This is a genomic window from Variovorax endophyticus (assembly GCF_025376855.1).
GTDB lineage: Bacteria > Pseudomonadota > Gammaproteobacteria > Burkholderiales > Burkholderiaceae_C > Variovorax.
The window spans coordinates 122,844-179,252 of record NZ_JAHUTH010000007.1; the positions used below are offsets into that span (position 1 = coordinate 122,844).

Below are 56,409 nucleotides of genomic sequence, written 5' to 3' on the forward strand. Positions count from 1 at the left end.
CACTTCCGTCATGGACAGCACGCGCAGATGCGGCATCACGCGCTCGGACAGCGCGCGCACGTGGCGGCGCAGCTCGGGCGCGCACAGCAGCACGGGCAGCAGGTTGCTCTTCATCATGCGTTCGGCGTGCTGCACCAGCCGCTTCACGAGCTGCTCCGACAGCCGCGGATCGAGCACGAAGGGCTGCGCGCCGCCGCCTTCGCTCGCGACCTGGATGCTCTGCAGGAACTGGCTCTCGATCGCGGGATCGAGCGTGAGCACCTGCAGCGAGGTGGCCTCGCCCAGCAGCCCCTGGCAGATGGCGTGGCCGAGGCGTTGCCGCACCATCTCCGTCAGCAGGTGGGCGTCGCGCGTGGTGCGGCCGGCATCGGCGAGCGTCTCGAGGATGGCCTCGATGTGCCGGATCGAGACCTTCTCGCGCAGCAGGTTCTGCAGCACCTTCTGCACGTCGCTCGAGGACAGCACGGTCGGGATCAGTTCCTCGACCAGGCCCGGCTGGCTCTGGCGCACACGCGCGAGCAGCCGGTCGACCTCGGCGCGCGTCAGCAGCGTGGCCGACTCGCGCCGCAGCATCTCGGTCAGGTGGGTCATGAAGACGGTGGCGGCATCGACCAGCGTGAACTTCGCCTGGCTCGCGGCCTCGCGCTGGCCTTCCTCGATCCACAGCGCGGGCAGGCCGTAGGTCGGGTCGCGCGTGGGTTCGCCCGGGATCGACTTGGTGTCGCCCGCGGGATGGATCGCCAGCAGCCGGTCGGCGCGCGCCTCGCCCTTGCCGACCACCACGCCGTCGAGGTGGATCTCGTAGCGGTCGGCCGACAGACGTGCCGAATCCTTGAAGCGCACGCGCGGCAGCACCAGGCCGAACTCCTGGGCATGCTGCTTGCGGAAGGTGCCGATGCGTTCCATGAACACGCTGCCGGGCTGGTTGATCAGCGGCACCCAGTTGCTGCCGAGGTGGATCTCTATCGGCTCGACGCGCAGCAGCGCATAGGGGTCGTCGGTGCTGGCCGCCGGCGCGCCGTCGCCGTCGGTACCGATGGCATCGAGGGCCGCGTCGCCACCCGCCGCGGGCTGGGTTGCGGCGCTTTCCTTCGCCTTGGCGAAGCGGTAGAGCAACGTGGCGGCCAGCAGGAAGCAGGCCGTGAGCGCCAGCGTGGGCAGCGCCGGAATGCCCGGCAGCAGCAGCAGGCCGCCGAGCGCCATCGACACCAGCAGCAGCGTCTTCGGGAACGAGCCGACCTGGCGCAGCGCCTCGCGGCTCAGGTTGGCGTCGGACGAGGAACGCGTGACGATGATGCCGGTGCCCACCGCGATCACCAGCGCCGGGACCTGGGTCACGATGCCGTCGCCGATGGTCAGCAGCGTGTAGGTCTGCAGCGCCTGGCCCCACGGCATGCCGTGCTGCATCACGCCGATCACCAGGCCGCCGATGATGTTGATCAGCAGGATGATGATGCCGGCGATCGCGTCGCCCTTGACGAACTTGCTGGCGCCGTCCATCGCGCCGTAGAAGCCCGCTTCCTTCTCGAGGTTCTTGCGCCGGCGCTGCGCCTCGGCCTGGTCGATGAAACCCATGTTGAGGTCGGCATCGATGCTCATCTGCTGGCCGGGCATGCTGTCGAGCGTGAAGCGCGCCGCGACCTCGGAGACGCGCTGCGCGCCGCTGGTCACGACCACGTACTGCACCACGATCAGGATCAGGAACACGATCAGCCCGATCACGTAGTTGCCGCCGACCACGAAGGCGCCGATGGCGCCGATGACGCGGCCTGCGTCGCCGTCGGACAGGATCAGCCGGGTGGCGGCCACGTTGAGCGACAGCCGGAACAAGGTGGCGATCAGCAGCAGCGAGGGGAAGGTGGAGAACTCCACGGGCCGTGCCATATAGAAGGTCAGCAGCAGCACCAGGAAGGCGAAGCTGAAGTTGCTCAGGATCAGGAAGTCGAGCAGCCCGCTGGGAATGGGCGCGAACAGCACCACCAGCACGCCGAGCACCAGCGCCACCAGCGCGATGTCGCTGTTCTTGCCGAGGATGCGGCCCAGTGCGTTCATGGCCGGCCTCCCGCCGCGGCGCCGGCCTGCCGTTGTTCTCGCATGGCGAACACCCAGACGATGATGCGCGCGACCTGCGCGTAGAGCTCGGGCGGCACCGGCTGGTTGACTGGCAGCTCGCGGTAGATGCGACGCGCGAGCGCGGGGCTCTGCACCACGGGGATCCGATGCCGCGCCGCGATCTCGCGCATCGCGGCCGCCATGTGGCCGGTGCCCTTGGCCAGCAGCTGCGGCGAGACCATGCGCCCGTGCTCGTACTTGAGCGCCACCGCCACGTGCGTGGGGTTGGTGATCAGCACGTCGGCATTTCGGGTCTGGCTCAGCGCCTGGCTGCGCTTGAGCATCTCGCGGCGCAGCTCCTTCAGGCGCGCGCGGATGCGCGGATCGCCTTCGCGGTTCTTGACCTCGTCCTTGAGCTCTCGCTGGCTCATGCGCATCTTCTTCGCGAACTCGTGGCGCGTGTACATCCAGTCGACCAGCGCGATCAGGCCCAGCACCAGGGCCATCTTGAGGCCCACGCTCGAGAGGTCGTCGATCAGCATGCGCAGGTAGCCGATGGGCGCGAGCGAGGCCAGGGCGTAGAACTGGTCGGTCAGCGCGCGCAGGCTCAGCACCGCGACCAGCGTGAGCAGCACGAGCTTGATGACGGCGCGCGCCGTGTCGAACAGCACGCGCATCGAGAACAGCCGCTTGAGGCCGGTGACCGGACTGACACGGGTGAAGTCGATCTTCACCGGCTCGAACGAGAACACCGGGCCGGTCTGCATCAGGTTGCCGAGCACGGCCGCCAGCATCGCCACGGCGAAGAAGGGTGCCATGATCATCAGCCCCGCGCGCAATGCGCGCTCGATGGTCGGCCAGAGGCCGACGCCGGCCGCGTCCATGCGGCTGGCATGGATCAGCAGCGCCTGGTCGAAACGGAACTGCTCGGCCGCCACGCCGAAGCCGCGCCAGGTGAGATAGACCACCGCGGCGAAGAACACCATCGCCGACACCATGTCCACGCTCTTGGCCACCTGCCCGCGCTCGCGCGCGCGCTGCAGCTTGTAGGGCGTGGCCGCCTGGTTGCGGTCCAGATCCTGTTCGGCCATCAGCGCGGCCCTCCGGGAGCGGCCGGAGCGGCGGCGAACATCTGGTCCCAGCTCGTGGCGATGCCCGCGTAGACGCGCGTCATCACGCCGCCGATGCCCGTGAACCAGAGCGACAGCGCGAGGAGGCCGGCGATGATCTTCACCGGGATGCCCATCGCGAACATGTTCATCTGCGGCAGGTTGCGCCCGACCACGCCCAGCACGAATTCGACCAGCAGGATGCAGAAGACCACCGGCGCGGCGAGCGCGAAGCCGAGCGTGAAGAGCCCGGCCGCCTGCTTGAGCACAGGTAGGGCCGCATGCGCCACCGACCAGGAAGCGCCGACCGGAAAACGCTCGATGCTGAAGCCCAGGCCGCGCAGCAGCGCGTGATGGCCATTGAGCACGAAGAACACCAGCACGGCCAGGTAGTTGAAGGCGGTGGTCAGGATCGGCGTGGGGCGCTGGGTGACGGGATCGAACACCTGCGCGATGCCGAAGCCGAGTTGCACGTCGAGCAGCTGGCCGGCCACGGAGAAGGCGCCGAACGCGAGCAGGATGCCCAGGCCCAGCGTGGCGCCGAGCGCGACCTCGGCCAGGGCGGAGGCGAGCAGCGCGCTCCAGCCGCTCCAGTTGGCGTTCGAGGCGGGAAGGCCGGCCGCCAGTGCGACGGCCAGCGACAGCAGCAGCAGCGCGCGGACCGTGGTGGGCAAAGGCACCGCGTAGAAGACGGGCGTCATGAGGAAGGTGGCGGCCACGCGCAGGCTCAGCAGACCGGTGGAGATCAGCCAGCCGCTACCGAGTCCGGAGACCACCGCGTCGGGCAGCGAGCTCGCTGCGTTCATGGAACTGTGGGCCGAGACGAAGGAGGAAGGAGGAAGGCGGGCGGCGGTCGCGCTCAGAACATCGCCGGAATGCTGTTCCAGAGGTTCGTCGTGAACTGCGTGAGCTTGCGCAGCATCCACGGCCCCGCGACAACCAGCACGGCGCCCGCCGTGAACAGCTTGGGGACGAAGGTCAGCGACATTTCCTGCACCTGCGTCACCACCTGGAGCACGCTGATGACGACGCCGACGAGCATGGTCAGGCCCAGCAAGGGCAGGCAGATCAGCAGGCCCGTCATGAACAGGTCCGCCATCATCTTGAGCGCTAGATCGGCGTGCAATTCGAATCCCCCGTGACCCACCTCACGACGCATGTGGATGCGCGATCCGGGTCAAATGTAAATTTTGTGTGTTTTTGAACGGCCTGCCGAATCGGTCATTCGGCGGCGCTTCGTAGGCTGGTTCCTACATTGAGCTTACACCTTTAGAGGGAGGCTTCGATGGTCGTTACAGCCTCCATTTGGAGGAGGGCTGGCACGCTGAAGCTGTGCTTTAAGAAGTAAGTAACAAGAATCTACAAAATGTAATACTCATAGCTAAAAAGTCCTCAGGTCCTCGGTGTTTGCTTTCGTTGCGGGTGCGAGACAAGCCCGGCACCGCACGCGTTGCGGGCGCCATCCCTCGATGGACTAAGATGAGAACAATTCTTATTCATGAGGCCGCGATCCCCGCACGCCGTTCGGAAGAATGAACGCCGACTCCGCCCTTCGCCCGCACCCCCATGCACATGTCCATGCGCTCTACCGCGGCCACCACGGTTGGCTGCTGGGCTGGCTGCGCGGCAGGCTGGGCAATTCCTTCGATGCCGCGGACCTGGCGCAGGACACCTTCCTGCGCATCCTCACCGCACCCGACCACACGCCCGAGAAGCAGGGCGACTGGCAGCTGCGCGAGCCGCGTGCCTACCTGACGGTCGTCGCCAAGCGCCTGCTTGCGAACCTGTACCGGCGGCGCTCGCTCGAGCAGGCCTACCTCGATGCGCTGGGCGCGATGCCCGAGCCGCTGGCGCCGTCGCCGGAGCAGCAGGCGATCATTCTCGAAACGCTGCAGGAGATCGACGCGATGCTCGACGGCCTCGCGCCGGCGGTGCGGCAGGCCTTCCTGATGTCGCAGCTCGAAGGGCTGGGCTATGCCGAGATCGCGACCCGGCTGGGACTGAGCGAGCGCACGGTGAAGCGCTACATGGCCGAGGCGATGGCGCACTGCATCCTGCTGGCCGCATGAGCGCGGCGAGCGCGCAGCGCGTGCCGGTCGACAAGGCCGCTGCCACGCAGGCCGCCCAGGGCTTCCTGCTGCTGCAGTCGGGCGAGGCCACGGCCGCCGACCGCGCGCGCTGGATGCAGTGGCGCGCGGCCGATCCGGCCCATGAAGATGCCTGGCAGCGCGCCGAGCAGGTGAGCCGCAAGTTCGACCTGCTGCCGGGCGCGCTGGCGATGCCCGCGCTGGGGCGCACGGTGCGGGCCGACCGCCGCGCCGCGGTCAAGGCGCTGGCGCTGCTGCTGGCCGCGGTGCCCGCCGGCTGGGTCGCATGGCGCGCCTCTCCGGCGCGCGAATGGCTGGCCGACCACCGCACCGCCACTGGCGAGCGGCGTGAAGTGCGCCTGCCCGACGGCACGCGCATCCAGCTCAACACCGCGACGGCCATCGACGTGGCCTACGATGCCACGCAGCGGCGGGTGCGCCTGCGCGCGGGCGAGATCCTGGTCGACACCGCACCCGACCGCGTGCCCGCCGGCGACCCCACCTATCGCCCCTTCGTGGTCGAGACCGCGCAGGGACGGCTGCGCGCGTTGGGCACGCGCTTCGTGGTGCGGCAGCACGAGGACCGGCGCAGCCACGTGGGCGTGCTCGAGGGCGCGGTCGAGGTCCGGCCCGACGATGCAAACGGTCTCGCGGTGGTGGTGCGCGCCGGCGAGCAGGCCGGCTTCTCCGCCTCGGCGGTCGATGCGTCGCGCGCGCTCGATCCCGGGGCCGACGACTGGTCGCGCGGCGTGCTGCGCGTGAAGAACATGCGTTTGCACGACTTCCTCGCCGAGCTCGGCCGCTACCGGCCCGGGGTGCTGCATTGCGACCCGGCGGTGGCCGAGCTGCGCGTTTCGGGCGTCTTCCAGTTGCGCGACACCACGCCCGTGCTCGACAGCCTGCCGCAGGCCCTGCCGGTGCAGGTGCTGTCGCGCACGCGCTATTGGGTGACGGTGGCACCGGCCGGCGACTGAGGGCGCGCGAGCGCGCCGGGCCGGCCGGCAAAAAATCCGCCGCGCCGTGTCCCTTTTCTTCTTCTCGCGTGTGAAGCCTTGAGGAACAGCCACTTCACACCTTCTTGCGAGATCTCTCCTCATGGCCCGTCGCCCTCCGTTTTTCTTCGATTCCCGCATCGCGCGCGCGGTGCATGGCGCCTTGCTCGCCATGGCCTGCGCCGCCGGCGGCACCGCGGCCCAGGCGCAAGGCGCCGACGCCACGGCCCGGGCCGAACAGCCCAGGAGCTACAGCATCGCCGCCGGCCCGCTCGACGACGCGCTCTCCAGCTTCGCCGCCGCCGCGGGCCTGAGCCTCACGATGCCGCCGGCCCTGGTGCGGGACAAGCGATCGCCTGGCCTGCAGGGCAGCCATGGCGTGCGCGAAGCCTTCGCGCGCCTGCTCGCGGGCTCGGGGCTCGAGGCCGCCGGCGGCGCGGGCGGTGCCTATGTGCTGCGCCCCGCCGCGGCCGGCACCGAGAGCGATGCCGCGGGCGCCACGCTCGCGCCGATCACCGTCACCGCGGCCCCGGTGCGCAGCGCCACCAGCGAGGGCACGCGCTCCTATGCCGCGCCGCTGCTGACGATCGGCAAGGGCGAGCAGGCGGCGAAGGACATCCCGCAGTCGGTCAGCGTGCTCACGCGCCAGCGGCTCGACGACCAGGGCCTCGTCGACCTGCGCGACGCGGCCAATGCCGTCACCGGCGTGGTCGGCGTGAAGGGCGTGGGGCCGGGCATGGTGCTGTCGTCGCGCGGCTTCCAGATCGATGCCTGGCAGTACGACGGCGTGCCGGTGCCGCGCAACTGGTATTCGCTGGGCAACTGGGCCACCGAGGCGCTGGTGTTCCACGACCGCCTCGAGGTGCTGCGCGGCGCCGCGGGCCTGCTGCAGGGCACGGGCAGCCCGGGCGGCGCCGTCAACCTGGTGCGCAAGCGCGGCCAGGCCGAGAAGACGCTGGTGCTGACCGGCAAGGCGGGCAGCTGGAACCACTACGGCGCGCAGCTCGACGCGGGCGGGCCGCTCAATGCCGAGGGCACGCTGCGCGGACGCGTGGTGCTCGACGAGGACCGCAGCCACTCGTTCACCGATTTCGTCTGGAGCCGCACGCGCTCGCTCTACGGCGCGATCGACTACGACCTGTCGCCGGACACCACCCTCGGCCTGGGCATCAGCCAGATGAAGGGCAGCGGCCGCCCCATGCTGCGCGGCTTTCCGCGCTATCCCGACGGCAGCGACATCGGGCTGCCGCGCTCGGTGTACACGGGCGCCTGGTGGAACCGCCACGACAGCGAGCAGACCACACTCTATGCCGACCTGGAGCATCGCTTCAACGCGAACTGGAAGCTCAAGGCCTCGGCGCTGCGCATGAACGAGCGCAATGCCTCGCAGCACCAGCGCATGCACGGCAACGTGCAGCCCGACGGCAGCGGGCTGAGCTTCGCCGACTGGGACAACCTGTTCGATTCGAAGAAGGCCGGGCTCGACGTCTACGTGCGCGGCCGCTTCGAGGCACTGTCGCTGGAGCATGACCTGACGGTCGGCGCGAACTATGCCAAGTACACCTCGAAGGACCGCTTCGGACGCCGCTTCACGAGCGGCGGCAACATCTTCGCGCCCGACCACTACCGGCCGGCGCAGAACTACGAGACCATCCTCGCGGCGGGTGGCACCAAGAGCCACACCGAGTACGACATCAGCCAGTCGGGCCTGTACGGCAGCTGGCGCGTGAAGCTCGCGGAGCCGCTGACGGCGATCCTCGGCGCGCGCGCGAGCTGGTACGACTACCTCTATGCCGACCGCACCCGCGACACCCGCAGCACCGTGAGCACCAACACCAGGATCACGCCCTATGTCGGACTGGTGTTCGCGCTCGACCGGCAGTGGTCGGCCTACGGCAGCGTCACCGAGGTGTTCGAACCGCAGTCCGAGCGCGCGCTGAACAACGAGCCGCTCAAGCCGATCACCGGTCGCAACTACGAGCTGGGCCTGAAGGGCGAGCTGATGGACGGCCGGCTCAATGCCTCGCTGGCCGTGTTCCGCTACGACCACCGCAACCGCGCCGTGACCGACTACGACAACGGCTACGCCTGCGACGACTGGTACTGCTACAAGTCCTCGGGCAAGGTGCGCAGCGAAGGCTTCGAGACCGAGCTCAGCGGCGAGATCGCGCCGCGGCTGCAGCTCACGGCCGGCTACACCTACAACACGACCAAGTTCCTCGAGGACCCCGACAACCAGGGCCAGGTCTTCAGCCAGTGGACGCCGCGGCACATGCTGCGCGTGTGGAGCGACTACCGGCTGCCAGGCGCATGGAGCCGGCTCAGCGTGGGCGGCGGCTTCACGGTGCAGAGCAGCACGCTGGGCTACGACCGCTCGTTCAAGGTGCCGGGCTTCATGGTCTGGAGCGCGCGCGTGGCCTACCAGGCGACGCCCGAGCTGAGCCTGGCGCTCAACGTCTACAACGTGTTCGACAAGCGCTACTACATCCCGGCCTTCAACGAGACCAACGGCAACAACAACTACGGCGACCCGCGCAACGTGATGTTCACGGTGAAGTACACGCCCAGGCTCTGAGCCGGCGGCGGAGGGCGAGGGCGCAGGCATCCGTCTAAAATGAGAACAATTCTTATTTGTGCGCGGCAGCCCGGCCGCCAACGCCGTTTGCCGTGTCCGCCATTCCCGCCGCCGAAGCCGACTTCCAGCAAGTCCACTCCCTCTACAGCGACCACCACGGCTGGCTCCAGTCGTGGCTGCGCAGGAAGCTCGGCAATTCCTTCGACGCGGCCGACCTGGCGCAGGACACCTTCGCGCGGCTGCTGACCGCGCGCAACCCCGAGGTGATCGCGCAGCCGCGCGCCTACCTCACGAGCGTGGCCAAGAACATCCTGGTGAACTGGTACCAGCGCCAGGCGCTCGAGCGCGCCTACCTCGAGGCGCTGGCCGTGATGCCCGAGCCCGAGGCGCCATCGCCCGAGCAGCGGCTGATCATCCTGCAGACCCTGCACGAGATCGACGCCATGCTCGACAGCCTCAAGCCGGCCGCGCGGCGTGCCTTCCTGCTGTCGCAGATCGAGGGCCTGAAGTACGAGGACATCGCGCGCGAGCTCGGCGTGTCGCTGGTCACGGTCAAGCGCTACATGCAGCAGGGCTTCCGCGGCTGCCTGGCGCTGATGGCGTGAGCGCGCTGCCGTCCTCCATCGTCGACGCGCCATCGGCGGCGCTGCCGCCGCGCGTGCTCGATGAAGCCGCCGAGTGGTTGATGCGCCTGCACGACAGCGCCGCGACCGATGCCGACCGCCGCGCCTGCGAGCGCTGGCGCCAGAGCCATCCCGACCATGCCCGTGCCTGGGCGCGCGCCGAGCTGCTGATGAACAAGCTCGGCGGCCTGCCGTCGGCGCTGGCCATGCCGTCGCTCGCACGCTCCTCGCGCCATGGCGGCCGCCGCGCCGCCATCGGCCGGCTGGCCGCGCTGCTGGCGGCCATGCCCGCGGGCTGGCTGGTCTGGCGCTTCGCGGGCGAACGCGGCTGGACCGCCGAGCACCGCACCGCCACCGGCGAGCGTCGCGAGCTCCAGCTCGCCGACGGCAGCCGCCTCACGCTCGACACCGCGAGCGCGGTCGACGTGCGCTTCGACGCCGCGCAGCGTCTGCTCGTGCTGCATGCGGGCGCGATCCTGGTCGAGACCGCGCCCGACACCGCCGCGGCGCACCGGCCGTTCCGCGTGCAGGCCGGCGGCGGCACGCTGGAGGCGCTGGGCACGCGCTTCAGCGTGCGCAGGGAGGAAGAGGGCGCGACCGCGGTCGCGGTGTTCGAGGGCACGGTGCGCGTCACGCCCGAGCGCGGCGCGTCGCGCGTGCTGCCGGCCGGGCAGCAGACCCGCTTCGGCGCCGACGGCATCGAGGCCTTCGCGCCCGCGGACGAGAGCCGCGTGGCGTGGACCCGGGGCATGCTGCTGGCCGACGCGATGCGGCTGGCCGATTTCGCGGCCGAGCTGTCGCGCTACCGGCCCGGCGCGCTGCATTGCGAGGCGGCCGTGGCCGGGCTGCGCATCTCGGGCGCCTTCCCGCTGGACGACACCGATCGCGTGCTGCGCATGCTGGTGTCGACCTATCCGGTGGACGCGCTCACGCGGCTGCGTGGCTACTGGGTCACGCTGGTGGCCAGAAATATTTCCGCCCAGGGGTGAGACTTTTTTTCGTTTCGGCTGGCAAGGAGGGGAAGAACCCACCGCTGCCAACCGAAAGGCCCGTCTCCATGTCCGCATCCCGTCCGTCCGTTCCGCGCGCCAGCGCGGAGCGCCGCTTCCACGCCGCCCTGCGCCACGCGCTGATGGCCTTCGCCCTCGCCGGGCTGGCCGCGCCGCCGGCCCTGGCGGCCGAACCTTCGCCGCTCGATGCCGCGGTGCCCCGGGCCTACAACATTCCGGCCGGCCCGCTGGGCCGCACGCTCGCCAGCTTCGCGGTCGGCAATGGCATCGCGCTGTCCTTCGATCCCGCGCTGACGCAGGGGCGCAGCAGCCCCGCGGTCTCGGGCCGCTACACCGCGCGCGAGGCCATCGAGCGCCTGCTCGAGGGCAGCGGCCTGCAGGTGGTGGCGCGCAGCGACGGCAGCTACACGCTGGGCCGGCGCGAAGCGGGTGCCGATGCCGCCACCGGTGCGCAGACCGGCATCGGCACGCTCGCACCGGTCACCGTCACGGCCGAGGCCGACCGCAGCGGCACCACCGAAGGCACCGGCTCGTACGCCACGCGCGCCACCGCCGCGGCCACCGGCCTGGCGCTGTCGCCGCGCGAAACGCCGCAGTCGGTCACCGTGCTCACGCGCCAGCAGATCGAGGACCAGAACCTGCTCTCGCTCGGGCAGGCCATGAAGAGCGTCACCGGCGTGTTCGCGGTCAGCTCCGACAGCGACCGCACCGACCTCTACGCGCGCGGCTTCTACATCGACAACTACCAGTACGACGGCGTGCCGACCACGGTCACCACCGACTTCTTCGGCGCTTCCAACAACGACCCGGTGCTGTACGACCGCATCGAGATCGTGCGCGGCGCTACCGGCCTGCTGACCGGCGCCGGCAATCCCTCGGCCTCGGTCAACCTGGTGCGCAAGCACGCCGACAGCAAGGTGTTCGCCGGCAGCGCCTCGCTGGCGCTGGGCTCGTGGAACCTGCGCCGCGGCACCGTCGACCTCTCGACCCCGCTGACCGAGGACGGCCGCGTGCGCGCCCGCGTCATCGGCATGACCGAGGACCGCGACTCCTTCCTCGAGCGCTACCAGGGCCGCAAGCACGTGCTGTATGGCGTGGTCGATGCCGACCTCACGCCCGACACCTCGCTGAGCGTGGGCATCGACTCCCAGGCCAGCCGCCCGAACGGATCGACTTGGGGCGGCCTGCCGCTGACCTTCGGCGACGGCGGCCCCGCGAACTGGGCCGCTTCGAAGAGCATCGGCACGCCCTGGACCCACTGGGACGCGACCAACACCACGCTGTTCGCGAACCTCACGCACGCCTTCGGCAACGGCTGGAAGCTCAAGGCCAATGCCTCGCACCGCCAGAGCAAGCAGAACGCCAAGCTGCTCTACCTGTTCGGCGACCTCGACCGCCTCACCGGCACGGGGCTGGGCTCGCTACCTGGCTACTTCGAGCACGAATTCCGCCAGAACAGCCTCGACCTGCAGGCCACCGGCCCGTTCGAGTTGCTGGGGCGCCGGCACGAGCTGGTGCTGGGCCTGAGCAACACCCAGTCGCGCTACGTGCAGGCCAACCACGTGCGCCTGAGCGCGCTGCCCGAGGTCGGCAATTTCTACCTCTGGAACGGCGGCTATCCCGAGCCGAGCTGGGGCGAACTCAAGGTGTCGGGCATCGACAAGCTGCGGCAGACCGGCTACTACGGCGCCGCGCGCTTCTCGGTCACCGATTCGCTCAAGTTCATCCTCGGCGCGCGCCAGAACGACTGGCGTGCCACCCGCCTCACGGCCGACGACCGGACCACGCGCCGCCATGAAGTGCTGACGCCCTATGCGGGCCTGGTCTACGACCTGGGCGAGCACTACTCGGCCTACGCGAGCTACACCGACATCTTCCAGCCGCAGAACTACCGCGACACCAGCGGCAGGTACCTCGACCCGGTGACCGGCAAGAGCTACGAGATCGGCCTCAAGGGCGAACACCTGAACGGCAGGCTGAACAGCTCGCTCGCGCTGTTCCGCTCCGAGCAGGAGAACGTGGCGCAGCGCGACGGCACCCGCCTCGTGCCCGGCTCGACCGATGGCGCCTACTACGGCGCGCGCGGCGTCGTCACCAAGGGCATCGAGCTGCAGCTGTCGGGCGAGCTGGCCGAGCGCTGGCAGGTCAACGCAGGCATCGCGCGCACGCTCGGGCGCGAGGGCAGCGGCGACCGCATCAACCCCACCATGCCGACCACGCTGGCCACGCTGTTCACCACCTATCGGCTGCCGGGCCGCTGGCACCAGCTCACGGTCGGCGGCGGCCTCAACTGGCAGAACCGCGTGTACTACCCGTTCAGCGTGGGCGACGTCGATATGCGCTACACGCAGGGCTCGCGCGCCGTCTTCAGCCTGATGGCGCGCTACGCGGTTTCGCCGCAGCTGTCGCTGCAGCTCAACATCGAGAACCTGTTCGACAAGCGCTACAACGTCAACATCGACGGGCAGGCTTTCGCGGGCACGCCGCGCAATGCGGTGGCGACGCTGAACTACAAGTTCTGAGGGGGCGGGGAGGGGGCGATCGGACATTCGTCCAATGGCGCGAAAAGGCGCCCCGGCCGACAGTAGCGGCTTCCGTCACTCCCTTGCCAAGACCCCCTCATGAAGCACTTCCAACGCCTCCAACTCGCCGCCGCCGCCCTGGCCGTCGGCCTTTCGTTCTCCGTCACGGCCGCCAGCGCGGCGGGCCCGGCCGCCGCCGCCAACGCATCGCCCAGCGTGGTGCTGGTGCACGGCGCCTTCGCCGATGGCTCCGACTGGGCCAAGGTGATCCCGCTGCTGCAGGCCAAGGGCGTCAACGTCGTCTCGGTGCAGAACCCGCTGACCTCGCTCGAGGACGACGTGGCCGCCGCCAGGCGCGCCATCGATGCCCAGCCCGGCAAGGTGGTGCTGGTCGGCCACTCGTGGGGCGGCACCGTGATCACCGAGGCCGGCGGCAACGACAAGGTCGCCTCGCTGGTCTACGTGGCGGCCTTCGCGCCCGACGCGGGCCAGAACTCGGGCGAGCTCGGCAAGGACTATCCCGCGCCGCCCGGCTTCGCGCACATCGCGGCCGACGCCTCGGGCTTCCTGCGCCTCACGCCCGAGGGCATGAGCCAGCATTTCGCGCAGGACCTGCCGGCCGCGACCACGCGCGTGATGGCCGTGACGCAGGGCCCGATCCAGGCCAAGGCCTTCGAGCAGAAGGTGTCGGCCGCCGCCTGGAAGACCAAGCCCTCGTGGTACATCGTCAGCAGCGCCGACCACATGATCCAGCCCGCGCTGCAGCGCGACATGGCGAAGCGCATCGGCGCGCACGTGACCACGCTGAACACCAGCCACGTGCCGCAGCAGTCGCAGCCCGCGAAGGTGGCCGAGGTGATCCTGGACGCCGTGCGCCAGTCGAAGTAAGGTGCCGGCGCCCCGCCGTCTACCGGATCCATTGCCTTGCAGCCCATCGCCCACGTCCCGCTCTTCGATGCCATCAAGGCGCTCGCCTTCGTCGGCGACCTCAGCATGGGCCAGCCCATCGACCACTCGGCGCGCGTGGCCTGGATCGCCGCGCGGCTGGCACAGGCGATGGGCCGGGACGAGGTGGCGCAGGGCCACGCGGCCTGCGTCGCGCTGCTGCGCTGGTCGGGCTGCACCGCCAATGCGCCCGAGTTCTCCGACCTGCTCGGCGACGACGTCGGCGGGCGCCGCGCGATGCTCGCGACGGCCTCGGCGCGCGAGGCCGCGGCCTTCGCGGGCACGGTCGGCTCGCTGGCCGAGATCCATTGCGAGGTGTCGGGCGAGATCGCGCGCTTCCTCGGCCTGCCCGAGGCGGTCGAGCGGCCGCTGCGCCACATGTTCGAGAACTTCGACGGCAGCGGCAAACCCGCGGGCCTGGCCGCGCCGCATATTCCGGAGGCGGTGTACCTGGCCACGCTCGCGGGCGATCTCGAGATCTTCTCGCGCACGCATGGCCTGCAGAGCGCGCTGCGCCAGATCGCCGAGCGCGCCGACGGGCGCTATCCCGCGGCGCTGGTCCAGGTCGCGCGGCAGCACGCGGTCGACTGGCTGCACGCGCTCGACCAGGGCGCCGCGGCCGACCTGCAGGCGCCCGAGGGCGCGCTGCGCGATGCGGTGGCGCCGCTCGAGCTGATCGCTGACGTGATCGATCTCAAGCTGCCGTGGATGACCGGCTTCTCGCGCCGCGTGGCCGAAGCGGCCGCCGCCTGCGCCGCTGGCCTGGGGCTCGATGCCGCGGCCTGCGAGCAGGTGCGGCGCGCCGCGCTGATCCATGGCATCGGCCGTGCCTCGGTGCCGAACGCGGTCTGGGATTCGCCCAGGCTGCGCAGCGAGGCCGACAAGGAGCGGCTGCGCCTCGTGCCCTACTGGACCGAACGCGCCGCGCGCCGCATCGAGACCTTGCGGGCCGAGGCCGAGATCGCTTCCTTCGTCGACGAGCGGCTCGATGGCTCGGGCTTCTTCCGCGGCGTGAAGGGCGCGGCGATCGGCACGGCCGAGCGCGTGCTGGCCGCGGCGGTGCACTGGGTGCTGCTGCACACGGGCGCGCCGGGCCGGCCCGCGCTGGCAGCCGAGGAGGCGCAGGCGCAACTGCGTCGCGAGGCGGAGCAGGGCCGGCTCGATGCGGCCGCCGTCGCCGCGTTGACGGGTCGCGAATCGGTGGCCGCGAAGACGCCCGCCGCGCAGGGCGAAGCCAATGCCTTGCTCTCGTCGCGCGAGGTCGAGGTGCTGGGCCGCATCAGCCTCGGCGAGAGCAACAAGGAGGCGGCGCGCACGCTCGGCATCAGCCCGAGCACGGTGCGCGCGCACCTCGAGAACATCTTCCGCAAGCTCGGCTGCACCACGCGTGCGGCCGCGACCCTGAAGGCGATGACGCTCGGTCTGCTCTGAGGTTTCAGCCCGGCTCGGGGCCGGTCTCGGGCGCATTGCCCGTCATCATCTGGCTCAGCAGGCCGGCGAGCGCCTCGCGCTGGCCGGTGTCGAACATGCGCAGCAGATGCAGCTCGGCGGCGGCGTGCTTGGGCATCGTCTCGTCGGCCAGCCGCATGCCCTTGGCCGTGAGCTTCACCAGCACGCCGCGGCCGTCGTCGGGATGGATCGAGCGCTTGACCAGCCCTTCCTGCTCGAGCCGCTTGAGCAGGTTCGACAGCCCGCCCGAGGTGAACAGCAGCGTGCTCTGCAGCCGCGAGGGCGACAGCCGGTAGGGCGCGCCGGCCACGCGCAAGGTCGCGAGCACCGCGTACTCCTGGTACTTGATGCCGAAGGGCTGCAGCACCGCGTTGATGGTGCGCAGCACCACCTCCTCGAGCCGCAGCAGCCGGCCGACCACCGCCTTGCCGCTGCTGTCGATGTCGGGCCGCTCGGTGCGCCATTGCCGGATGCCGCGCTCGACGAGGTCGCCGCCGGTCGCGGGTTGCAAGGCCTCGGGCGCGGGAACCTCGAGCGCTTCGCGCGCCTTGGCACCGCGGGGTCGCGGCGGGCTCTTCGATGCATCGTCCTTGTGCTGCATGGCGTCCTTTCGATGGCGAATTCCGTGCGTTCGCGACGCGTTCTGGTGCATCGCGCGGCAGCGGGTTGGTACCTATCTTAAATGCCTTGCGTTTATCTTTTGCAAAAGATAAAGTGAATCGCATCGCGCTTCGATCCCCTCCAGCCTTCGCTCTCACAGGAGTCGCTTCCATGAAAACCGCGCTCGCACGTTGCCTGTCCCTGGGCTTTGCCTCCTTGCTGATGTCGGGCGCGCTGCACGCCGAGGAGCTGGTGGTCGGCATCTTCGGCGGCTCCTTCGCCGACGACTCGAAGACCTGCCATATCTCTTCGTTCGAGAAGAAGACCGGCGCCAAGGTGGCGCTCAAGCTCGGCAGCTCCTCGCAGTTCGCCGCGGCCATCCGCGCGACCGGCGGCAAGTCCGACTTCGACGTGGTCTACATCGACAACTCGCTCGCCGCGCAGCTCAAGAACGAGAAGCTGCTCGAAACCATCGACAAGTCCAGGCTCGCGAATGCCGCCGACATCTCGCCGCGCGCGCTCGACAAGGACGGCCAGTACATCGTGTTCATGACGGGCGCCACCGTCATCGTCTACGACACGAAGCAGATCAAGACCCCGCCCACCTCCTGGGCCGATCTCGCCAAGCCCGAGTACGACGGCCGCCTCGCCATCGGCGACATCAGCGGCACCTCGGGCTCGCAGTTCCTGATGGCGCTCAACCGCATGAAGGGCGGCGAGCTGACCAACATGGATGCCGGCTTCGCGGCCGTGAAGCCGATCGCCAAGGCCTCGGTCACGCTCTACACGCAGGCCGACCAGATCGTCTCGCTGTTCGAGCGCCAGGAGATCGCCGCCGCCGTCTGGTACCCCGACCGCGCGGGCTCGGCCATCGACAAGGGCCTGCCGCTCGCGATCGTCTATCCGAAGGAAGGCGCGGTCGGCATCCTGCCCGCGCTGGTGATTCCCAAGGGCGCGAAGTCGCCGGCGCTCGCGCTCAAGTACATCGACGAGGTGCTGTCGAAGGAAGGCCAGGCCTGCTTCGCCGAGCGCAAGTACGCGGGCCCGGTCAACACGCAGGTCAAGCTCAGCGACAAGGCCGCGAAGATCGTTCCGTACAAGGAGACCTTCGACAAGCTCTGGCTGCCCGACCCCGAGCAGGTCGCGAAGTCCATGCCCGAGTGGACCCGCCGCTGGCAGCGCGAAGTCGCGCGCTGAGCGCCGCCGCCGTTCCCACGATCCCGTACGCCCAATGCCCGCACTCACGCTGGAGCGCCTCGAGAAGCGCTACCCCGGACACGTCGCCGCTTCCTCGGTCTCGCTGTCGGTCCACGACGGCGAATTCATCTCGCTGCTCGGCCCCTCGGGCTGCGGCAAGACCACGGTGCTGCGCATGGTGGCGGGCCTGATCGAGCCCACGGGCGGCCGCATCCTGATCGACGGCCGCGACGTCACCGCGCTGCCCACCAACAAGCGCAACATCGGCCTGGTGTTCCAGTCCTATGCGCTGTTCCCGCACATGAGCGTGTTCGAGAACGTCGCCTTCGGCCTGCGTCGCCAGGGCGTGCAGGGCGCGGAACTCACGCGCCGCGTCGAGCAGGCGCTGGCCAGCGTGCGCCTCTCGGCGCTGGGCGACCGGCTGCCGCGCCAGCTCTCGGGCGGCCAGCAGCAGCGCGTGGCGGTGGCGCGCTCGATCGCGCCGCGCCCGAGCATCCTGCTGTTCGACGAGCCGCTGTCCAACCTCGATGCCGCGCTGCGCGACGAGATGCAGATCGAACTCAAGCGGCTGCAGCGCGAGGTCGGCATCACCACGCTGTTCGTCACGCACGACCAGGGCGAGGCCATGTCGATGTCCGACCGGGTCTGCGTGCTGGCCCATGGCGTGGTGCAGCAGTTCGACACGCCCGAGGCCATCTACCACCGCCCGGCCACGGGCTTCGTCGCGAGCTTCATGGGCCGGCCCAACCGGCTCGGCGGGAAGCTCGCGCGCGTCGGAGCGGGGGGCGCTACGGTGCAACTGCGCGACGGCCCGGTGCTCGCCGTGGCCCAGGCCGAAGGCATTGCCGATGGCGCCGCGGTCGACGTGGTCGTGCGCCAGGAGGACATCCGCTTTCTCGGCGCGCAAGACCTCTCCGACGCCGCGAACCTGCCGCGCTACGAAGCCCGCGTCGCGATGCGTTCCTTCGTCGGCTCGCGCGTGCAGTACCTGCTGGCCCTCGGCGGCATCGAGCTGATCGCCGAGGCCGCCACCAACGGCCCGCATGCCGGCCTCGAGGTCGGCGCGCCGGTCGGTGTGGCGATCGATCCGCGCCATGTCTACGTGAACGCCGCGGCATGAGATCGCGCCACACCGCCGGCGCCTTGCTGGCCTCGCCCCTGCTGCTGGTGCTGCTGCTGGCCTTCGTCGCGCCGGTGCTGCTGATGGTGCCGCTGAGCCTGCATCCCTACGTGCCCGGCAGCGGCATCGCCAGCGGCTGGACGCTGGCCAACTACACCAGCATCCTCACCGACGAGTACTACCGCGAGGTGGTGCTGCGCACGCTGGTGCTGGGCTTCGGCGTCACCGCGATCTGCCTCGTGCTCGGCTATCCGCTGGCCTACTACATCGCCAACGCGGGCCCGCGCATGCGGCTCGCGCTGACCATGCTCGTGATCTTCCCGATGCTGCTCAACCTCGTGGTGCGCTCCTTCGGCTGGATCGCGCTGCTGGCCAACCGCGGCCTCATCAACAACCTGCTGATCGACATCGGCCTGATCGAGCGCCCGATCCGCATGATGTTCAACCTGTTCGGCCTGCTGGTCGGCATGTCGCACATCTTCCTGCCCTTCATGGTGCTGATGCTGGTGCCCGCGATCCAGGCGATCCCGAAGGACGTGCAGTCGGCCGCCTACACCCTGGCCGCGAGCCGGCTGCGCGTGTTCTGGTCGATCACGCTGCCGATGAGCGCGCCCGGCATCCTCTCGGGCTCGATCCTGGTGTTCGTGCTCACCATCAGCGCGCTGGTCACGCCGCGCATGCTCGGCGGCGCCACCTACAAGGTCATGGCCACGCTGATCTACGACGACTTCCTGCAGACGCTCGACTGGCCGGCCGGCGCCGCCATGTCCTTCGTGCTGACCGCGCTCACGCTGGCCGTGATCGCGCTGTCGAGCCGGCTGCTCAAGCGCTGGGGAGGCCAGGCATGAGCACCTTGACCGAAACGCAGCGCCAGGGCCTGGGCCTCGCCGCCACCGCCATCGCGGTGGTCGTATTCCTGCAGATCCCGGTGCTGGTGGTGGTGCTCGCGGCCTTCAGCAAGACCGCCTACCTCACGATTCCGCCCAAGGGCCTGACCCTGCACTGGTTCGAGGTGGTGCTGCGCGATCCCGAATACCTCTCGGCCGCCTGGACCAGCCTCTGGCTCGCCGCCGCCTCGACCGCCGCCGCGCTGGTGCTGGGCCTGATCGCCGCCTATGCGATCCACCGCCGCATGGTGCCGGGCGCGGCCGCGCTGACCTCGCTGTTCATGGCGCCGCTGGTGCTGCCCTCGGTGGTGCTCGGCGTGGCGCTCTTGCAGTACTACACGATGACCGGCCTGCGCGGCAACTCGCTGGGCCTGTGGCTCGCGCACGTGGTCATCACCGTGCCCTACGTGGTGCGCGCCAGCCTCGGCAGCCTGGCGGCGGTCGACGAGTCGCTCGAAGACGCGGCGCGCGTGCTCGGCGCCGACGGCTTCACGAGCTTCCGGCTGGTCACCCTGCCGCTGGTCAAGCCTGGCCTCGTGGCCGGCGGCCTGTTCGCCTTCATCACCTCGCTCGACAACGTGCCGGTGTCGGTGTTCCTGCTCTCGGCGAGCCAGACCACCCTGCCCGTGAAGATCTTCACCTCGGTGGAGCAGGGCGTCGACCCCAGCGTCGCCGCGGTCTCCACCCTGCTGATCGTGGCCACCGGCATCGTGCTGCTGCTGGCCGAACGCTGGACCGGCTTCCACAAGCACGTCTAGACCCTTCTTCCTCTTCTTCCCCAGGACTTCGCGATGCCCACCACGAGCAAAGGCTTCCCGCTCATGCTGACCTTCGACCTCGACGCCGAGACCATGTGGACCGGCCGCGATCCCGCCAACGCGCAGCGGCCGATCCTGATGTCGCAGGGCGCCTACGGCTGGAAGGTCGGCATGCCGCGCATCCTCAAGCTGCTGGAGCGCTACGGCATCCACTCGACCTTCTTCGTGCCGGGCGAGGTGGCCGAGAAGCATCCCGAGCTGATGCGCGAGGTGATCGACCGCGGCCACGAGGTGGCGCACCACAGCTACAGCCATCGCTGGATCGTCGGCCTCACGCCCGAGGAGGAGCGCGAGGAGATGGAGAAGGGCCTCGAGGTGCTGACCCGCCTGACCGGCGGCCGCCCGCGCGGCTGGCGTTCGCCCGCGGCCGAGTTCAGCGCCATCACGCTCGACCTGATCAAGGAGTACGGCTTCGACTACTCCTCGAACTTCTTCGACGACGACTCGCCCTACCTGCTCGAGATCGGCGGCCAGCGCACCGACATCGTCGAGCTGCCGTTCCGCTGGGTGCTCGACGACGCACCCTTCTTCCAGTACTCGATCACGCTGCCGGGCCGCACCTTGCAGGCGCCCTCGGCCGCGCTCGAGGCCTGGAAGAGCGAGTTCGACGTGCTGCATGCCGAGGACCGCATGATGATGGTCGGCATGCATCCGCAGATCATCGGCCAGCCCTCGCGGCTCAAGGTGCTCGAGGGCCTGATCGAGCATGCGCTCGCGCATTCCGACGTGTGGATCGACCGCTGCGACCGCATCTCCGACGACATGCGCCCGCGCCTGCGGGCCGCGGTGGCCGCATGAACACCGTCGCCACCCCGGCGCCGCGCCAGCTGATCGTGAGCGGCGGTGCCAGCGGCATCGGCCTCGCGGTCGCGCGCATGGCGGTGGCGCGCGGCGCGCGCGTGGCGCTGCTCGACCGCGACACGGCCGCGCTCGCCGACGCCGTGCGCCTGCTCGGCGAGGCGGCGCTGGCGCTCGAATGCGACGTGAGCGACGCGCCGGCCGTGCGCACCGCGGTGGACCGCGCCGCGCAGTGGCTGGGCGGCGTCGACGCGCTGGTCAACTCGGCCGGCATCGATGCGCTGAGATCCCTCGAGGCCACCAGCGACGAGGAATGGGCGCGCGTGCTGGCCGTCAACCTCACCGGTCCGATGCTGGTGTGCCGCGCCGCGCTGCCGCACCTGCGCGCGGCCGGCGGCGGCAGCATCGTCAACATCGCCTCGGGCGCCGGCCTGCGGCCGCTGCCCAACCGCACCGCCTACTGCGCGAGCAAGGCCGCGGTCATCATGTTCGGCAAGTCGCTCGCGATCGAGACCGCGGCCGACGGCATCCGCGTCAACGCGGTCTGCCCGGGCGCGATCGACACGCCGCTGTTCCGCACCAGCTACGAGAACGCCGATGATCCCGAGCGCGCGCTGGCCGAGATCCGCGAGCGCTACGCACTGGGCCGCATCGCGGCGCCCGAGGAAGTGGCCGAGGCCGTGCTCTACCTCAGCGGCCCGGGCGCCAGCTACATCACCGGCACCGCGCTCGCCGTCGATGGCGGCCGCACCTTCCACTGAAAGGCCCGCGATGACATTCGATCGGCGCGTGGCGGTGGTCACCGGGGGCGGGCAGGGCATCGGCGCCGCCGCGGTGATGGAGTTCCTGGGGCGGGGCGCGCGCGTCGCGGTGCTCGACCTCGACTGCGCGCCGCTCGACGCGCAACTGGCCGGCGATGGCGTCGCGCCCGGCCTGGCCTCGCGCTGCCTGCGCGTGAGCGGCGACTGCACCGATGCGGCGGTGGTCTCGGCCTTCTTCGACGGCGTGGAATCGGCCTTCGGTCCGGTCGACATCCTCTTCAACAACGTCGGCCAGAGCGCGCGCGAACGCGGCGCGCCCTTCGTCGAATCGCGGGAGGAGGTCTGGCGCTTCGTGCTCGAGGTCTCGCTGCTCACGGCCATGCGTGCCTCGCGGCGCGTGGCGCCCGGCATGAAGGCGCGCGGCTTCGGCCGCATCGTCAACATGAGCACCGACGCGGCCTTCGTCGGCGACGTGGGCCTGGCCGACTACGCGGCCGCCAAGATGGGCGTGGTGGGTTTCACGCGCTCGCTGGCGCGCGAACTCGCGCCACACGGCGTCACGGTCAATGCCGTGTGCCCCGGCGCGATCCGCACCCGCGCGCACGACCAGCTCAATCCCGAGGTGCTCGCGCGCATCGTGGCCGACACGCCCGCGGGCTTCATCGGCGCGCCGCGCGACGTGGCCGCGGCCGTGGCCTTCCTGGCGGGCGACGACGCCCGTTTCATCACGGGCCAGACGCTGCTGATCGACGGCGGCCGCTGGATGCTCTGACTCCCGACTTCGAGGAACGACCATGGATCTGATGGAGCACGGCGCCGTGGCGCTGGCCGCGCTGGTGCGGCGCAAGGAAGCCTCGCCGGTGGAGATCGTGCAGGCTGCGCTCGCGCGCATCGAGGCGCGCCGCGAGCTCAATGCCTTCATCACCGTGACCGCCGACGAGGCGCTGGACGCCGCGCGCCGCGCCGAGGCAGCCGTGATGGCCGGTGAATCGCTGGGCCCGCTGCATGGCATTCCCTATTCGGTCAAGGACCTGACGCTGACGGCCGGCGTGCGCACCACCATGGGCTCGGCGATTTACGAGGACTTCGTGCCCAAGGACGACGCGGTGGCCGTGGCGCGCGCCAAGGCCGCGGGCGCGATCCTGATCGGCAAGACCCTCACGCCCGAGTTCGGCCACAAGCAGGTGCCGACGGCGCCGCTGTTCGGCCGCACGCTCAATCCCCTCAACCCGGCCTATACGCCCGGCGCCTCGAGCAGCGGTGCCGCGGCCGCGGTGGCGGCCGGCATGGGGCCGCTGGCGCTGGGCACCGACGGCGGCGGCTCGATCCGCATTCCCGCGGCCTGCTGCGGCATCGTCGGCCTCAAGGCCACGCTCGGCGTGGTGCCGCACCTGCAGGCGCCCGACCTCTATTCGGCCAACTCCTTCACCGGTCCGATGGCGCGCGACGTGGCCGACACCCGGCTGCTGTTCGAGGCCATCGCGGGCTTCGATGCGCGCGATCCCTGGGGCGCGGGCAGCGCGCCGCCGCGCCGTGCCGCGCCCGTTTCGCTGCGCGGGCTGCGCGTGGCCTGGCTGCCGAGCGCGGGCAACCGCGTCGATCCCGAGGTGGAGGCCATCGCGGGCGCGGCCGTGCAGGCGATGGCGCGCGAGGGCGCCAGCGTCGAGACCGTGCAGCTCGATTTCGTCTCGCTCGAGAAGCATTTCCTGGTGGTGCTGCAGTCGCTGCTGGCCGCGCGCGTGGGCGCCAACCTCGAGCGCTTCGGCAACCGGCTCGATGCCTCGCTGATCGACGCGGTGCAAAAGGGCCGGCGCCACACGGCCGTCGACCTGCACGAGGCCACCTTCGCCAAGACCCGCTGCTTCAACGAGCTGCAGGCGCTGTTCGAACGCTTCGACGTGCTGGTGTCGCCCACGCTGTCGGCGCCGCCGCTGCCCATCGACATGGACGTGAGCGGCGAGATCGAGATCGCCGGCCGGCCCGCGGGCACCGTGCGCGGCGCCTGGTATCCCTACACCTACCCGATGAACCTCACGGGCCATCCCGCGCTGTCGATGCCCTGCGGCCGCAGCGCCATCGGCCTGCCGATCGGGCTGCAGCTCGTGGGCCGCTGGTACGACGACCACTACCTGCTCGATGTCGCAGCGTTGGTCGAGCAGGCGCTCGGTTGAGCGATCCCCCTTACTTTTTCACCGCGAGGTCTTCCATGCCGTCCTTCATCCGCCGATCCCTTGCCGTCGCGGCCCTCGCGGCCTGCGTCCTTCCAACGGCCCAGGCCCAGCTGCCGCCGGGCCTCGCGGGCGGCAACCTGCGCATCGTCGTCGGCTATGCGGCCGGCGGCGCGGCCGACACGGTCGCGCGCCTCTATGCCGAGCAGCTCAAGGACGCGGGCTTCGGCAGCATCGTGGTCGACAACAAGCCCGGCGCCTCGGCGCGCCTGGCCTGGGACACGGTCAAGAAGGCCAAGCCCGACGGCCTCACGCTCTACCTCGCGCCGTCGCCGCTGCTCACCATCCTGCCGCTGACCTACAAGACGCCGGGCTACGACGCCGACAAGGACCTGGTGCCGGTCTCGCTGCTGGTCGAGATTCCCACCGCGGTCGTCACCGGCGCCGGTCAGCCCTACAGCTCGATGAAGCAGTACGTCGAATGGGCGAAGAAGAACCCGAGCAAGGCGACGCTGGGCCTCGCGACCATCGGCAGCTCGGGCCACCTGGGCGCCTTCGCGCTCGCCAAGGCGCAGGGCTTCGAGCTCACGCCCGTGGCCTACCGCGGCGCCTCGCCGATGCTGATCGACGTGGTCGGCGGCGAGCTGTCGATGGGCTGGGATGCGGCGGCCAGCATGATGCCGCTCTACAAGGGCGGCAAGATCAAGTTCCTCGGCTTGAGCGGCGACAGGCGGCTGCCGGCTTTGCCCGACGTGCCCACGGCCAAGGAGCAGGGCTTCGGCGAGTTCGTCGCGGCCACGAGCTGGTATGCGGTCTATGCGCCCGCGGGCACGCCGGCTGCCGCGCTGTCGGCGCTGGAGCGCGGCTTCCTCGCGGCCGCGGCCAAGCCCGAGCTCGCGCGCAGCCTCGAGGCGGCCGGGCTGGTCGCCCATGCCGAGGGCCGCGCCGAGCTCGCGCAGCGGGCGCAGCGCGAGCGCAGGAACTGGGAGCCGATCGTCAAGGCGGCCGGCATCGTCATCGACGAATAGCACGCACGAAGGCTCGATGTCCATGCCCGACGATTCGCTCTTCTTCACGCCCGCGAGCGAGCTGGCCGGCCTGATCCGCGCGCGCCAGCTCTCGCCGGTCGAGCTGGTGACGGCGGTGCTCGCGCGCGCCGAGCGCCTGCAGCCCACGCTCAACTGCTTCATCACCCTGACGCCCGAACGCGCGCTGGCCGAGGCCCGCCGCGCCGAGGACGCCATCGCGGCCGGCCGGCCGCTCGGCGCGCTGCACGGCATTCCGTTCACCGTGAAGGACCTCGTCAACACCGAGGGCGTGGCCACCACCTTCGGCGCCGTGATCCACCGCGACAACGTGCCGAGCGAAGACGCCGTGAGCGTGGCGCGGCTGCGCGCCCACGGCGCGATCCTGATCGGCAAGACCACCACGCCCGAGTTCGGCTCGGGCCCGCTGACCAACTCGCCGCTGTTCGGCAGCACGCGCAACCCGTGGAACCTCGCGCGCACCTGCGGCGGTTCGAGCGGCGGCGCCGCGGCCGCGGTCGCCGCGGGCATCGCGCCGCTCGCGGTCGCCACCGACGGCGGCGGCTCCACGCGCATCCCGGCCGCCTGCAACGGCGTGGTCGGCATCAAGCAGTCGGTCGGCGTGATCCCGCACAGCCAGGCGCAGGACCTCTACGGCAACCAGACCTACGTCACGCCGATGACCCGCACCGTGGGCGACACCGCGCTGATGCTGCAGGCGATGGCCGGGCCGTCGCCGGTCGATCCCTGGTCCATCGGCCTGCGTTCGCACGACTACGTGGCGGCCGCCGCCAGCTCCGGCGACCTGCGCGGCCGCCGCGTGCTGTGCTGCGCCGCGCCGCCGGGCCGGCCGGTGTCGGCCGACGTGGCGCGCAACTTCGAGGCCGCGCTGCGCACGCTGAAGGATCTGGGTGCAAGCATCGAATACTTCGACGGCGCAGGCTTCGAGGTCGAGCCGATCTGGCGCGCGATCAACCACACGGTGTGGCGCGCGCGCTTCGGTCCGCTGGTCGAGCGGCATCCCGACAGCTTCAGCGAGACCTTCCGGCGCCAGGTCGAATCGGCGGCCGGCGTGAGCGGCGTCGAATACCAGGAGGCGATGTTCGCGCGCTCACAGCTGTTCAAGCGCGTGCAGGCGCTGTTCGAGCGCGCCGACCTGCTTGCCATGCCCACGCTCACGCGCTCCGCGGTGGCGCTCGAGCAGGACCTGTTCGCGCCGCTCGACATCGACGGCCAGCCCTACGAGAACGTGCGCGCGCACTGGTATCCGTGGACCATGCCCTTCAACATGACCGGGCATCCGGCCATCAGCCTGCCGAGCGGTTTCGGCGGCGACGGCATGCCGCTGGGCCTGCAGCTCGTGGGCCGCTTCCAGGACGACGCGGCGCTGCTGGGCGCGTCGGCCGCGTTCGAGGCCGCCACGGGATTCATGGCGCGGCGGCCCGCGCTCGCTTGAGGAGCACCGCCGATATCATCGGCGCATGAAGCAACACACCCGCTGCAGCTGGGCCGAGGGCGATGCCCTGATGAGCGCCTACCACGACGCCGAATGGGGCGTGCCCGAGCGCGATCCGCGCATGCTCTGGGAGACGCTGATGCTCGAGGGCTTCCAGGCCGGCCTGGCCTGGATCACCGTGCTGCGCAAGCGCGACACCTTCCGCGAGGCCTTCGCGGGCTTCGATCCGAAGCAGATCGCGCGCTTCGACGAAAAGGACATCGAGCGTCTGATGGGCAACCCCGGCATCATCCGCGCGCGCGCCAAGATCGAGGCCACCATTCGCGGCGCCCAGATCTACAACGAGATGGCAGCGCGCGGCGAGAGCTTCACCGACTTCTGCTGGTCCTTCACCGGCGGCAAGGTGATCGAGAACGACGGCAAGACGCGCACCGTGTCGTCCGAGCTGTCCGAGCGCGTGTCGAAGGAGCTGAAGAAGCGCGGCTTCAAGTTCGTCGGCCCGACCATCGTCTATGCCTGGCTGCAGGCGGTGGGCATCGTCAACGACCACGACGCGGCCTGCTTCCGGCGCGCGCAGGTCGCGAAGGTGGCCAAGGCGGGCTGAACGCCGCGCGCCGGGGCCGGCGCGCCTTTCTCGTCGCTCTTTCGTCTCTTCCGACGATGCGGCAGCCACCGGGCCGCGACAAGATCGTCCTCCACACAGACAAGGCCGCCCGCGGCCAAGGAGACGGACGATGCCGGGCCCATTGCAAGGATTGCGCGTGGTCGAGATGGCCGGCCTCGGCCCCGGTCCCTTCTGCGCGATGCTGTTCGCCGACATGGGCGCCGAGGTGCTGCGCATCGAACGGCCCGGCACGCCGCGCAACCCCCACGACATCCTCGCGCGCGGCCGCAGCCTGCTGCAGATCGACCTGCGCGCCGAGGGCGCGGCCGCCACCGTGCGCGACGCCATCGCGCGCGCCGACGTGCTGATCGAGGGCTTCCGCCCCGGCGTGATGGAGCGCCTGGGCCTGGGTCCGGTCGACTGCCTCGCGCTCAATCCGCGCCTGGTCTACGGCCGCATGACCGGCTGGGGCCAGCACGGCCCGCTGGCGCAGGCGGCCGGCCACGACATCAACTACATCGCGCTGAGCGGCGCGCTGCACGCGGTCGGCCGCGCGGGCGAGCCGCCGGTGCCGCCGCTCAACTACGTCGGCGACTTCGGCGGCGGCGCCATGTTCCTGGCCTTCGGCATCCTCGCGGCACTGCACGAGGCCAAGGCCTCGGGCCAGGGCCAGGTGGTCGATGCCGCCATGACCGACGGCGCCGCGCTGATGTCGGCCATGATGTACGGCCTCAAGGCGGGCGGCCGGTGGAGCAACCAGCGCGGCGAGAACCTGATCGACGGCGGCGCCCACTTCTACGACACCTATGCCTGCGCCGACGGCCGCTACGTGGCCATCGGCGCCATCGAGCCGCAGTTCTATGCGCTGCTGCGCGAGCGCTGCGGCATCGCCGACGACCCGGCCTTCGATGCCCAGATGGACGCCGCGCGCTGGCCGCTGCTCAAGCTGCGCCTGGCCGACGTTTTCCGCACCCGCACGCGCGACGAATGGTGCGCGTTGCTCGAGGGCAGCGACGCCTGCTTCGCGCCGGTGCTCGACTGGGACGAGGCGCCCGCGCATCCGCACAACGTGGCGCGCGGCACCTTCGTCGAGGTCGACGGCGTGGTGCAGCCCGCGCCCGCGCCGCGCTTCAGCCGCAGCGTGCCGCCCGCGCTCTCGGGCGAGCCGCGCGAGGAAGGCGCGGCGCTGCTGCGGCGCTGGGGCGCGGGCGAGGACAGCGCGCCATCGCTGCGCGCGGCCTGAGCACGGCCCCGCGGGCGCGCATCGGCATCGGCAAGACAGAGGAGGCTCCCATGTACCTGACCCAGTCCCTTCACAAGGGCCGCCGCGAGAAGGGCGAGGCCACCGCCATCGTCAGCGGCGCGCACCGCCTCGGCTTCGGCGAATTCACCGACCGCGTCGCGCGGCTCGGCGCCGCGCTCCAGCAGCTCGGCATGGCGCGCGGCGACCGCGTGGGCATGATGAGCCTCAACTCGCACCGCTTCGTCGAATACTTCTTCGGCACCTGGTGGGGCGGCGGCGTCGTCAACCCCGTCAACATCCGCTGGAATCCGAAGGAGGTCGCCTACTCGCTCGACGACTGCGACACCCGCATTCTGCTGGTGGACGACCTGTTCGCGCCGCTGGTCGGCGAGCTGCGCCGGCTCTCCACGTCGCTGCGCACCGTGGTCTATTGCGGCGAGCGCGAGGTGCCCGAGGGCATGGTCGGCTACGAGGCGCTGCTGGCCGGCACCGCGGCCATCGACGACGCGCCGCACACCGGCGACGAGATCGCGGCCGTGATGTACACCGGTGGCACCACCGGCCGGCCCAAGGGCGTGATGCTGAGCCACGGCAGCCTCTGCATCAATGCGCTGGCCACCGTCGCGGCCCTGCCGCGCGATGGGCACGAGGCGGTCTCGATCGTCGCCGCGCCGATGTTCCATGTCGCCGGCTGCGGCATCGCGATCCAGAACATGCTGCGGCTGGTGCCCATGCACGTGGTGCCGATGTTCGACGAGCTCGCGGTGCTCGATACCTTGCAGCAGGCGCGCGTGACCGAGATGTTTTTGGTGCCGACCATGATCAAGCGCGTGATCGAGCACCCGCGCTTCGGCGAGTTCGACCTGTCGCGGCTGAAGCTGCTGTTCTACGGCGCCGCGCCCATCGATGCCGCGCTGCTCGACCAGGCCATGCGCGCGCTGCCGGCCACCGCCTTCGCGCAGGTCTACGGCATGACCGAGCTGTCGCCCGTGGTCACGGCGCTGCCGCCGCGCTGCCATCTGCCGGGCCCCGACCGCGACCGCCTGCTGCGTTCGGCCGGCACGCCGATCGCCATCGCCGAGGTGCGCATCGTCGACGGCGAGGACCGCGAGCTGCCCGCGGGCCAGGTCGGCGAGATCGTCGCGCGCGGGCCGATGGTGATGCAGGGCTACTGGAACAAGCCGGCCGAGACCGAGGCCGCGCTGCGCGGCGGCTGGATGCACACCGGCGACGGCGGCTACATGGACGCGCAGGGCTTCGTCTTCGTGGTCGACCGCATGAAGGACATGATCGTGAGCGGCGGCGAGAACGTCTACTCGGCCGAGGTCGAGAATGCCATCGCGCAATTGCCGCAGGTGCTGATGTCGGCCGTGATCGGCGTGCCCGACGATAAGTGGGGCGAACGCGTGCATGCCGTGATCGTGCGGCGCGAGGGCATGGCGCTCGAGGCCGAGGCCGTGATCGCGCACTGCCGCGCGCAGATCGCGAGCTACAAGTGCCCGCGCAGCGTGGAGTTCCGCGATGCGCTGCCGCTGTCGGCCGCGGGCAAGCTGCAGAAGTTCCAGCTGCGCGATCCCTACTGGGCCGGCAGGCAGCGCCGCGTGGGTTGAAGCCGCGCACAGAACATCAACGAAGAGACGAACGAGGACACGCCAGACATGACGATCGATTTCCGCCGCTCCTGGAGCGATGAGGACCTGGAGCGCTACCGCGACACCGTGGTGCGCTTCATCGAGGCCGAGATGGTTCCGCACGACGAGGAGGCGCGCAAGCGCGGCCACGTCGGCCACGAGATCTGGCGCAAGGCCGGCGCCCTCGGCCTGCTGTGCGCCGACATCCCGGAAGAATACGGCGGCGCCGGCGGCGACTTCCGCCACGAGGCCGTGTTCTACGAGGAAGCCGCGCGCCGCGGCCTGAGCGGCATGGCGACCTCGGTGCACAGCATCGTCGCGCACTACTTCCTCAACCACGGCACCGAGGCGCAGAAGCAGCACTACCTGCCGCGCATGGCGCGCGGCGAACTGGTCGGCGCGGTGGCCATGACCGAGCCCGGCGCCGGCTCCGACCTGCAGGGCGTGCGCACGCGCGCCGAGAAGAAGGACGGCGGCTACGTCATCAACGGCTCCAAGACCTTCATCACCAACGGCTTCCTCGCCGGCGTGGTGCTGGTGGTGGCCAAGACCGATCCCGCGCAGGCCGCCAAGGGCACCTCGATCCTGATCGTCGAGACCGAGGGCTGCGCGGGCTTCCGTGTCGGCCGCGTGCTCGACAAGATCGGCATGAAGGCGCAGGACACCTCCGAGCTCTTCTTCGACGACGTGCGCGTGGCGGCCGATGCCGTGCTCGGCGGCGTCGAGGGCCAGGGCTTCTTCCAGCTCATGGGCGACCTGCCCTACGAGCGCACCATCATCGGCGTCAGCGCGCTCGCCACCATGGAGGGCGCCTACCAGGCCACGCTCGACTACGTGCGCGACCGCAAGGCCTTCGGCAAACCGATCGCCGAGTTCCAGAACACCAAGTTCAAGCTCGCCGAGATCGCGACCCAGATCAAGGTCGGCCGCGCCTTCATCGACCGCTGCGTCGAGGACCTCGTCGCCGGCAGGCTCGACACCGCCACCGCCTCCATGGCCAAGCTCTGGGGTTCGGAGGCGCAGGGCCGGGTGGTCGACGAATGCCTGCAGCTGTTCGGCGGCTACGGCTTCATGAACGAGTACGTGGTGGCGCGCATGTATGCCGATGCGCGGGTGCAGCGGATCTATGGCGGGACCAACGAGATCATGAAGGAGGTGATCTCGCGGGCGTTGTGAGTCCCTACCGGATCACCCCGAGCCGCCGCGCGATCGCCACCGCCTGCGTCCTGCTCTTCGCATCGAGCTTCATGTTGATGTTGCGCAGGTGCGTGCGCACCGTGCTGTCCGACACGAACAGCTTCTCGGCCATCGCGCCGTTCGAATAGCCCTCGGCCAGCAGCTGCAGCACGCGGATCTCCTTGCGCGTCAGCGGCTCGCTGGCCGCGAGGCCGTCGGTGCCCGCGGCGTCGGCGTTCTCCGGCTCGCCGCCATCGGGCAGGGCCATCGGCCCGGCCGCCTGCAGCAGCCGCTGCACGTACTCGCCGAGGATCGGGTCGCTGCTGCCGCGCGCGGTGGCGCTGTCGTGCAGCGCGTGCGCGAAGCGCTGCACCAGCAGCGCGGCGGCCGGGCCCTCGTCGAGGATCAGCCGCATGTAGCCCTCGTGGCTCGCGGTCTTGAGCACCTCGGCGGCTTCGGCGATGGCCTCGGCCAGGCTGCCCGCGCGCTGCAGTGCCAATGCACGCAGCAGCCGCAGCTTGAGCACGCGCCGCAGCCGCGCGACGGCGAGGGCGGCATGCAGCTCGGCATCGATGCTGTCGAGGGCCGCGCGCGCGTCGCCGAAGGCGATCTCCCAGCGTGCGCGCGCCAGGGTCAGGTAGTCGAGCTCGTGCGCGGGCAGGCGCTGGAGCTTCTCGCGCGCCCACAGGGCCGGGTCGTCGGCGCGCGCGAGTTCGTCGCGCGCGGCGGGGCCGTTGCCCTGCAGCAGCAGCATGCGCGAGCGCTCGAGCTTGGCGCCGGCCACCACGCGCGGCAGCTGGCGCTGGTGGCCCAGGTACTCGAGCTCGGTCAGGGCCTGGAACGCAGCATCGATGTCGCCCGCATGGAAGGCGATGCGCGAGCGCATCGCGTGGCTGAGGATCATGTGGTCGGGCAGGCCCACGTCGCGCGCCAGCGGCAGGTAGACGTTGAGCAGGTGCTCGGCCTGCAGCAGTTGGTTCGACTCGTAGACCGAACCCGCATAGAGCACACCGGCCCAGGCGTTGCCGTGGCTGTGGTTGTACGACACCGCATGGGTCGCATCGACCGCCATGCGAAAGCGCGCGGTGGCCTGGCGCAGCCGGCCTTCCTGCAGGTCGAACAGGCCGGCCAGCGACTCGGTGTACATGCGGTTGAAGGTGCTGCTGCCCTGCTGGCGCCGCGCGGCGTCGAGCAGGCGCTGCGCCTCGTGCTGGTCGCCGCGCACCGCGAGGATGTGCGCCATCGCGTTGAGCAGCACGCTGTCGGCGAAGGGCAGGCCGGTGGGCAGCCGCGCCAGGCTCAGGCGGCCGGCCTCGTAGGCCTCGTCGTGCCGGTCCTGCATCGCCAGCAGCAGCGGAATCAGCGTCTGCGCGCTCGCGCGCACCGCGGGCGTGGGGCTGTCGAGGCAGCCCGAGCTCTCGAGCTGCTGCATCGCCTGCCAGGGGCCGTGCGTGAAGCAGGTGGCCCACAGCGCGATCGGCTGCAGCGCGGGATGCTCGCGCAGCTGATGCTCGGGAATGGCCGAGAACCAGCGCGCGAGCATGCGCATGCGGCCCTGCTCGAGGAAGCGGCCGGCATAGCTGTCGAGCAGGGTCAGCGCATGCGGATGGTCGCCGCCCTCGATCGCATGGTCGATCGCGGGCACCGGCCGTTGCTGCGATTCGTACCAGCCCGAGGCCGCGAGATGCAGCCGTGCGATCTCGCCGGGCATCTCGCGCGCCAGCTGGGCGCGCAGGAAGTCGGCGAACAGGCTGTGGTAGCGCCAGGCGCCGTCGCCGTCCGCGCCGCCGTTCACCGGCGTCAGGAACAGGTTGGCCGCGGCCAGCCGCTCGAGGATGGCCGCGCTGTCGGCGCGCGGGTTGAGCGCCTGGCACACCGAGGCATCGAGCTGGCGCAGGATGCTGGTGCGCAGCAGGAACTCGCGCACCTCGGCAGGCTGATGCGCGAGCACGTCCTCGGCCAGGTAGTCGGCCACCGCGCGGTCGGAGCCCGAGAAGCGTTCGACGAAGCCGGTCGCGCTGCCATGGCGCTCGAGCGCCATCGAGGCCAGCCAGATCGCCGCGATCCAGCCCTCGGTCTTGCGGTGCAGCTGCGCGAGCAGTTCGTGCGGCAGGGCCTGCGCGGCGGTATCGCCGGCGTGCGGCCGCAGGCCGAAGAAGGCGCCGGTCTCCTCGAGGCTGAAGCGCAGCCGGTCGGTGTCGATCTCCTCGAGCTGGCCGCGTGCGCGCAGCCGGCCCACGCCGAGGTCGGGCAGGCCGCGCGAGCCGATCACCAGCTTGCCGCCGCGCGGCAGGTGCTCGACGATCTCGCGCACCAGCCCGATCACCGCGGGCTCCTGCACGCCCTCGAAGTCGTCGAGGAACAGCACGAAGGGCGCGTCGTGCGCGGCCAGCGCGGCCACCGCGTCGAAGGGCGTGCGGGCGCGCGGCTCCTCCACGCCGAGGCGCAGCACGGCCTCGCCGAGGCCGGCCAGGAAGCGCGAGACGTCGTTGTCGGCGCGGTCCAGCGTGATCCAGGCGGTGGCGATGCCGCGCGCCTCGATGCGCTCGCGGCTCTGCGCCATGGTGGTGGTCTTGCCGAAGCCCGCGGGCGCGCGCACCAGCACCAGCTTGACCGCGCTGGCCGCGATGCGTTCGCAGATCGCGTCGCGCAGCACCTGCGTGGCGGCGAAGGCCGGCGGGCTGAGCTTGGTCTCGAGGATGCGGGCGGAAGGAGCGGACGACATCGCGAACGGCGGAGTGGGGTGCGGGCCGTGCGGTCGCCGCGGGGGAAAGCGGATACCGTCGGTTCCGACGATGCCCGCGTCGATTCTGCTTCCTAAACTGGCCGGCGCCAAACCATCCAGCAAGGACCTCCGAAGATGCAACTCGATTCCCGCATTGCCGCCGTCGTCACCGGCGGCGCCTCCGGCCTCGGCGCGGCCACCGCGCGGCGCCTGGCCGGCCATGGCGTGAAGGTCGCGCTGTTCGACCTCAACGCGGCGCAGGGCGAGGCGCTCGCGGCCGAGATCGGCGGCGTGTTCTGCCAGGTCGATGTCACCTCCGAGACGCAGGTCGACGCGGCCTTCGAGCGCGCGCGCGCCGCGCACGGCCAGGAGCGCGTGCTGGTCAACTGCGCGGGCACCGGCAATGCGGTGAAGACCGCGAGCCGCGACAAGGCCACGGGCGAGATCAAGCACTTTCCGCTCGCCAACTTCGACCGCATCATCCAGATCAACCTGGTGGGCACCTTCCGCTGCATCGCCAAGTCGGCCGCCGGCATGCTCACGCTCGACATGCTCGAGGACGGCGAGCGCGGCGCCATCGTCAACACCGCCTCGGTGGCCGCGCAGGACGGCCAGATGGGGCAGGCCGCCTACACCGCCTCGAAGGCCGGCATCGTCGGCATGACCCTGCCGATCGCGCGCGACCTCATGAGCGAGGGCATCCGCGTCAACACCATCCTGCCGGGCATCTTCGACACGCCTCTGCTGCAGGGCGCGCCCGACAACGTGAAGGCCGCGCTGGCGGCCTCGGTGCCGTTCCCGAAGCGGCTGGGCAACCCGGCCGAGTACGCGGCGCTGGCGGAGCTGATGATCACCAACGGCTACTTCAACGGCGAGAGCGTGCGGCTCGACGGGGCGATTCGCATGGCGCCGCGGTAGGCGGAGGCGTCGGCGCCGACTTTTTCGCGCCAACCCCCGAATATTCCTCGGTGCCTCGGGGCGTCGCTCCCGGTTGTCCTATGCTCGCGCGCCAGCCACCGGCGCCGCGGCGCGCCGACATCCGCGAGAACTTCAGTTGCCCCTTCGTCTTCATCCTCGAATGCCACGCGACCGCGTGGCGACAGCGCATCGGATTGCGCCGTCCGGAGCCTTCCATGCGTGAGTTCCACAAGGGCGTGCTCTACGCGCTCGCCGCCGCGGCGCTCAATGCAACGATCGGCGTCCTGACCAAGTTCGTGGTGGCGACGGGATTGCAGGCCGATGCCATCGCGGCGCTCAAGACCCTCATCGGATTCGTCGTGGTGGGCGCGATCGGGCTGGCAGGCTTGCGTTCCGGGTGGCGCGGCAAGTGGTGGCAGGCAGCGGCCTGCGCGTTCTTCGGGATCTTCGTGCTGTTCTACTTCGAGACCGCCGCCTACGCGCACGAGGCCACGGCGAACGTGGTCGTGACCTTGATGGCCTTTGCGGCCTTGTCCGCGATCGTGCTGGGCTGGCCGCTGCTGGGCGACAGGCCCGGTCGCTTCCAATGGATCGGACTGGGCATCGCGCTGCTGGGCGTGGGGATGGTCGCCGGCGTGAGTGTCGCCCAGAGCCCTCGTGGCCTGCTGCTCGCGGCGCTCGCCGGCACCGGCTATGGCGTGTTCTCCGTGTTGGTGAAGAAGTTCGGCCTGCCCGGCGGATTCGCGCTCACCGCCCGACTGCTGCTGTTCGGGTCGCTCTACCTGGCGGCGATGGTGCAGTTCGATGCGCTCGCGCGCGTGGAGTGGCGTGCGTCGGCCGTCGGCGCGCTCGTGCTGCTGGCCGTGTTTCCGACCGTCCTGGGTTTCGTCTGCACCACGCGTGCCATCCAATGCATCGCGCCGGGGCAGGTGCAGACGCTCGAGCTTGCCGAGCCGCTGTTTGCGGGTGCCTTCGCCTTCGTCCTGCTGCGCGAGGTGCCGACCGGCTGGGCCGTTGCCGGCGGCGTGCTGGTCGTGCTGGGGTTGTATGTCTCCTCGCGCCAGCCGAGCCCGAGGTATTCGTCCAACGCGGTGACGTCGATCCCCGGATAGGCGTGCGGCGCTGGCGCAGTCTTACTCCGCCGGCTCCTCGGCCCCGCCCTGCCGGTCGTCCACCTTCTGCATGTTGTCGAGGATCTTCAGCAGGTAGTGCAGGGTGTGGGTCACGTCGTTGACCGAGAAGCCCTCGAGCACCTGCTCGTAGTAGGCGTAGATCTTCGGCTGCGCCTCGACCACCCACACATGCTGTCCCGACTCGCTCATCGTCACCAGGCGTGAGCGCCGGTCGCGCCCGTCGGGCGCGGTCTTCACATGGCCGTCGCGCTCCATGCGGCTCAGCAGGCCCGAGAGGTTCTGCCGGCTCACCTTCAGGTAGCGCGCCAGGTCGCCCACGCTCATCCCCCCCTTCGCCTCGTCGCGCGACAACGCGCCGAGCACCGCCCATTGCTGCGTGGTCAGGCCCTCGTTCTCGACCGCGCGGGTGCCCGTTTTATGCAACATGTTGGCACATTGGTAGAGACGAAAGAAAACCCTGTTGGCCAGCGCCATGCGGGCGGAAGCGTCATTTTCATTAGGGGAAACCATAGATATCTTCGTGAACTGGGTTGCACGGCGAAGCTATGCCAACGCATAATACGTCAACATCTTTACCTAAATGTCGATTCGAAGCCGGCGCGACCGGCCAACGATAGCAAGCCCGCGGATCCAAGGAGAACCTGATGCAACGATTCGAAGACAAGACAGTGGTCGTCACCGGCGGCGGTGGCGGCATCGGCGGCGCGACCTGCCGCCGTTTCGCGCGCGAAGGCGCGCGGGTGGCGGTGCTCGACCTGAACCCCGGCGCCGCCGAAACGGTCGCCGCGCGCATCGAGGCCGAGGGCGGCCGCGCGCTCGCGCTGCGTTGCGACATCACCGAGCGCGGGAGCGTCGATGCCGCGGTGGCCGCGGTGCTCGAGCGCTTCGGCGCGATCGACGTGCTGGTCAACAACGCGGGCTGGGACGTGTTCCGGCCCTTCACGAAGACCGAGCCCGCGCAGTGGGAGAAGCTGATCGCCATCAACCTCACGGGCGCGCTGCACATGCACCACGCGGTGCTGCCGGGCATGGCGGCGCGCAAGGCGGGCCGCATCGTCAACATCGCCTCGGACGCGGCGCGCGTGGGCTCCTCGGGCGAGGCCGTCTACGCGGCCTGCAAGGGCGGCCTGGTCGCGTTCACCAAGACCATCGCGCGCGAGCATGCACGCCACGGCATCACCGCGAACGTGGTGTGCCCGGGCCCGACCGACACCGCGCTGTTCGCCGACTACAAGGAAGGCGCGGGCAATCCCGAGAAGCTGATGGAGGCCTTCACGCGCTCCATCCCGCTGGGCCGCATCGGCCAGCCCGACGACCTGCCGGGCGCGATCCTGTTCTTCGCGAGCGACGACGCGGCCTTCGTCACCGGCCAGGTGCTCAGCGTCTCGGGCGGCCTGACGATGAACGGCTGACCCCGGCCCCCTACGGATCCCAAGGAGCAACACATGCAGTTCGAAGACATCCTCTACGACGTGCGCAACCGCGTGGCGTGGATCACCATCAACCGGCCCGAGAAGATGAATGCCTTCCGCGGCCAGACCTGCGACGAGATCATCCGCGCGCTCAACCGCGCGGGCTACGACCGCGAGGTCGGCGCCATCGTGCTGGCCGGTGCCGGCGAGAAGGCCTTCTGCACCGGCGGCGACCAGTCGGCACACGACGGCAACTACGACGGCCGCGGCACCATCGGCCTGCCGATGGAGGAGCTGCACGACGCGATCCGCAACGTGCCCAAGCCGGTGATCGCGCGCGTGCAGGGCTTCGCCATCGGCGGCGGCAACGTGCTGTGCACCATCTGCGACCTCACCATCGCCTCCGAGAAGGCCGTCTTCGGCCAGGTCGGCCCGAAGATGGGCTCGGTCGACCCGGGCTACGGCACCGCCTTCCTGGCGCGCGTGGTCGGCGAGAAGAAGGCGCGCGAGATCTGGTACTTGAACCGCCGCTACAGCGGCGCCGAGGCCGTGGCCATGGGCCTGGCCAACGCGGTGGTGCCGCACGAGCAGCTCGACGCCGAGGTGCAGAAGTGGGCCGAGGAGATCTGCGAGCGCAGCCCCACGGCGATCGCGATCGCCAAGCGCAGCTTCAATGCCGACACCGCGCACCAGGCCGGCATCGCGGGCATGGGCATGTACGCGCTCAAGCTCTACTACGACACCGAGGAGTCGCGCGAGGGCGTGAAGGCGCTGCAGGAACGGCGCAAGCCCGAGTTCCGCAAGTACGCGAAGTAGCCGCGCAGCGAAGAGCACCGCGATGAACCCCTACATCGACGACGACCTCGCCGCGCTGGCCGAGCATGCGCGCCGCTTCGCCACCGGCCGCGTGGCGCCGGGCTTCCTCGAGCGCGACGCCACGCGCGTGCTCGACCGCGCGCTGATGCGCGAGATGGGCGAGATGGGCTTCATCGCGCCCGAGCTCGCCGAGGAACACGGCGGCCAGGGCATGGGCTGCCTCGCGGCCGGCGTGATCCACGAGGAGATCGCGCGCGCCGACCTGAGCCTGAGCTACATCAACCTGCTGGCCTCGCTCAACGGCCAGATCCTGGCCGAGCACGGCCGCCCCGAGGTGGCGGGACCGTGGCTGCGGAAGCTCACGCGCGGCGAGGCGCTGTTCGCGATCGCGCTGACCGAGCCGCGCGGCGGCTCGGACGCGGCCAACCTGCGGCTGCGCGTGGAGCGCGCGGGCGACCACTACGTGATCAACGGCGAGAAGACCTCGATCTCGGCGGCCGACCAGGCCGACGCGGTGGTGGTGTTCGGCCGCACCGGCCCGGTGGAATCGGGCGCGCACGGCGTGACCGCGCTGCTGGTGCCCGCCGATGCGCCCGGCCTCACGCGCAACCGCTTCGACTGCCACGGCCAGCGCGCCATCGGCCGCGGCTCGCTGTTCTTCGAGAACGTGCGCGTGCCGCTCGACCATCGCCTGGGCGAGGAGAACAAGGGCTTCGTGCAGGTGATGCAGGGCTTCGACTTCTCGCGCGCGCTGATCGGCCTGCAGGTGCTGGCCGTGGCGCGCGTGGCACTCGAGGAGACCTGGGACTACGTGGCGCAGCGCGAGGCCTTCGGCAAGCCGCTGTCGGCCTTCCAGGGCGTGTCGCATCCGCTCGCCGACTTCGACACCCAGGTCGAGGCCGCGCGCCTGCTGTGCCTGCAGACGCTGTGGCTCAAGGACCGTGACGCGCCGCACACGGCCGAGGCCGCCATGTGCAAGTGGTGGGCGCCGAAGCTGGCCTACGACGCCATTCATCAGTGCCTGCTGATGTTCGGCCATGGCGGCTACGACCGCGGGCCGATGGAGCAGCGGCTGCGCGACGTGCTGGGCTTCCAGATCGGCGACGGCACGGCCCAGATCATGAAGACCATCGTGGCGCGCACGCGCGCCGGGCGCTCGGCCGTGCCGGCCTGAGCCTGGTCTTGCCCCGGTTTCGCACGACAACGAGGAGACACGACATCATGGAATTCGACGCCGTACTGCTGCCGCCGCGCCGCGCGCGCATGATCGCCGAGGGCCTGTGGCACGACCGCACCATCAACGACGCGCTCGATGCCTGCATCGCGGCCACGCCCGACAAGTTGGCGCTGAGCGCGATGTGCATCGAGGACGGTGCCATCCAGCGCTTCAGCTACCGCGAGCTCGGCCGCATGGCCGACCGCATCGCGGTGGGCCTGTCGCGCCTGGGCGTGGGGCGCGACGACGTGGTGGCCTGCCAGCTGCCCAACTGGTGGCAGTTCACGCTGACCTACCTGGCCTGCTCGCGCATCGGCGCGGTGATCAATCCGCTGATGCACATCTTCCGCGAGCGCGAACTCTCGTTCATGCTGAAGCACGGCGCGGCCAAGGTGATGATCGCGCCGGCGCGCTTCCGCGGCTTCGACTTCGAGGCCATGGTCACGGGCCTGCAGCCCGAGTTGCCCGCGCTGCGGCAGGTGGTGATCGTGGGCGGCGCGGGGCCGAACAGCTTCGATGCCCTGCTCTCGGGACCGGCCTGGGAAGACGCGCCCGACGCCGCCGCGATCCTCTCGCGCGGCCGGCCCGGGCCCGACGACATCACGCAGCTGATCTACACCTCGGGCACCACCGGCGAGCCCAAGGGCGTGATGCACTCGGCCAACACCACCATGGCCAACATCGTGCCTTACGCGCAGCGCCTGGGCCTGGGCGCGGACGACGTGGTGCTGATGGCCTCGCCGATGGCGCACCAGACCGGCTTCATGTATGGGCTGATGATGCCGATCATGCTCGGTGCCTCGGCCGTGCTGCAGGACATCTGGGACCCGAAGCAGGCCATCGCCGCGATCAACGCCGAGCGCGCGAGCTTCACCATGGCGTCCACGCCCTTTCTCTCGGACCTCGCGAAGACGGTGGCCGAGACCGGCACCGAGGTGCCGTCGCTGAAGGTCTTTCTCTGCGCGGGCGCGCCGATCCCGGGCGCGCTGGTCGAGCAGGCGCGGCGCGCGCTCGGCGCCAAGATTGTCTCGGCCTGGGGCATGAGCGAGAACGGCGCGGTCACGCTGACGCGGCTGGACGACGACGACGAGCGCTCGATCCAGACCGACGGCTGCCCGCTGCCCGGCGTGGAGATCCAGGTGGTCGACGTCGACGGCCAGCGCCTGCCTCCGGGCGAGGTGGGCCGGCTGCTGCTGCGCGCCTGTTCCAACTTCGGCGGCTACCTGAAGCGCCCGCAGCTCAACGGCACCGATGCCGACGACTGGTTCGACACCGGCGACCTCGCGCGCATCGACGAGCGCGGCTATGTGCGCATCGCGGGCCGCACCAAGGACGTGATCATCCGCGGCGGCGAGAACATCCCGGTGGTCGAGATCGAGTCGCTGCTCTACCGCCACCCCGACATCGCGATGGCCGCGATCGTGGCCTATCCCGACGAGCGCCTGGGCGAACGCGCCTGCGCGGTGGTGGTGCCGCGGCCCGGCTGCCGGGTCGACCTGCCGTCGATCTCGGACTTCCTCAAGGCGCAGAAGGTGGCGCTGCAGTACATCCCCGAGCGGCTGGTGCTGCGCGAGACCATGCCCTCGACGCCCTCGGGAAAGATCCAGAAATTCAAACTGCGCGAGCTGTTGCGCGCGGAAGAGGCGAACGAGGCGGGCACGGCGGGCTGAGCCCGGCGCGGACCCGAGGACGACAGCACCCCCCAAAACACAACGGAGACAAGACATGGCCATTTCGTTCCCGGCCCCGGCGCGCCTGCGCCGGGCCTTCATCGCGCTCGGCTGCCTCGCGCTCGCGGGCGCCGCCTTCGCGCAGTCGCCCGCGGCCTGGCCCACCAAGCCGATCCGCGTGGTCGTGGGCTTCGCGCCCGGCGGCAGCACCGACGTGATGGCGCGCATCCTCGCGCAGTCGCTGACCGAGTCGCTGGGCCAGACCGTGCTGATCGACAACAAGCCCGGCGCCAGCGGCAACATCTCGGCCGCCGAGGTGGTGCGCGCGGCGCCCGACGGCCACACCTTCCTGATCGCGCCGACCTCGGTCGAGACCGCGAACCCGTCGCTGTTCAAGTCGACCCTGCTGCCCTCGCGCGACCTGTCGCCGGTGGCGACCGTGGGCCGCACCCAGATGTACCTGGTGGCCAAGCCGCAGATGAACGCGAAGGATGCGCGCGAACTGGTCGCGCTGGCGCGCGCCAAGCCCGGCACCTTCTCGTACGCCTCGGCCGGCACCGGCACGCCGCCGCACCTGGCCTGCGAGCTGTTCAAGCAGGCCACCGCGGTCTCGGCCACCCACGTGCCGTACCGCGGCGCCGCGCCCGCGCTGCAGGACGTGCTCTCGGGCCAGGCCGACTTCGTCTGCGACCCGGGCATCGCCTTCCCGCACATCCGCACCGGCAAGGCCAAGCTGCTGGGCATCGTGAGCGCCAAGCGCTCGCCCTTCTTCCCCGAGGTGCCGACCATCGGCGAGCAGGGCTTCCCGGGCGCCGACCTCGACATCTGGTTCGGCATGTGGGCGCCCAACGGCACGCCACCCGAGGTGCTGGCGCGCATGAGCCGCGAGATCGGCAAGGCGCTCGCGCAGCCCGCGCTGAAGTCGCGCTATGCCGACCTGGGCGCGGAGCCGGTGGCGATGGACACGCCCGAGTTCCGCAAGCTGCTGGCCGAGGAGGGCGCGGTGCTGTCCGCGCTGATCGCCCGGCAGAAGATCGTGGTCGACTGAACGGGAGCCGGCCCGCATGCAGCTGGAAGCACCGATCCTCGTGCGCGCCGAGGGCCGCGTCGGCGTCGTGACGCTGAACCGCCCGCGGCAGATGAACGCGCTGAACGACGCGCTGATGGACGCGCTCGGCACCGCGCTGCTGGCCTTCGATGCAGATGCCGGCATCGGTGCCATCGTGCTGACGGGCGACGAGCGCGCCTTCGCGGCCGGGGCCGACATCGCGGCCATGGCCGAATGGGACCATGCCGAGGTGGTCGCGCAGGAGTTCATCACGCGCAACTGGGAAACCATCCGCCGCGTGCGCAAGCCCGTGATTGCCGCGGTGGCGGGCTTCGCCTATGGCGGCGGCTGCGAGCTCGCGCTGGCCTGCGACATCGTGCTGGCGGCCGAGTCGGCACGCTTCGCGCTGCCCGAGGTCAGGCTCGCGATGCTGCCGGGTGCGGGCGGCACGCAGCGGCTGCCGCGCGCCATCGGCAAGGCCAAGGCGATGGAGATGTGCCTGGCCGCGCGCGTGCTCGATGCGCACGAGGCCGACCGCTACGGGCTGGTGTCGCGCGTCGTGCCTTCCGCCTCGCTGATGGACGAGGCGCTGGCGCTGGCCGCGCGCATCGCCGGCTTCTCGCTGCCGGCGCTGGTCGCGATCAAGGAGTCGGTCAACCGCGCCTGGGAGTCCTCGCTGTCCGAGGGCATCCTGTTCGAGCGCCGGCAGCTGCATGCGCGCTTTGCGACCGAGGATGCGCGCGAGGGCATGCGGGCCTTTCTCGGCCGGCGCGAGCCGGTGTTCCGCCACCGTTGAGCCGCGCCCAAAATCGTCCGATCCGACGACGCCCGCCGTATCCTGGGGGCCAACAATTCCCAGAGTCCCATCGAAGCCCCAGGAGAACCCATGCCCGAAGCCTATATCGTCGCCGCCGCCCGCACCGCTGGAGGCCGCCGCAACGGCCGCCTGGCCGGCTGGCATCCCGCCGACCTCGCCGCGCAGGTGCTCGACGCGCTGGTCGCGCGCACCGACGTCGACCCCGCCGCCATCGAGGACGTCATCATGGGCTGCGTCGGCCAGGCCGGCGAGCAGTCCTCGAACATCGCGCGCAACGCGGTGCTGGCCTCGCGCCTGCCCGAGTCGGTGCCGGCCACCTCGGTCGACCGCCAGTGCGGCTCGTCGCAGCAGGCGCTGCATTTCGCGGCCCAGGCCGTGATGTCGGGCAGCATGGACGTGGCGATCGCGGCCGGCGTCGAGAGCATGACGCGCGTGCCCATGGGCCTGCCGACCACCTTGCCGCTGAAGAACGGCCTGGGCTTCTATGTCAGCCCCGGCATGCAGAAGCGCTACCCCGGCGTCGAGTTCAGCCAGTTCACGGGCGCCGAGATGATCGCCGCCAACTACGGCATCGCGCGCGCCGAGCTCGATGCCTATGCGCTGCGCAGCCACCAGCTCGCGGCCGCGGCCACGCGCGCCGGCCACTTCGAGCGCGAGATCGTGCCGGTGGCGGTGCGGCTGGCCGATGGCAGCGAGCCCGGCGAGATGCACCTGGCCGACGAGGGTATCCGCGGCGACGCGACGCTCGAGAGCATCGGCGCGGTCAAGCTGATCGCCGAGGGCGGGCGCGTGACCGCCGCGACCGCGAGCCAGATCTGCGACGGCGCCAGCGGCGTGATGGTGGTCAACGAGCGCGGCCTCAAGACCTTCGGCCTGAAGCCGCTCGCGCGCATCCACCACATGAGCGTGATGGGCCACGACCCGGTGATCATGCTCGAGGCACCGATCCCGGCCACGCAGCGCGCGCTGCAGAAGGCCGGCATGAAGATCTCCGACATCGACCTGTTCGAGGTCAACGAGGCCTTCGCGCCGGTGCCGCTGGCCTGGCTGCAGGTGACGGGCGCCGATCCCGAGCGGCTCAACGTCCACGGCGGCGCCATCGCGCTCGGCCATCCGCTGGGCGCCTCGGGCACCAAGCTCATGACCACGCTCGTGCATGCGCTGGGCCAGCGCGGCAAGCGCTACGGGCTGCAGACCATGTGCGAGGGTGGCGGCATGGCGAACGTGACGATCGTCGAGCGGCTCTGAGGCGCGAGAGAAAGCGGATACCGGACGCAGAGGACGCGAAGGTTTCGCGAAGGGCGCGAAAGAACAGCCGAAATGATGGGGCCGTGCTTCGGCGGCCATTGCACCCCGAACAAGGCCCGCAAGGCCATGAGCAACCTTCGCGTCCTCTGCGTCCGGATGTCCGCTTCCCCGAATTCCGGCAGAAAAAGGAGACACCCATGTTCGGATTGATGCAGGACCGCCCGCTCTTGATCTCGTCGCTGATCGAGCATGCCGCCACCTTCCACCCGCACACCGAGATCGTGGTGCGCAGCGTCGAAGGACCGATCGTGCGCACCGACTACGGCGCGGTGCACCGGCGCGCGAAGCAGGTGGCCAATGCGATGGCGCAGCTCGGCATCGCACCCGGCGACCGCGTGGGCACGCTGGCCTGGAACACGCACCGGCACCTGGCGCTGTACTTCGGCGTTTCGGGCGCGGGCGCGGTGCTGCACACCGTCAACCCGCGGCTCTTTCCCGAGCAGATCGACTACATCGTGAACCACGCCGAAGACAAGGTGCTGTTCTTCGACACCAGCTTCGCGCCGCTGGTCGAGAAGCTCGCGCCGGGCCTGCGCTCGGTGCGCGCCTTCATCGCGATGACCGACCGCGCCCACATGCCGGCGATCGACGTGCCGAACCTGCTGTGCTTCGACGAGCTGATCGATGCGCAGAGCGAGGACTACGACTGGCCCGAGTTCGACGAGCGCACGGCCTCGTCGCTGTGCTACACCTCGGGCACCACGGGCAACCCCAAGGGCGTGCTCTATTCGCACCGCTCGACCGTGCTGCACTCGCTGATGGAGTGCACGCCCGACACCTTCGGCGTGAACTCGGGCATGACCTTGCTGCTCGCGGTGCCGATGTTCCATGCCAATGCCTGGGGCATGCCGTACGCGGCGGCGATGGCCGGCGTCAAGCTGGTGATGCCCGGCCCGCATCTCGACGCGCAGAACCTCTACGAGCTGATGCGCGACGAGAAGGTCAGCATCTCGCAGGCCGTGCCCACCGTGTGGCTGATGCTGTTCCAGTACTTCGATGCCCATCCCGAACTCGATCCGCGCGCGTTGGGCCTCAAGCGCATCGGCCTCGGCGGCGCCGCCACGCCGCGCAGCATGATCGAGCGTTTCGAACGCGACTTCGGCGCCGACTTCGTGCAGGGCTGGGGCATGACGGAGACCAGCCCGATCGGCGTGATCGGCAACCTGCTGCCCAAGCATGCGGCCTTGAGCGAGGACGAGAAGATCGGCATCAAGATGAAGCAGGGCCGCGGCGTCTGGGGCGTGGCGCTCAAGATCGTCGGCGAGGACGGCCGGCGCCTGCCGCACGACGGCAAGGCCTTCGGCCACCTGCATGTGCGCGGGCCGTGGATCGCGAGCGGCTACTTCCGCGGCGAGGGCGGCAGCGTGCTCGATGCCGAGGGCTTCTTCCCGACCGGCGACGTGGCCACCATCGATGCCGACGGCTATGTGCAGCTGGTCGACCGCGCGAAGGACGTGATCAAGTCGGGCGGCGAATGGATCTCGTCGATCGACCTCGAGAACGCGGCCAGCGCCCATCCGGCGGTGGCCGAGGCCGCGGTCATCGGCATCCCGCATCCGAAGTGGACCGAGCGGCCGCTGCTCATCGTGGTGAAGCGGCCCGGCAGCGAAGTGACCGCTTCGCAGCTGCGCGATTTCCTCGCGCAGCGCGTTGTCAAGTGGTGGCTGCCCGAGGATGTGGTCTTCGTCGACAGCCTGCCGCATACGGCCACCGGAAAGTTGCTCAAGACCCGCCTGCGGGAAATGTTCAAGGGATATGTCGCGGCCAAGTCGGTTTGATGACTTGTTCGATTTTTCTGTGGACAACTCTGTGGGTTGTGCGGGGAGCGGATTCGCGAAGCGAGGATTGGCGGGGCTTCCCGCCACATTGCCTGTTGAATAGGCAGGGGTGCGCGGGCGTGCAAAAAAGACTGCGCCACCTCGCGGTTCCGTCCGAAAAATCGTGGTAAGGCGACGGAAATCCGGGGGCGGTTTCAGCGCTGCAGTGCATCACGCAAGAAGGCGAGCATGCGTGGCCACGATGCACTGCGCGCCCGCGCATTGCCCTCGGGCGTGCCGCCCATGTCCATCGTTTCGCCGGATATCGCATGGACCGAGCGCGTCATGGTGGTCGGCGCGTTCGGCCACGCGATCGAATGGCCGGCGCGCGGGTAGCTCAGGTGCTCGGCGCGGTGCGGAAATCTTTTCTCGAGCAGGCGCTGCAGCGCGAAGTCGGCGAGATCGGTCGAGGGCCACAGGCCATCGGCCTCGCCCGAGATCAGCAGCACCGGGCCGTTGATGTTCTCGACCCGTATCGCGGTCTGCTCCACCAGCGCGGGATCGCGCAGCGGGATCAGGTACCAGTCGAAGCTGTCTTCTCGCGCAAGGCCCTTGGCGACGGCTTCGTCCCACTGCGCATGCGTGAGCGTCGAGGCGAAAGCGATCTCCTGGCCGTCCAGCGTCCATGCGCCGTGGCCGCTCGCGGGATAGGCGGGCCATACGATGCCGCTGGGCACATAGCCGATCACGCAGCCGATGGCGGGACAGTGCGCGCCGAGCAGCAGCGCGAGTTCGCCGCCGCGCGACACGCCCACGGTGCCGATGCGGTCGGCCCGCACGCCGGGCTGTTCGGCCAGCCATTCGAGCGCGGTGCCGAAGTACTCGAGCGGAATGCGGTCGAGCGTGGGCGGCAGTCCCTCGGCCGCGAAGTAGGCCAGCGCCAGCGCGGCGAAGCCATGCGAGGCGAGCAGCGCGGCCATCTCCTGCGACCACGCCAGGCCGCCGTTCGATCCGCCGAGCACGAGCACGGCCGGATGCGGACCCGCGCCCGCTGGTTCGAACAACCGGCCGACCAGGCCGCGTTCCCTGACCTCCCTTTGGCGCACGCCGTCGCCGACGTACACGCGGCGGATCGAGACCGAGACCGCGCTGCCGTCGCTCTCGCGCACCGCGCTGAGCGTGGCGGTCAGCGGATCGTCGTGCAGGACCGCGATGCCGCCGATGCGCTCGGGCGGCACCAGCGCGCGCGACCAGAACAGGCCCATCGCGTCGGCGCGCTCGTAGCTGCCCGCGACCGGCGACTGCCGCGCGGGATCGACCGTGCCGCTGGCGTCGGCCACGAAGTGGGCCTCCGATTGCATCACCTGATGGCCGAAGCGGTTGCACAGCTGCAGCACGACGCGCTCGCCGGGTGCGAGACCGCGCAGGCGGATCTCCAGCGATTGGTCGACGAGGCACTGCGATGGCAGGGGATCGAATTTCATGCCCGCATTCTCCCCGCGCCACCTTCGGCGCACCTTCAGAAGAACTCGTCGAGCAGGCAGTAGAACGCGATGCGCTCGGCATCCGGCGCGATGCCGTAGCGTTCGAAGAAGGGCGCGGTCCAGGCCTCGCCGAGGTTGAAGCCGATGCTGCGCGCGGCCAGTGCGAGGTCCTGCCAGCGGTCGGCCACGCCGACGCGGCCGCAGTCGATGAAGCCCGTGAAGCCGTCGGCCGTTGCCATCAGGTTCGGCAGGCAGGCATCGCCGTGGGTCACGACGAGGTCCTCGTTCGCGGGCCGCGTCGCGCGCAGTCGCTCGAACAGATCGAGGGCGGTCCAGCCCGCGCGCTCGTCGTCGAAATCGCTCTCGTCGACCAGGCCGGCCACGGCGCGCGCGTGCGCGTCCTCGATCCGGTGTGCCAGGCGATGGTCGAAGGGGCAGGTGGCGACCGGCACCCGGTGCAGCAGGCGCAGCGCATCGGCCATGTGCACGACGATCTCGCCCGGGCGGAACGGGCCCGATGCGAGATCGCGGCCCGGCACGGCGCTCATCAGCAGCCAATGGCGATCGTGTTCGATGGCCTGGTCGAGCACTGCGGGCGCGGGCAGGTCCTGGCGCGCGAGCCATTCGAGCCGCGCGATCTCGCCCGGCAGTTCAGCGAGGGGCGCCACGGGCTCGGACTTGAGGAACAGGAGCTCGCCATCGGCGGTTTCGATGCGAAACACATCGGCGCCCGATTCGCCGATCGTCTGGCGCTGCCAGTGGGCATCGGCCAGGCGGGCACGCCAGGCGTGAGGAAAAGGGGGCAGCGGATTCAAGCGCGAAGGACTCCAGGGCGTGGCGCGGATGGCGCGGCACGCATCGTCGTCGCTCGCGCCCGCCTTTTCAAGCAAGCCACCACCGGCCCGCGGGCCGTTGCGCTAGTCCTTCTTCGGCGCGTCGGCGGCGTCCTCTTCCGCGTGGCCCAGCACGATCTGGCCCTCGGTGACGAAGCGGTCGAACTCGATGCGCGGGATCGCGGCGGTCAGCGGATTGCCGTCCTCGGTCCAGGTCAGCACCACGCTGTCGTCCGCGACCAGCGCTTGGCAGACGCCTTCGGGAATGCGGATCTGCGGGCCATCGCCCGCGCGGAACTCGACCACGCCGGCGATGCGGGCGTCGAGGCGTGAAGTGGCGGTGGTATTCATGGTCGTGGAGGTCCTCGGGTTGGAAGTCCAAAGCCTCGCCGAAGACAGGGGGAGGCCGGCGTGGGACGACATCGCCGATGCGCGCAGGCGCAGCGTCGCGAGGCCTTTGGTGTTGTAGGCGGATTCCTGCATGGGGACGCGAAATCGTCCTCGCAAAAGCTGGCGCGCGGCGCGCTCTAGTCGGCGCGACGAAACAAGATGCAACCCGCTGGAGACAAGAGAGATGAACTTCGAAGGAATCTATTGCTTCGACACCGCCACGGTGCGCTTCGCGTTCTACCCGCATGGTCCGCAGGGCCAGCGCGTGCTGGCCGAGATCACGGAAGACGCGCTGCACGATGAATTCGGCGTGCGCGAGGGCGGCCCCCAGTTGCTCGAGGCCTGCCGCGCCTATTTCGACGCGATCGAGGCCAAGGCCCGGGAACGCTACCGCGACGAGCCGCGCTGCCTGATCTCGCTGACCTCGGAAGACTTCATCCGCATTCCCCGCTGAGGCGGGCGCCCTCGCGGCGACGGCCCAGGGCGCGTGTTGTCCTACGCGCCAGGGCGGGCCGCTTTCCAGAATGGATGGATGCACCGAGTGCTTTCCCTTTCTGGAAGGAGAACCCCATGGCCTCGAAGACCGACACCCGCGACCCCAAGGACACCAGCAAGCCCTTTCCGTTTCCCACCGCCGAGTCGCACGGCAAGCCCGCCCCCGAACACGACAAGCCCACCCACGAGGCACCGAGCGAGGACGCGCTCGACAGCGGCGTGGAAGAGTCCTTTCCCGCCAGCGACCCGGTGTCGGTGACGGTCACCAAGGTCAAGCTGCCACCGGGCAAGGCCGACTCCTGATCCGGGCCATCGCTTCCGGACTACGCGCACAAGCGCTGGCGGCGACTGTCGGGTAGCCGGACCGATCCCGAAGATCGGCTCACGATGCCACAGACCGCCGCCACAGCCACACTCTCTCGCGAGGCGGACCGCACCGACGCCGCCTCCGTTCCCCAAGGCCTCTGGCGCCGCTGCAAGCGTTGGGCGTTGCCCGCGCTCGGCATCGTGGTGCTGGGCCTCCTGCTCTCGCATGCGCACAAGGTCGATTGGGCCGGCGCCTGGCATGCGCTGCAGCGCTATCCGCTCGGGCTGCTGCTCGGCGTGCTCGCGCTCTCGACCGCCAGCCATGCGCTCTACGGCTGCTTCGACCTGCTCGGCCGGCTGCACACGCGTCACAAGCTCGGCGCGCTGCGCACCTGGGCCATCGCGGTCACGAGCTATGCCTTCAACCTGAACCTGGGCTCGCTGGTGGGCGGCGTGGCGATGCGCGCGCGGCTCTATGCGCGCGCGGGCCTCGACGAGGCCACGGTGGCGCAGATCGTGGGCGTGAGCCTCGCCACCAACTGGCTGGGCTACGGCCTGCTGGCAGGCGGCCTGTTCGCCGCCGGCGCGATCGATCCGCCGCGCGAGGCGCACCTGGGCGTGATCGCGTTCCGTGCGCTCGGCGTGCTGATGATCGCGCTGGCCATCGGCTACGTGATCGCCTGCGGCGTCGCGCGCGGCAAGCGCTGGACCCTGCGCGGGCGCAACGTGCAATTGCCCTCGGCGCGGCTCGCGCTGCTGCAGATCTCGCTGTCGGCCTGCAACTGGGCGCTGATGGGCGCGGCGATGTACCTGCTGCTGGGACAGAAGGTGCCGTACGCGACCACGCTGTCGGTGTTGATGGCGGCCTCGATCGTGGGCGTGTTCACGCCCATTCCCGCCGGGCTCGGCGTGCTCGAGGCGGTGTACCTCGCACTGCTGTCGGGCAGCGTGCGGCAGGGCACGCTGATGGGCGCGGTGCTGGCCTACCGCGCGCTCTACTACCTGCTGCCGCTGGGCGGCGGGGTGCTGATGTACCTGCTGCTCGAGCGCCATGCGTCGAGCCATCCGGCCGCGGCCGAGGCGGGTTGAACGCGGCGGTGTGCGCCTCGGCTTGTGCGCGCAAGGGGCGGCTTCCTACGTCCGCAGCCGCATGGCGGGCGCAGCGTGGTTCCAGGTGGTCATCGCCGGCCCGTGGCGAGCCTTCCGATGGCCTTGTCCTCCCATTGCAGATCGCGAGGTCCGGCATGCATTCCATTTCGACGCTCCGCCATTCGTCCCGGGGACGGGCCCGCGCGATCGCGTGCGCCATCGTGCTCGGCGGCGTGGCATCCACGCCCACGGCCTTCGCGGCCGAACCTGCCGTGCAGGTCGCCCAGGCCGGCGCGCTCAGCGCACCCGACCGCAGCCTGATGAACCTGGCCGCCGGCGCCGGGCTCTACGAGGTCGAGGTCTCGAAGCTCGCCGCCTCGAAGGCCGTGAGCGCGGAGGTGAAGGACTACGCGCTGATGCTCGCGAAGCATCACGGCGAATCGAACGAGGCACTGCGCCGGCTGGCCGCGCGCAAGTCGGTGCCGCTGGTGGCCGAGATCCCGGCCGACAAGAAGGCTCGCATCGAGGCGCTGCAGGGGCTGTCGGGCGAGGGTTTCGACCGGGCCTATGTGGACCGCGTGGGCATCCAGGACCACGAGGCCGACATCCGCCTGTTCGAGAACATGGCGCGCGACGCCAACGATGCCGACCTGCGCGCCTTCGCCGAGAAGACGCTGCCGGCACTCAAGGAGCACCTGAACGCCGCCAAGACGATGGCGGGCAACCGGCGGCAGGCGCCGGCATCGCAGTGACACCCGCTCCCGCATGGCGCGCACCGCCGCACTGAAGCGCTACCAGGCCAAGCGCAATTTCGACATCACGCCCGAGCCCGCCGGGGGCGGCGAGTCGCTGCCCGGCGCATTGCAGTTCGTGGTGCAGAAGCACTGGGCGCGCAGCCTCCACTACGACTTCCGCATCGAGATCGACGGCACCATGAAGAGCTGGGCCGTGCCCAAGGGACCGAGCTACGACCCGCACGACAAGCGCATGGCGATGCATGTGGAAGACCACCCGGTGTCGTACAACGCCTTCGAGGGCGAGATTCCCGCGAAGCAGTACGGCGCGGGCAAGGTGATCGTCTGGGACAAGGGCTTCTGGGTGCCGCTGGGCAATGTGCGCAAGGACTACCGCGCGGGTCACATCAAGTTCGAGCTGCATGGTCACAAGCTGCGCGGCCGCTGGGCACTGGTGCGCATGAAGGCGCGCAAGGAGGGCAGCGGCGATCCGTGGCTGCTGATCAAGGAGCGCGACGAGTTCGCGCGCGAGGCCGCGGAATTCAGCGTGGTCGACCAGTTCCCCGACAGCGTGGCCGCGCTCGCGATGCCGCGGGCGAGCTCAGTGTCGAAGCCCGCCGCGAAGAAGTCGGCGCGAAAGCGCGCCGAGTGGCCCGACGGTGCCGTCGAGGCCGAGCCTCCGCCCAAGCTCGCGCCGGTGCTCGCCACGCTGGTCGACGGGCCGCCGCCCGATCCCGGCGACTGGGTCTACGAGATCAAGTTCGACGGCTACCGGCTGCTCGCGCGCATCGAGGGCAAGACGGTGCGGCTGTTCACGCGCAACGGTCATGACTGGAGCGAGCGCATGCCGCACCTGGTGCGCGCGATCCACCGCATGAAGCTGAAGCCGGGTTGGCTCGACGGCGAGATCGTGGTGCTCGACGAGGCCGGCCGCACCGACTTCCAGGCGCTGCAGAGCGCCTTCGACAGCACGCGCACCCAGGACATCGTCTATTTCCTGTTCGACCTGCCGTACTACGACGGCCACGACCTGCGGGCCGTGCCGCTGGTCGAGCGGCGCGCGCTGCTCGAGCGGCTGCTCGCCGATCCGCCGCCCGAGATCCGCTTCAGCGCGGTCTTCGACGCACCGCCCCAGGACATCGTGGCCTCGGCCTGCCGCATCGGGCTCGAGGGCGTGATCGGCAAGCGGCGCGACAGCGCCTACCGCTCGCGCCGGTCGCCCGACTGGATCAAGCTCAAGTGCGCGCGCAGGCAGGAGTTCGTGATCGCCGGCTACACCGACCCGCAGGGCTCGCGCACGGGCTTCGGCTCGCTGCTGCTCGGCGTGCATGACGAACACGGCGAGCTGGTGTTCGCGGGCGGCGTGGGCACGGGCTTCAACGAGCGTTCGCTGGCCGAGATCTTCGCGCGGCTGAAGCCCCTGGCCATCGACCAACGTCCGTTCAAGCGGCGCATCGAGAACGAGCGCCGCGCGCACTGGGTGAAGCCGGTGCTGGTGGCCGAGGTCACGTTCTCCGAGTGGACGCAGGACGGCCATGTGCGCCACCCGGTGTTCCATGCGTTGCGCAGCGACAAGCCCGCGAAGCAGATCGTGCGCGAGGCGCCGGTGCCCGCGCGCGCGGCGGACCGGGAGCAGGCGAAGACCCAGACGAAAGGCCCGGCCGCCACCTTGCCCGCGAACTTCAAGGTCTCGCATGCCGAGCGCGTGGTCGATGCGTCGAGCGGCATCACCAAGGTCGAGGTGGTGCGCTTCTACGGCCTGGTCGCGCCGCTGATGATGGAGCACCTGCGCGGCCGGCCGGTGTCGCTGGTGCGCGCGCCGCGCGGCATCGGCGGGCAGCTGTTCTTCCAGAAGCACCTCGAGGATGGCAGCATCGAGGGCATCCGCCAGCTCGATGCCGCGCTGTGGCCCGCGCATCCCGCGCTGATCGAGGTGGCGGCCGCGCTCGGCCTGCCGGGCGCGGCGCAGATGAACGTGATCGAGCTGCACACCTGGAACGCCGTCAAGTCCGCGATCGACAAGCCCGACCGCATGACCTTCGACCTCGACCCCGGCGAAGGCGTCGACTGGCCCGCGATGTTGCAGGCCGTGGAGCTGATGCGCGTGATCCTGGTCGAGCTCGGGCTCGTGCCCTTCTGCAAGACCAGTGGCGGCAAGGGCCTGCACGTGGTGGTGCCGCTGCGCCGCGTGCATGGCTGGGACGTGGTGAAGGATTTCTCGCAGGCCATCGTGCGCCACATGGCGCGCACCTTGCCGCAACTCTTCGTGGCGAAGAGCGGACCCTCGAACCGCGTGGGCCGCATCTTCATCGACTACCTGCGCAACGGCTTCGGCGCCACCACGGTCAGCGCCTGGTCGCTGCGCGCGCGGCCGGGCATGGGCGTGTCGGTGCCGGTGGCGTGGGACGAGGTGCTCGACCTGCGCGGCGGCGACCACTGGACCTTGCGCGACATCCACACGCGGCTCGATCGCGGCAATGCGCCGTGGGAAGGCTATGCGAAGGCGGCGCGCAGTCCGAATGCGGCGATGAAGATGCTCGGCTTCGACGCGAAGAAGGCTGGTGGCCGGGGGCGTTGACGCGCGGGTCCCGCGCGATCAGAAGGCGTGCCGGATGCCGACGTCGTAGCCGGTCGCGCCGCGCGGTTCCATGCCACCCTGGGTGACGTAGGCCGCCTGCGGAAAGATCGCCGGCAGGCTTAGCACCAGCGGGGTGACACCCATCACGCCCGGGTTGTTGTGGCCGTCGCGGATGGCGATGCGCGCCACCGTCGCATAGAGCGCGGTGCGCCTGGACAGGTTGTGCACGTAGCCCAGCGCCAGCTTGTCGACCGAGGCGTTGCCGCCGGGCACGCCGTTGCCGTTGCCGAAATTCACGCGCGCGAACGAGGCGCGCACGATGCCCGGCCCCACCGGCATGTTCAGGCCGGCGACGAAGCCGTCGTAGCGGTCGGTGGCCCGGCTGCCGAACAGGCCGGCGTCGTCGCGCGCATTCCGCACGCGCGACCATTCGCCGAACAGCTTCACCGCGCCGAAGTCGTAGGAGCCGCCGAGGTTCAGGCTCCTGATCTTCTCGCCGCGGGGCGTGGCGCTCACGAGCGTGCTCTCGCCGTAGCCCAGCGCCACGTCGGCCGGACCGTCGGTCCATCCCACGCGCGCGCCGGCATAGCGGCCGCGCCCGGACGGGCTGTCGCTCGCGTCGCTCGCCTTCACGTTCTCGTGGAAGGCGTACTGCACCTGGCCGTAGAAGCCGCCGAGCCCCGGCGGCAGGAAGTAGCTGAGGGCGTTGCTGGTGCGCAGGTAGCTGTCGGTGCCGGCGGAGAGCGCTCCGTTGAGCAGGCCGCCGGTGGCGAGCGCCCGCGAGGCGGCGAGGTTGCTGTTGACCACGGCGATCAGGTTGGTGCCGACGCCGTTGACGCCGAAGGGATCGAAGACGCCGTCGTTCCAGAACGAGGCGGTGTAGTCGCGGCCCAGGCGCAGCTCGCCGAACGGTCCCGAGAGGCTCAGGGTGGAACGGCGGCCGAAGTTGCCGATGCCGCCGCCGTTGTCGTTGGCCAGCGGCGCCTCGAGCCAGAAGCCGGCCGCGAGGCCGCCGCCCAGGTCCTCGGTGCCGCGAAAGCCCAGCCGGCTGGACGCGTAGCCCGAGGGCGAGAGCGCGGTCTGGCTCTGCGTGACCTGGCGCGGCGCCGCGAGGCCCCAGGACCGGCTGCGGGTGCTGTAGTGGCTGATGCCGGCGTCGACGACGCCGAACACGGTGAGGGAGGATTGCGCGGCGGCACCGCCCGTCGCGGCCAGCAGCGACAGGGCCAGCGTGGTGGTCTTCATGGCGGGCTTCCTCAGGGGACCAGCACGGTCGATCCGGCCGTCTGGCGCGACTCGAGCGCGCGATGGGCCTGCGCCGCATCGGCGAGCGCGAAGCTGCGTTGCGGCTCGCTGACGATGCGCCCGGCCAGCACGTGGTCGAACAGCTCGCGCGCCATCTCGAGCATGTGGGCGCGCGGCTGGATGTAGTGCGCCATCGCCGGCCGCGTCATCCACAGCGAGCCCTTGGCCGCGAGCAGCTGCGAGTCGATCACCACCGAGCCCGAGGAGGTGCCGTTGCTGACCAGCGTGCCGCGCGGCTGCAGGCAGTCCAGCGAATCCATCAACGTGTCCTTGCCCACCGAGTCGTAGACCACCGGCACGCCGCGGCCGCCGGTGATCTCGCGCACGCGCTCGACGGTGTTCTCGCGCGCGGTCACGATGACGTGGGCGCAGCCGGCGGCCCGGGCGAGCGCCGCCTTCTCGTCGGTGCCGACGGTGCCGATCATCGTGACGCCCAGGGCGCGCGCCCACTGGCAGGCGATCAGGCCGACGCCGCCGGCGGCCGCGTGGTAGAGGATGGTCTCGCCGGCCTGCAGCGGACGGACCTGGCGGAACAGGTACTGCGCCGTCATGCCCTTCATCATCAGCGTGGCGGCGGTGCGGTCGGGGAGGCCCTCGGGCAGCGGGATCAGCACCGCGGCGGGCATCACGCGGACCTGCGAGTAGGCGCCCTGCGGACCCGTGAGATAGCCCACGCGGTCCCCGGCCTTGACCTCCGTCACGCCGGGGCCGACGGCCTCCACCACGCCGACCGCGTCCGAGCCCAGCCCGTCGGGCAGCGCCAGCGGATAGCGGCCGGTGCGGAAGTAGATGTCGATGAAGTTGACCGCGATGAAGCTGTGGCGCACGCGCGCCTGGCCGGGACCGGGGTCCGCGACCTCGACGTTCTCGAGCCGCAGGACCTCGGGACCGCCGGTCTCGTGGAAGCGGATGGCTTGGGGCATGGCGATGTCTCCTCGTTGTTCTGGATGGTCTTCAGTTCAGGCGGATGTCGTAGCGCTTGACGATGCCGGCGTTGCGGGTGAACTCCTCGCGCAGTGCCTCCTGCGCCTGCGCGGGCGTGCGGTCCGCCATCGGCTCGAAGCCGGCGTTGGCCACGCTCGCGCGCACCGCCGGGTTGGCCGCGACCTTGCGCAGCACCGCGTGGATCTTCTCGACCAGCGGCGCCGGCATCTGCGAGGACGCGATCACGCCGGTCCAGTTGGCGAAGTCGAGCGCCGGGTAGCCCAGCTCGGCGAAGGTGGGCACGGCGGGAAATTCGGGCAGCCGGGCCTGGGTCGCGACCGCCAGCAGCCGCACCCTGTTGGCGGCGATCAGCGGCCGGGCCGTGACCGAGCCGTCGAACATCAGCGGCACCTGGCCGCCCATGACCTGCGCCAGCGCGGGCGCGGAACCGGGGTAGGGCACGTGCTGCATGTCGAGCCCGGCCGCCTGGTTGAGGATGGCGCCCGCGTACTGCGAGGCCGTGCCCGCGCTGTAGGAGGCGTAGGAGACCTGGCCCGGATGGGCCTTCACATAGGCGATCGCCTCCTTCGCATCCCTGGCCGG

Annotated in this window: 50 protein-coding genes (2 of these 50 running past the window's edge); 37 read left to right on the forward strand and 13 right to left on the reverse strand. The window is 70.4% G+C overall.

The genetic code is table 11. The features are described 5' to 3' along the window. The 4 genes in view from flhA to KV106_RS11290 are tightly spaced (at most 53 nt apart) and all read right to left on the reverse strand, a layout consistent with a single transcriptional unit that may run on beyond the window. Positions 1-2,052: the 5' portion of a flagellar biosynthesis protein FlhA gene (flhA, locus tag KV106_RS11275; RefSeq protein WP_261210311.1), read on the reverse strand. The gene continues 45 nt to the left of window position 1, outside the view; the window shows 2,052 of its 2,097 coding nt (coding positions 1-2,052); the start codon lies at positions 2,050-2,052; the stop codon falls past the left edge of the window. Further along, positions 2,049-3,143 carry an EscU/YscU/HrcU family type III secretion system export apparatus switch protein gene (locus KV106_RS11280; protein WP_261210313.1) on the reverse strand — a complete coding sequence of 365 codons (1,095 nt, stop codon included), beginning with the start codon at positions 3,141-3,143 and terminating at the stop codon, positions 2,049-2,051. Before KV106_RS11280 ends, flhA begins: the two co-directional genes overlap by 4 nt. Next, positions 3,143-3,967: a flagellar biosynthetic protein FliR gene (locus KV106_RS11285; RefSeq protein ID WP_261210315.1), complete on the reverse strand. Its 825-nt coding sequence runs from the start codon at positions 3,965-3,967 to the stop codon at positions 3,143-3,145. The genes KV106_RS11280 and KV106_RS11285 overlap by 1 nt, the downstream gene beginning before the upstream one ends. Positions 3,968-4,020: 53 nt before the next feature. After that, positions 4,021-4,287 carry a flagellar biosynthetic protein FliQ gene (locus KV106_RS11290; RefSeq protein WP_256222543.1) on the reverse strand — a complete coding sequence of 89 codons (267 nt, stop codon included), beginning with the start codon at positions 4,285-4,287 and terminating at the stop codon, positions 4,021-4,023. A gap of 406 nt (positions 4,288-4,693) precedes the next feature. Here KV106_RS11290 and KV106_RS11295 point away from each other — a divergent pair, with 406 nt between their 5' ends. From KV106_RS11295 to KV106_RS11330, 8 genes are all read left to right on the forward strand, one after another. Then, positions 4,694-5,230, forward strand: coding sequence for a sigma-70 family RNA polymerase sigma factor (locus KV106_RS11295; protein WP_261210320.1), 537 nt, complete (start codon positions 4,694-4,696; stop codon positions 5,228-5,230). After that, positions 5,227-6,222 carry a FecR domain-containing protein gene (locus KV106_RS11300; RefSeq protein ID WP_261210322.1) on the forward strand — a complete coding sequence of 332 codons (996 nt, stop codon included), beginning with the start codon at positions 5,227-5,229 and terminating at the stop codon, positions 6,220-6,222. Before KV106_RS11295 ends, KV106_RS11300 begins: the two co-directional genes overlap by 4 nt. 121 nt (positions 6,223-6,343) lie before the next feature. Further along, positions 6,344-8,815, forward strand: coding sequence for a TonB-dependent siderophore receptor (locus KV106_RS11305; protein ID WP_261210324.1), 2,472 nt, complete (start codon positions 6,344-6,346; stop codon positions 8,813-8,815). A 101-nt stretch (positions 8,816-8,916) separates the two neighbouring features. Continuing rightward, positions 8,917-9,420, forward strand: coding sequence for a sigma-70 family RNA polymerase sigma factor (locus tag KV106_RS11310; protein ID WP_093343495.1), 504 nt, complete (start codon positions 8,917-8,919; stop codon positions 9,418-9,420). Then, positions 9,417-10,427: a FecR domain-containing protein gene (locus KV106_RS11315; protein ID WP_261210326.1), complete on the forward strand. Its 1,011-nt coding sequence runs from the start codon at positions 9,417-9,419 to the stop codon at positions 10,425-10,427. Before KV106_RS11310 ends, KV106_RS11315 begins: the two co-directional genes overlap by 4 nt. A gap of 68 nt (positions 10,428-10,495) precedes the next feature. Further along, complete coding sequence (fhuE, locus tag KV106_RS11320) at positions 10,496-12,970, forward strand: ferric-rhodotorulic acid/ferric-coprogen receptor FhuE (protein ID WP_261210328.1); 2,475 nt, start codon at positions 10,496-10,498, stop codon at positions 12,968-12,970. A gap of 99 nt (positions 12,971-13,069) precedes the next feature. Next, positions 13,070-13,858, forward strand: a complete 789-nt coding sequence (locus tag KV106_RS11325; protein ID WP_261210330.1) for an alpha/beta fold hydrolase — start codon at positions 13,070-13,072, stop codon at positions 13,856-13,858. A gap of 36 nt (positions 13,859-13,894) precedes the next feature. Then, complete coding sequence (locus tag KV106_RS11330) at positions 13,895-15,346, forward strand: helix-turn-helix transcriptional regulator (protein ID WP_261210332.1); 1,452 nt, start codon at positions 13,895-13,897, stop codon at positions 15,344-15,346. Between the two features lie 4 nt (positions 15,347-15,350). Here the strand turns inward: KV106_RS11330 and KV106_RS11335 are convergent, their stop codons facing one another. Beyond that, positions 15,351-15,965: a MarR family winged helix-turn-helix transcriptional regulator gene (locus KV106_RS11335; protein ID WP_093343321.1), complete on the reverse strand. Its 615-nt coding sequence runs from the start codon at positions 15,963-15,965 to the stop codon at positions 15,351-15,353. A 170-nt stretch (positions 15,966-16,135) separates the two neighbouring features. On the opposite strand from KV106_RS11335, the gene KV106_RS11340 reads away from it, so the two are divergent. The 14 genes from KV106_RS11340 (at position 16,136) to KV106_RS11405 (ending at position 30,848) form a co-directional block, all read left to right on the forward strand. Next, positions 16,136-17,161 (forward strand): ABC transporter substrate-binding protein, encoded by a 1,026-nt coding sequence (locus KV106_RS11340; protein WP_261210337.1) that lies wholly within the window; start codon positions 16,136-16,138, stop codon positions 17,159-17,161. 34 nt (positions 17,162-17,195) lie between these two features. Further along, on the forward strand, positions 17,196-18,281 hold the full coding sequence (locus tag KV106_RS11345) for an ABC transporter ATP-binding protein (RefSeq protein WP_261210339.1): 1,086 nt from the start codon (positions 17,196-17,198) through the stop codon (positions 18,279-18,281). Continuing rightward, a complete protein-coding gene (locus KV106_RS11350) occupies positions 18,278-19,129 on the forward strand; it encodes an ABC transporter permease (RefSeq protein ID WP_057589639.1) in 852 nt (283 codons plus the stop codon). Before KV106_RS11345 ends, KV106_RS11350 begins: the two co-directional genes overlap by 4 nt. Next, entirely contained in the window at positions 19,126-19,926 is an 801-nt protein-coding gene (locus KV106_RS11355; protein ID WP_261210342.1) for an ABC transporter permease, read from the forward strand. The genes KV106_RS11350 and KV106_RS11355 overlap by 4 nt, the downstream gene beginning before the upstream one ends. 33 nt (positions 19,927-19,959) lie before the next feature. After that, positions 19,960-20,784, forward strand: coding sequence for a polysaccharide deacetylase family protein (locus tag KV106_RS11360; RefSeq protein WP_261210344.1), 825 nt, complete (start codon positions 19,960-19,962; stop codon positions 20,782-20,784). Further along, positions 20,781-21,545: an SDR family NAD(P)-dependent oxidoreductase gene (locus tag KV106_RS11365; protein WP_261210346.1), complete on the forward strand. Its 765-nt coding sequence runs from the start codon at positions 20,781-20,783 to the stop codon at positions 21,543-21,545. Before KV106_RS11360 ends, KV106_RS11365 begins: the two co-directional genes overlap by 4 nt. A gap of 10 nt (positions 21,546-21,555) precedes the next feature. Further along, positions 21,556-22,317, forward strand: coding sequence for an SDR family NAD(P)-dependent oxidoreductase (locus KV106_RS11370; protein WP_261210349.1), 762 nt, complete (start codon positions 21,556-21,558; stop codon positions 22,315-22,317). Between the two features lie 22 nt (positions 22,318-22,339). Then, entirely contained in the window at positions 22,340-23,716 is a 1,377-nt protein-coding gene (locus tag KV106_RS11375; RefSeq protein ID WP_261210351.1) for an amidase, read from the forward strand. Positions 23,717-23,751: 35 nt separating this feature from the next. Further along, positions 23,752-24,741 (forward strand): tripartite tricarboxylate transporter substrate-binding protein, encoded by a 990-nt coding sequence (locus tag KV106_RS11380; RefSeq protein WP_261210353.1) that lies wholly within the window; start codon positions 23,752-23,754, stop codon positions 24,739-24,741. Positions 24,742-24,757: 16 nt separating this feature from the next. Then, positions 24,758-26,194 (forward strand): amidase, encoded by a 1,437-nt coding sequence (locus tag KV106_RS11385; RefSeq protein WP_261210356.1) that lies wholly within the window; start codon positions 24,758-24,760, stop codon positions 26,192-26,194. A gap of 25 nt (positions 26,195-26,219) precedes the next feature. Next, on the forward strand, positions 26,220-26,798 hold the full coding sequence (locus KV106_RS11390) for a DNA-3-methyladenine glycosylase I (RefSeq protein ID WP_261210358.1): 579 nt from the start codon (positions 26,220-26,222) through the stop codon (positions 26,796-26,798). 130 nt (positions 26,799-26,928) lie between these two features. After that, on the forward strand, positions 26,929-28,041 hold the full coding sequence (locus KV106_RS11395) for a CaiB/BaiF CoA transferase family protein (RefSeq protein WP_057598115.1): 1,113 nt from the start codon (positions 26,929-26,931) through the stop codon (positions 28,039-28,041). Positions 28,042-28,091: 50 nt separating this feature from the next. Then, a complete protein-coding gene (locus tag KV106_RS11400; protein WP_261210361.1) occupies positions 28,092-29,651 on the forward strand; it encodes a long-chain-fatty-acid--CoA ligase in 1,560 nt (519 codons plus the stop codon). A gap of 48 nt (positions 29,652-29,699) precedes the next feature. Then, a complete protein-coding gene (locus KV106_RS11405; protein ID WP_093343300.1) occupies positions 29,700-30,848 on the forward strand; it encodes an acyl-CoA dehydrogenase family protein in 1,149 nt (382 codons plus the stop codon). 4 nt (positions 30,849-30,852) lie between these two features. Here the strand turns inward: KV106_RS11405 and KV106_RS11410 are convergent, their stop codons facing one another. Beyond that, complete coding sequence (locus tag KV106_RS11410; RefSeq protein WP_261210364.1) at positions 30,853-33,573, reverse strand: LuxR C-terminal-related transcriptional regulator; 2,721 nt, start codon at positions 33,571-33,573, stop codon at positions 30,853-30,855. Between the two features lie 135 nt (positions 33,574-33,708). Here KV106_RS11410 and KV106_RS11415 point away from each other — a divergent pair, with 135 nt between their 5' ends. Both KV106_RS11415 and KV106_RS11420 read left to right on the forward strand, forming a co-directional pair. Continuing rightward, complete coding sequence (locus tag KV106_RS11415) at positions 33,709-34,491, forward strand: SDR family NAD(P)-dependent oxidoreductase (protein ID WP_057589659.1); 783 nt, start codon at positions 33,709-33,711, stop codon at positions 34,489-34,491. An 80-nt stretch (positions 34,492-34,571) separates the two neighbouring features. Then, positions 34,572-35,603: a DMT family transporter gene (locus tag KV106_RS11420; RefSeq protein WP_261210368.1), complete on the forward strand. Its 1,032-nt coding sequence runs from the start codon at positions 34,572-34,574 to the stop codon at positions 35,601-35,603. A 21-nt stretch (positions 35,604-35,624) separates the two neighbouring features. On the opposite strand, the gene KV106_RS11425 is transcribed toward KV106_RS11420, so the two are convergent. Next, positions 35,625-36,134 (reverse strand): MarR family winged helix-turn-helix transcriptional regulator, encoded by a 510-nt coding sequence (locus KV106_RS11425; RefSeq protein ID WP_261210370.1) that lies wholly within the window; start codon positions 36,132-36,134, stop codon positions 35,625-35,627. Between the two features lie 134 nt (positions 36,135-36,268). On the opposite strand from KV106_RS11425, the gene badH reads away from it, so the two are divergent. The 8 genes from badH (at position 36,269) to KV106_RS11465 (ending at position 45,689) form a co-directional block, all read left to right on the forward strand. Beyond that, positions 36,269-37,036: a 2-hydroxycyclohexanecarboxyl-CoA dehydrogenase gene (gene badH / locus KV106_RS11430; protein ID WP_261210372.1), complete on the forward strand. Its 768-nt coding sequence runs from the start codon at positions 36,269-36,271 to the stop codon at positions 37,034-37,036. 33 nt (positions 37,037-37,069) lie between these two features. Beyond that, positions 37,070-37,852, forward strand: coding sequence for a 2-ketocyclohexanecarboxyl-CoA hydrolase (gene badI / locus KV106_RS11435; protein ID WP_057589662.1), 783 nt, complete (start codon positions 37,070-37,072; stop codon positions 37,850-37,852). A 22-nt stretch (positions 37,853-37,874) separates the two neighbouring features. Further along, positions 37,875-39,026, forward strand: a complete 1,152-nt coding sequence (gene aliB, locus KV106_RS11440; protein ID WP_261210375.1) for a cyclohexanecarboxyl-CoA dehydrogenase — start codon at positions 37,875-37,877, stop codon at positions 39,024-39,026. 47 nt (positions 39,027-39,073) lie between these two features. Continuing rightward, positions 39,074-40,738, forward strand: a complete 1,665-nt coding sequence (aliA, locus tag KV106_RS11445; RefSeq protein ID WP_261210377.1) for a cyclohexanecarboxylate-CoA ligase — start codon at positions 39,074-39,076, stop codon at positions 40,736-40,738. A 55-nt stretch (positions 40,739-40,793) separates the two neighbouring features. After that, positions 40,794-41,786 carry a Bug family tripartite tricarboxylate transporter substrate binding protein gene (locus tag KV106_RS11450; RefSeq protein ID WP_261210379.1) on the forward strand — a complete coding sequence of 331 codons (993 nt, stop codon included), beginning with the start codon at positions 40,794-40,796 and terminating at the stop codon, positions 41,784-41,786. A 16-nt stretch (positions 41,787-41,802) separates the two neighbouring features. Next, positions 41,803-42,582 carry an enoyl-CoA hydratase-related protein gene (locus tag KV106_RS11455; RefSeq protein WP_261210381.1) on the forward strand — a complete coding sequence of 260 codons (780 nt, stop codon included), beginning with the start codon at positions 41,803-41,805 and terminating at the stop codon, positions 42,580-42,582. Between the two features lie 90 nt (positions 42,583-42,672). Next, positions 42,673-43,851 (forward strand): acetyl-CoA C-acetyltransferase, encoded by a 1,179-nt coding sequence (locus KV106_RS11460; protein WP_208508608.1) that lies wholly within the window; start codon positions 42,673-42,675, stop codon positions 43,849-43,851. Between the two features lie 197 nt (positions 43,852-44,048). After that, positions 44,049-45,689: a long-chain-fatty-acid--CoA ligase gene (locus KV106_RS11465; RefSeq protein ID WP_261210385.1), complete on the forward strand. Its 1,641-nt coding sequence runs from the start codon at positions 44,049-44,051 to the stop codon at positions 45,687-45,689. Between the two features lie 194 nt (positions 45,690-45,883). On the opposite strand, the gene KV106_RS11470 is transcribed toward KV106_RS11465, so the two are convergent. The 3 genes from KV106_RS11470 to KV106_RS11480 form a co-directional block, all read right to left on the reverse strand. After that, the gene (locus KV106_RS11470; RefSeq protein ID WP_261210387.1) at positions 45,884-47,152 is read right to left on the reverse strand and encodes an acyl-CoA thioesterase/bile acid-CoA:amino acid N-acyltransferase family protein; all 1,269 of its coding nucleotides are present in this window, start codon (positions 47,150-47,152) and stop codon (positions 45,884-45,886) included. 35 nt (positions 47,153-47,187) lie between these two features. Further along, positions 47,188-47,967, reverse strand: a complete 780-nt coding sequence (locus tag KV106_RS11475) for an APH(3')-II family aminoglycoside O-phosphotransferase (protein WP_261210389.1) — start codon at positions 47,965-47,967, stop codon at positions 47,188-47,190. A gap of 102 nt (positions 47,968-48,069) precedes the next feature. Beyond that, positions 48,070-48,336 carry a hypothetical protein gene (locus KV106_RS11480; RefSeq protein ID WP_057589671.1) on the reverse strand — a complete coding sequence of 89 codons (267 nt, stop codon included), beginning with the start codon at positions 48,334-48,336 and terminating at the stop codon, positions 48,070-48,072. A 223-nt stretch (positions 48,337-48,559) separates the two neighbouring features. On the opposite strand from KV106_RS11480, the gene KV106_RS11485 reads away from it, so the two are divergent. The 5 genes from KV106_RS11485 to ligD all read left to right on the forward strand — a co-directional run bounded on the left by KV106_RS11485 (position 48,560) and on the right by ligD (position 53,577). Further along, a complete protein-coding gene (locus tag KV106_RS11485; protein ID WP_057589672.1) occupies positions 48,560-48,829 on the forward strand; it encodes a hypothetical protein in 270 nt (89 codons plus the stop codon). Between the two features lie 116 nt (positions 48,830-48,945). Next, the gene (locus tag KV106_RS11490; RefSeq protein WP_057589673.1) at positions 48,946-49,173 is read left to right on the forward strand and encodes a hypothetical protein; all 228 of its coding nucleotides are present in this window, start codon (positions 48,946-48,948) and stop codon (positions 49,171-49,173) included. 84 nt (positions 49,174-49,257) lie between these two features. Then, positions 49,258-50,265, forward strand: coding sequence for a lysylphosphatidylglycerol synthase domain-containing protein (locus KV106_RS11495; protein WP_261210393.1), 1,008 nt, complete (start codon positions 49,258-49,260; stop codon positions 50,263-50,265). 155 nt (positions 50,266-50,420) lie between these two features. Continuing rightward, positions 50,421-51,017, forward strand: coding sequence for a DUF4142 domain-containing protein (locus KV106_RS11500; RefSeq protein ID WP_261210395.1), 597 nt, complete (start codon positions 50,421-50,423; stop codon positions 51,015-51,017). A gap of 13 nt (positions 51,018-51,030) precedes the next feature. After that, a complete protein-coding gene (gene ligD, locus KV106_RS11505) occupies positions 51,031-53,577 on the forward strand; it encodes a DNA ligase D (protein WP_261210397.1) in 2,547 nt (848 codons plus the stop codon). Positions 53,578-53,595: 18 nt separating this feature from the next. Here ligD and KV106_RS11510 read toward each other — a convergent pair whose 3' ends face one another. The 3 genes in view from KV106_RS11510 to KV106_RS11520 are tightly spaced (at most 31 nt apart) and all read right to left on the reverse strand, a layout consistent with a single transcriptional unit that may run on beyond the window. Further along, positions 53,596-54,822, reverse strand: coding sequence for a porin (locus tag KV106_RS11510; RefSeq protein WP_261210399.1), 1,227 nt, complete (start codon positions 54,820-54,822; stop codon positions 53,596-53,598). Positions 54,823-54,833: 11 nt separating this feature from the next. Beyond that, complete coding sequence (locus KV106_RS11515) at positions 54,834-55,805, reverse strand: quinone oxidoreductase family protein (RefSeq protein WP_261210401.1); 972 nt, start codon at positions 55,803-55,805, stop codon at positions 54,834-54,836. 31 nt (positions 55,806-55,836) lie between these two features. Next, positions 55,837-56,409, reverse strand: partial view of a Bug family tripartite tricarboxylate transporter substrate binding protein gene (locus KV106_RS11520; protein WP_057589679.1) — the 3' portion only. Its footprint extends 399 nt past the window's final position; 573 of the gene's 972 nt are visible here — the last part of the coding sequence; the start codon falls outside the window, past its right edge — the gene reads right to left on this strand; the stop codon is at positions 55,837-55,839.

What these genes read in the sequence shown, in the direction of transcription:
- badH (WP_261210372.1), top strand. Translation starts at nt 36,269, where the DNA reads ATGCAACGATTCGAAGACAAGACAGTGGTCGTCACCGGCGGCGGTGGC.
- KV106_RS11500 (WP_261210395.1), top strand. Translation starts at nt 50,421, where the DNA reads ATGCATTCCATTTCGACGCTCCGCCATTCGTCCCGGGGACGGGCCCGC.
- KV106_RS11420 (WP_261210368.1), top strand. Translation starts at nt 34,572, where the DNA reads ATGCTCGCGCGCCAGCCACCGGCGCCGCGGCGCGCCGACATCCGCGAG.
- KV106_RS11460 (WP_208508608.1), top strand. Translation starts at nt 42,673, where the DNA reads ATGCCCGAAGCCTATATCGTCGCCGCCGCCCGCACCGCTGGAGGCCGC.
- KV106_RS11345 (WP_261210339.1), top strand. Translation starts at nt 17,196, where the DNA reads ATGCCCGCACTCACGCTGGAGCGCCTCGAGAAGCGCTACCCCGGACAC.
- KV106_RS11495 (WP_261210393.1), top strand. Translation starts at nt 49,258, where the DNA reads ATGCCACAGACCGCCGCCACAGCCACACTCTCTCGCGAGGCGGACCGC.
- KV106_RS11340 (WP_261210337.1), top strand. Translation starts at nt 16,136, where the DNA reads ATGAAAACCGCGCTCGCACGTTGCCTGTCCCTGGGCTTTGCCTCCTTG.
- KV106_RS11380 (WP_261210353.1), top strand. Translation starts at nt 23,752, where the DNA reads ATGCCGTCCTTCATCCGCCGATCCCTTGCCGTCGCGGCCCTCGCGGCC.
- KV106_RS11405 (WP_093343300.1), top strand. Translation starts at nt 29,700, where the DNA reads ATGACGATCGATTTCCGCCGCTCCTGGAGCGATGAGGACCTGGAGCGC.
- KV106_RS11385 (WP_261210356.1), top strand. Translation starts at nt 24,758, where the DNA reads ATGTCCATGCCCGACGATTCGCTCTTCTTCACGCCCGCGAGCGAGCTG.
- KV106_RS11450 (WP_261210379.1), top strand. Translation starts at nt 40,794, where the DNA reads ATGGCCATTTCGTTCCCGGCCCCGGCGCGCCTGCGCCGGGCCTTCATC.
- KV106_RS11335 (WP_093343321.1), bottom strand. Translation starts at nt 15,965, where the DNA reads ATGCAGCACAAGGACGATGCATCGAAGAGCCCGCCGCGACCCCGCGGT.
- KV106_RS11295 (WP_261210320.1), top strand. Translation starts at nt 4,694, where the DNA reads ATGAACGCCGACTCCGCCCTTCGCCCGCACCCCCATGCACATGTCCAT.
- aliB (WP_261210375.1), top strand. Translation starts at nt 37,875, where the DNA reads ATGAACCCCTACATCGACGACGACCTCGCCGCGCTGGCCGAGCATGCG.
- ligD (WP_261210397.1), top strand. Translation starts at nt 51,031, where the DNA reads ATGGCGCGCACCGCCGCACTGAAGCGCTACCAGGCCAAGCGCAATTTC.
- KV106_RS11490 (WP_057589673.1), top strand. Translation starts at nt 48,946, where the DNA reads ATGGCCTCGAAGACCGACACCCGCGACCCCAAGGACACCAGCAAGCCC.
- KV106_RS11425 (WP_261210370.1), bottom strand. Translation starts at nt 36,134, where the DNA reads ATGGTTTCCCCTAATGAAAATGACGCTTCCGCCCGCATGGCGCTGGCC.
- KV106_RS11370 (WP_261210349.1), top strand. Translation starts at nt 21,556, where the DNA reads ATGACATTCGATCGGCGCGTGGCGGTGGTCACCGGGGGCGGGCAGGGC.
- KV106_RS11400 (WP_261210361.1), top strand. Translation starts at nt 28,092, where the DNA reads ATGTACCTGACCCAGTCCCTTCACAAGGGCCGCCGCGAGAAGGGCGAG.
- KV106_RS11395 (WP_057598115.1), top strand. Translation starts at nt 26,929, where the DNA reads ATGCCGGGCCCATTGCAAGGATTGCGCGTGGTCGAGATGGCCGGCCTC.
- badI (WP_057589662.1), top strand. Translation starts at nt 37,070, where the DNA reads ATGCAGTTCGAAGACATCCTCTACGACGTGCGCAACCGCGTGGCGTGG.
- KV106_RS11305 (WP_261210324.1), top strand. Translation starts at nt 6,344, where the DNA reads ATGGCCCGTCGCCCTCCGTTTTTCTTCGATTCCCGCATCGCGCGCGCG.
- KV106_RS11455 (WP_261210381.1), top strand. Translation starts at nt 41,803, where the DNA reads ATGCAGCTGGAAGCACCGATCCTCGTGCGCGCCGAGGGCCGCGTCGGC.
- KV106_RS11355 (WP_261210342.1), top strand. Translation starts at nt 19,126, where the DNA reads ATGAGCACCTTGACCGAAACGCAGCGCCAGGGCCTGGGCCTCGCCGCC.
- fhuE (WP_261210328.1), top strand. Translation starts at nt 10,496, where the DNA reads ATGTCCGCATCCCGTCCGTCCGTTCCGCGCGCCAGCGCGGAGCGCCGC.
- KV106_RS11470 (WP_261210387.1), bottom strand. Translation starts at nt 47,152, where the DNA reads ATGAAATTCGATCCCCTGCCATCGCAGTGCCTCGTCGACCAATCGCTG.
- KV106_RS11485 (WP_057589672.1), top strand. Translation starts at nt 48,560, where the DNA reads ATGAACTTCGAAGGAATCTATTGCTTCGACACCGCCACGGTGCGCTTC.
- KV106_RS11360 (WP_261210344.1), top strand. Translation starts at nt 19,960, where the DNA reads ATGCCCACCACGAGCAAAGGCTTCCCGCTCATGCTGACCTTCGACCTC.
- KV106_RS11510 (WP_261210399.1), bottom strand. Translation starts at nt 54,822, where the DNA reads ATGAAGACCACCACGCTGGCCCTGTCGCTGCTGGCCGCGACGGGCGGT.
- KV106_RS11415 (WP_057589659.1), top strand. Translation starts at nt 33,709, where the DNA reads ATGCAACTCGATTCCCGCATTGCCGCCGTCGTCACCGGCGGCGCCTCC.
- KV106_RS11300 (WP_261210322.1), top strand. Translation starts at nt 5,227, where the DNA reads ATGAGCGCGGCGAGCGCGCAGCGCGTGCCGGTCGACAAGGCCGCTGCC.
- KV106_RS11365 (WP_261210346.1), top strand. Translation starts at nt 20,781, where the DNA reads ATGAACACCGTCGCCACCCCGGCGCCGCGCCAGCTGATCGTGAGCGGC.
- KV106_RS11325 (WP_261210330.1), top strand. Translation starts at nt 13,070, where the DNA reads ATGAAGCACTTCCAACGCCTCCAACTCGCCGCCGCCGCCCTGGCCGTC.
- KV106_RS11280 (WP_261210313.1), bottom strand. Translation starts at nt 3,143, where the DNA reads ATGGCCGAACAGGATCTGGACCGCAACCAGGCGGCCACGCCCTACAAG.
- aliA (WP_261210377.1), top strand. Translation starts at nt 39,074, where the DNA reads ATGGAATTCGACGCCGTACTGCTGCCGCCGCGCCGCGCGCGCATGATC.
- KV106_RS11410 (WP_261210364.1), bottom strand. Translation starts at nt 33,573, where the DNA reads ATGTCGTCCGCTCCTTCCGCCCGCATCCTCGAGACCAAGCTCAGCCCG.
- KV106_RS11465 (WP_261210385.1), top strand. Translation starts at nt 44,049, where the DNA reads ATGTTCGGATTGATGCAGGACCGCCCGCTCTTGATCTCGTCGCTGATC.
- KV106_RS11390 (WP_261210358.1), top strand. Translation starts at nt 26,220, where the DNA reads ATGAAGCAACACACCCGCTGCAGCTGGGCCGAGGGCGATGCCCTGATG.
- KV106_RS11515 (WP_261210401.1), bottom strand. Translation starts at nt 55,805, where the DNA reads ATGCCCCAAGCCATCCGCTTCCACGAGACCGGCGGTCCCGAGGTCCTG.
- KV106_RS11375 (WP_261210351.1), top strand. Translation starts at nt 22,340, where the DNA reads ATGGATCTGATGGAGCACGGCGCCGTGGCGCTGGCCGCGCTGGTGCGG.
- KV106_RS11480 (WP_057589671.1), bottom strand. Translation starts at nt 48,336, where the DNA reads ATGAATACCACCGCCACTTCACGCCTCGACGCCCGCATCGCCGGCGTG.
- KV106_RS11285 (WP_261210315.1), bottom strand. Translation starts at nt 3,967, where the DNA reads ATGAACGCAGCGAGCTCGCTGCCCGACGCGGTGGTCTCCGGACTCGGT.
- KV106_RS11350 (WP_057589639.1), top strand. Translation starts at nt 18,278, where the DNA reads ATGAGATCGCGCCACACCGCCGGCGCCTTGCTGGCCTCGCCCCTGCTG.